The following is a 53,456-nucleotide window of genomic DNA, read 5'->3' on the forward strand; positions in this document are numbered from 1 at the left end:
GTCTCCCTCCGGCGAGGGCCGCCTTGTTGGATTAGTCCAATTGGTGCGTAACAGTCCTTATGGACAGCCATAAGCGCAGTACTCAGCTTGAACGGCTTGAGGTGGTCGAGACTGGTCGCCGGCGACGCTGGTCGGATGACGAAAAGCTGCGGATCGTGACCGAAAGCTTTCAAGCGCCGCGCGCGATATCGTCGACAGCAAGACGCCATGGCATATCACGTTCGTTGCTGATGACATGGCGGCGCTCGTTCGGTCCCGAGCCGATCAGCCCTCAAAGCGAGCAATCCGGCTTTGCGCGGGTCGTCCTTGCCGCTGAGGTCGAGCCGGCGGTTGCTGCCACAGCGACGAGCGGGCAGATGGTGATCGTCGTTGGCCGGGATCGTCGGGTGATTGTCGATGCGGGCGTCGATGCGGCCGCCCTGGCGCGGGTGCTGCAGGTTCTGGAGCGTCGATGATCCCAGTCTCTTCGAGCGCACGCATCTGGATTGCGACCGGCTACACTGACATGCGCAAGGGCATGCAGGGTTTGTCATTATTGGTGCAGGAAAGCCTTGGTCGCGATCCGTTCGCCGGAGATGTCTTCGTGTTCCGCGGACGCGGCGGTTCGCTGATCAAGGCCTTGTGGCACGATGGAATTGGATTGTCGCTCTACGCGAAGCGGTTGGACCGTGGCCGTTTTGTCTGGCCGGCGACGGTGGGCGGTGTGGTGGGGCTGAGCGCGGCGCAGATGAGTTATCTGCTGGAGGCGATCGACTGGCGCAATCCGCAGCACACGTGGCGGCCACAGAGCGCAGGATAGGCTCAAAAAAGTTCTGAGGTGCGGAAGAAAAGACGCCTCAAATCGCCTCTTTTGTGATTCCATCGGGGCCATGGGTGACGGCCTTGAATCGCTGCCAGACGACATCGAAACGCTGCAAGCGGCATTGATCGTTGCTCGGGCGGAGGCTGCGGCCGCCCGTGCCCGGCAGTCCGACGACCAGGCGTTGATCGCCCATCTGAAGCTGCAGATCGAGAAACTCAACCGCGACCGCCATGGTCCGCGCTCGGAGCGTACCGCGCGGCTATTGGATCAGCTTGAACTGACGCTGGAGGAGCTGGAGAGTTCGGCGACGGAGGACGAACTCGCCGCCGAAATGGCCGCGGCCAAAACCACGAAGGTGGCGTCGTTCACGCGCAAGCGGCCGTCACGCCAGCCGTTCCCGGAGCATCTACCTCGCGAGCGGGTGATCGTGCCGGGACCTGTGGCGTGCGCCTGCTGTGGCGGCGCGCGGCTGTCCAAGCTCGGCGAGGACATCACCGAGACGCTGGAGGTGATCCCGAAATCCTGGAAAGTGATCCAGCACGTCCGCGAGAAGTTTACTTGCCGTGATTGCGAGAAGATCAGCCAGGCTCCGGCGCCGTTCCATGTGCTTGCCCGCGGCTGGGCGGGGCCAAGCCTGCTGGCGATGGTGCTGTTCGAGAAGTTTGGTCAACATCAGCCGCTGAACCGGCAAGCGGAGCGCTATGCCAAGGAGGGCGTGCCGATCAGTCTGTCGACCCTGGCCGACCAGGTCGGCGGCTGCACCGCGGCGCTGGCACCTTTGTTCAAGCGCCTCGAGGCCTACGTACTGAGCGCCGAGCGATTGCACGGGGACGACACCACGGTTCCGGTCCTGGCCAAAGGCAAGACCGACACCGGCCGGATCTGGGTCTATGTGCGCGACGACAAGCCTTTTGGAGGGCAGGCCCCGCCGGGCGCGGTGTTCTATTACTCGCGCGATCGGGCCGGCGAGCATCCCCAGGCTCACTTGGCCAACTACAGCGGAATCTTCCAGGCCGATGCCTATGGCGGCTATGGCAGGCTTTACGAACCGGGCCGCAACGCAGGTCCGATCCTGGAAGCCGCGTGCTGGGTCCATGCCCGGCGGCCGTTCTTCGTGATGGCTGATCTGGCCGAGAATGCGCGTCGCAAGGCTCAGGGCAAGAGGCCGGCAGTGATCTCGCCGCTGGCGCTGGAAACAGTCCGCCGGATCGACGCCCTGTTCGAGATCGAGCGGACCATCAACGGTCAGAGCGCCGAAAGGCGCCAGGCAGTTCGCCGGGAACTCAGCGCGCCGCTCGTGGCCGATCTGGAAGCCTGGATGCGCACACAACGCGCCAAGCTCTCGCGCAGCAACGATGTCGCCAAGGCCATGGACTACATGCTCAAGCGCTGGAGCGCATTTACCCGCTTCCTCGATGACGGCCGCATCTGCCTGTCCAACAATGCGGCGGAGCGTGGCGTGCGCGGCATCGCTTTAGGTCGGAAGTCGTGGTTGTTCTGCGGCTCGGATCGCGGCGGCGAGCGGGCGGCGGTGATGTACAGCCTGATCGTCACCGCCAAGATGAACGACGTCGATCCGCAAGCCTGGCTCGCCGACGTTCTGGCGCGCATCGCCGAGCATCCCGTCCAAAGGCTCGACGAACTGCTGCCATGGAATTGGCGCTCTGCCATCCGGAACGTTGATCAAGCCGCCTGAGCCGAAAATGACCCGCGCGCGGTCTTCGCCGGATGCTTACAGACCAACTAGCCCGCCAGGAGCAAATCGCAGTTCGTTTGGCGCAATCCAAGCGCTTACTGAAAGCCGTGAACGATCCCACGACCACAGAGCGCATAGGAAAGCTGATCAACGACCTTGAGCGCGACCAGGAGGAAGAAAAAGAGAAGTAAGCGGCCTGATAGCCGACAGAAATTGCATACCCGTCTCGTGGCGTCTGAGCAAAATTGCTCACTCCCGCTTCAACTGAGGCAGCCCTACTCTTTGTCGACCTCTATTCGCAAGCAATGCTCGCAACGGTAGACCGAAGCCTTACGGTGCAATCCCATAGCTCCCATCGTGCTGACGTAGGTCATAGGGCGGGTGCAAACCTCGCAGGGCCGGTCTGGTCGTTTTTCTTCCGGTCCCATGTGGGAGTGTATTGCAACGGCCACGGCTGATGTCTGAGCAAAACTGCTCACCTCAAATCCACTACGTAAATCAAACTAGGCCACCGTGCTCGGAAGCAGGCCAGCACCCGGCTTTAGTTCATCTTGCGGCGGAGCTTATTCTTCAGCTGGCGCAGGTCATAACAGTGCTCTTGAACGATAAGTCGGGCTTCTATCTCAACAAGTTGCTCATCTAGAACTTCTAGCTGCTCCGAAAGATTGCGCATGTTCTGGTCGTACGAGGGTTTCACAACTCGTGCTTTAGCGCGTCGCTCGTCTGTCATGGGGCGGTTCCTCCCGTGGGCAGCATAAGCCTGAAAAAGCCAATCAGGCCACTCCCAAAATCAAACTAGGCCAGCGCCGGTTTTTGGAGGTTCGCTCTCGCTCATGAGCAACTTGCCGGACGTTATGGTGCTCGTTTAGGTGGTGGCGTTCTTCCCGGCCTTAGACACCGCTTCAAACAGGACAGGGCACTTTTCGTATTCCTTAGCATCGCCGGCCAATGTACCGCGAAGCTCCCAGCATTCGCCGCCGTCAAAGAACCACTTGGTGGAGCCAATGGCGACGATCACTTTGCATTTGGGGCACGGCACCTGCATCTTGGACTAAGCTCCTTGAGCCAGATCAAGGGTCGTCGGTTTTAATCCGGCGGCCGTAGTCCGGGCGATCTCAGCCACTCGCTTATGTGCGAGCCGGTTTCGGCTTGCCTCACCCTGAGGAGAGCGGCATCGCGCACAGGTCCATGGGGAAGCGATTCAGCTTCTTCGCGGAGGCGCCTCACCTGTTCGGCAAGGCGGTCTTCAAGGGAGGTGGTTTGGTTGAAGCGGGGTCGCTGCATGGCGCTGCTCCATCTAGAGGAGGCGGGAGCGCTGATGGCGTTCTCATCACCGATGAAAGCCAAGGGCCGCGCGGTGATCGGAAGAGTCTGGCACGTCCGGTTCCAGACATATGGTCAATACTGCTCACATCGAAAAGTTAACGAAGGTGAACGAGCACCGCCCTCCGAAACGGGCCGCGCTAAAGGGCGCACTTGCTGTCCATGTCAAAGGCGCTGTCGTCCATTTTGCAACAGCCCGGCGGGGCCGCAGCGTCGAAAGGTGCTGCGGCCCTTTTGCATATGCAACGCGCGCCGCCTCGATGCTCCTCCTCTGCGCGCCCGCGAGCCGCTGGTAACAGGCGGACTCTGGGCGCATACTAGGTGCATGCAGGTGAAGTGCCCCAAATGCAGCGTGATCGTCGCCATTGGTAGCACCAAGTGGTTCTTTGACGGCGGCGAATGCAGGGAGCTTCGTGGTACTGAGGCTGGCGATGCTAAGGCCTATGAAAAGTGCCCTGTACTGATAGAAGCGGTATCCAAGGCAGGGAAGAATGCAACCACCCGGACGCCCTAGGGACTCCATCCAGCTCGCCAGGCCGATTAACCGCCGCTGCCAACGAAGCCACAAGCCTTCTATTGCGCGCGCTGACGCGCGATTCTCCCTTCAGCTTCCCACCGCTCCCTGAAATGCAAAACGCGATCTCCGTGTCCCTCATGCTTTTCGGCTTAGTCATGGCACTCGCTGGCGCGTGGGTGACATGGGGAGGATGGAGCACGCTCGTGGTCGGCGGAGCAGCGCTATATGCCTTCGCGTTGGCATCTATCGACTAAGGTTCGGGGAGTGGACGCGAGTCCGATGCCGGCCAGACCGACCTCGGCGCCACCCTTGGCCTTCCCCCGACGAGCCGGGTTTTCGGGCGGAAGGCCCGCCAGCGCTACTGACGCTTCCGGTGCTCGCACGCAACAGGCTATCGTGTTCCGCGTGGCGGAACAGCCCAATTTACTTTTCTGTTTGAAAATCAGAGCGTAGTTTTTCGGATACCGGGGCTGGCTGCATATTTCACTTGATCTTTTTTTTACCCGGCTTCATTTGACCACGCGCGGGCCGCAGCGATTTAACCTCCCGCTGCGGCCTTCGTGTTTTGCGGGAACCCTACGCGCGACCGCCGGGCGGATAGGATCGATAGAACATCCCCTCACGCATGGCCCGATTGTACCGAAACGTACAGCCGTGGACGCGCGCAAAAGCTTCAGCCTCCGCAATGGCGATAGCACCTGTGCCCCCGAATGCGCGTTCGACGGACTGCTCTTTAACTTTCAACCCTTGTTCCATCCCGAGGCCATCCAATACGGATGCGAGCCGGATCAAAAACTCCTCGCGCGTATCCATTGGAAAGGCTTGTAATCGCGATGATGAATGGCGGCTGAGAAGCGCGGCTCCTGGAATATCGGCCGCAGGCGCCGCTTGTGGCAGCTCCTGCGGGCGATGCCGCGACGTTCCGCACGATCGACACGGCACGCTATAGCTAGCACGCTGGCCCGCCGGTTTCACCCCCGGCGGACCCTGTGATCATCGCCTCAACCGCCGGCGATGCGCCATGAGCCGCTGCCGGTCGCGCTACCTATGCGCCTCATTCGGCGAACTCTGGAGTCCACCTGAACACAAGCCTCGCCCCCAGCTGAGTTTTGATAATTAGGCATTATTGGCGGTGATGTCCGCTTCAGTCCGAGACCGGCGAAGCCTGCGAAGTCGCCTTGTGAACTCAAAGCCGACACAGGGCAAGTTGCCCACTTACAGCCCTTAGTCGTCTCTAGGCTACTTAGAGCACCGCCCATTTAAGCCAATGGAAATGGTTATCCAGGGCGACAGCTAGGTTGCCTAACGAAACGATGATGCCGACAATCGCGACCACAGTTGGCAGATTGCCAATTTCGTAAGTTTTGTCCGTGCTTCCAGCTGTAGTTTTGACACGCAAACAAGGTGGATTCGGGCATTCTGAGATCCTCTCCTGATGGTTGAATTAGTCGCTGGCACGTCAGGGGTACTCGAGTGGTGGAAATTTGCGAATCCGTGAATTTTGGTCGTTCATCTCGATGCTGGTGCGATGAAGCATGCTGAACTAGGTGTGTCTTAGCGCAGTACAAACCTTGTAGCGGTGCGGATCCACTCGGCCTGCCGGTAGCGCCTTTGCCGCCGCTCCTCCACCTCGTATAGTGCCCAGACGAGACACGCGCCCAGGCAGGCAACGATACCGATGAAGCAGACGACCTGTTCTCCTGCGTGCATTGTCAGCGCCGCGCAAGCGACAGTGCGGGGAGACGCGTGTAATCGCCGAGCTCGACGGTCGCGGTCTCATCCTGAATGCTTAGGTGTCCCATGCCGCGGAGCAGATCCAACACCTCCGGCGCGGCTGGCTCGGTACTCATGACAAGCGTACGGCAGTCGCGCCTTCTCACTTCAAAGGTCGCAAGCTGGAGGAGATGGCCGTATATTATGATCCTGTCGTTTGTATCCCTGCCTGCCAACGCCAGCTCCATGCGTTCGCCGTACGGGTGAAGCTCAACGACGGCTACCAGGCCATCCGGCGCCACGCAGCCGATGACGACAGCTTCCCTTGAGGCAGTTCACGGCAGTAGTTGGCAATCGATCCGTCCGACACCGCGGCTCCGAAGCGCGCACGCCTGTCATCGAAATGGAGACCGAGATAGAAAGGTCGAAGAAGCCTCTCAATCTCGGCGGTGGACAACGACCGAAACGCAAGGGAGCCGACGGCCTGCGTCGAAAATTCAACGGCATTTGAAGTCTTCATCGCTTTTTGCCCAATGGTTTAGGTGATGGTCGATAAATGGATGTATCGAATTTCGTGTGTGGGATTCCGTCTGCAGTGGAGCGCGGTGTGAGAGCGGCAGATCGTTCATGCAATACAGGCTCTTGGATATGACGGTCCGGCCTCAGCCGTTGTGGCCTCCTTCACAAATCCTGATCACGATCCTGTTGGGACGTTTTTGCGCAACCGCGCTCCTGTCGGGTCCACTTCAGCAAGAAGGCCGCCAAGCGGCGACCCGCATTTGTCAATTTTCGAGTGTCAGTACTGGCTGCGATAGGCACCGCGCCGCTGCTGAGCGAAGGCTTTCATGGGATTAATACCGCAACCTTCGTTGGTGCCGCTCGCTGTCGCTTGGCATTGCTGATACGTCGAGAACTCACAGTTGCCAGGATAGCCCGATTGTCGACCTTGCAGGCAATAGCTGTCTTGCGTCGCCTCGGCTCTGGGCCGGGGCGTGGCCGCCGCCGATCCGATCAGCGTCAGTGCAGAAATGGTTGCCAGAGCGGCAAAAGAAATGGTTCGCATCATAGACTCCATGCTCGGCGTTCGCATTCTGCGAATCCTCAATATGAGGTACGTTTGAAGGCCGAGATAATTTCGCTTGCACGGATTAAATCCACGCCATGTTCCCTCGTGCGGTCGGGGAACTTCGGGAGAGTGAAGCAATTACGCCTCGGATGGATCGGGCGCCTTCTTCGCGCTGCGCTGCTACCCGCGGAGAGACGAAGCCCCGCAAGCGCACAACCAACCAGGAGTTAGCACCGATGGACGAGAACCAGATCGCCTCTTTGCTTGGCCACGCGGCGTTGAAGGTGTGGTCGGAACTTCCTCGCGACGCGCAAGAGCATCTCTTCGCGGCCGCGGTGGATGATGGCGTCATCGCGAACTCCCTCGCGCAATTCCTTCATGACCGTCATCCGAAGACTGCGCATCCGCCGAAGCCGACGCAAATCGCGTAGATGGTGCAACGCGAGCCCGCGCGATAGGATTATGGATGTCGCCAGGAGAGCCGGGAGTACTGTTCCCGGGCTTCGGAAGGACAACGAGCGCGAGGTGCGCGAGGCCAGCAAAGATGCCGATAAGACGCCGCGACTTCGACCATAGCGACGGCAGAACGCTCGGTCTCGGTGACGAAGAAAACCTCAGCGAGGACGACGAGAAGTTATCTAGCGAAGACGGAATTTTCGAACTGGGCGAATATCGCGGCCGGTCCGGGATATACCTTAGCACAGCCGGCCTCCCGTAGCGACGCCTCCGTGAAGCCGCCGCAAAGGACACCGATCGTCACGATGCCCGCCTTCCCGGCCGCCGACGCGTCATACGGCGTGTCACCGAGCGCGACGGCGTCGCGGCCATCGATCTTCAGTTTCTTGAGGACGACCTCGAAGATGTCGGGGGCCGGCTTGGACTCCTCGGCATCCTCGGACGAGGCTGACACGTCGGCGATGCGCGCGATTTCGAGATACTTCCCGAGCTCATCCTTCTTGGCTGATGTACCGATCGCGATCCGGACGCCGGCATCGCGCACGCGTCGGAGGAGATCGGGCACCGCGGAGAACGGACGCACCAGCGGCAGATACGCCGACTTGAACCGCTCGCCGCGCCATTCTTCCATCTCGTTGCCGTGATCCCGCTGTTCGTCGGCGGACAGGAATACGGGGATGAGCTTGTCGCCACCCTTTCCGATTTGGCTTCTGGCATCTTCGAAAGTAACGTCGTGGCCGAATTGTACCAATGCTTCGTGCCAGGCGAGAGCGTGCAAGTCGACGGAGTCCAGCAGAGTCCCGTCGAGATCGAAAATGGCGGCTTTCGGCATTTAAGTTCCTCCGGCGCTTGCCCGCCCCATCTCCGCGTAGCCTCTCGGCGTAGGTCGTGTCTTTGCCGTGTGGCGGTCAAGATCCGGCGACCGGGACTTTAGTGAGGCTTTTCCGGCTGCTCGCTTTGGGGCCTGACAGTCTTGTTACTGTCCGGCATTTTGTCACGGCCCTGGTCTCCCGTGGCGTCCTTTCCGCCAGACGTGGACGTACCACTCCCGCTGCTCGAATCAGGGGACATGCCTGTGGTGCCGCGCGGATCTCTGGTCGGCGCCGTAGAGCTGGCTGCGGGATCACCAACGACCGCCCCTCGCCCACTCGGGGCGCCGGCGGGCTGCGCTGCGGCGCAAGTCGTCGACAGTGCCAGGACCGCAGCGGCTATTGATAGTAATCGGTTCATGAACTCTCCTAGTGCGTATTCGTCTTCTGCCAATTTTCAAGGTCGAAGTCGGCGTTGTTACGCTGCTCTTTCTCCGGGTTGCCCTTCCAAGGCTTGTCCGTCTGCTTGTGCGTCGCTTGATCGGCCTGTTGCCGCGGATCGTCTTTAGGTGTTTCCTTGCTCATGTTTTCTCCCTTCTATCCGGCTCAAGCTCCGAACCCCTCACTCCGCCCGGAATTTCTTGTAGTCGCTAATGGCGGTGTTCGAGACATCAGCATGCGACGCTCGCCCGTTCTCACCCTGGCTTCCACCGAATTGAGCAAGACGCAACTCGCCGCTTCAGGATCTCCGAGATCCCCTGTTCGTTCGAGGAAATCCCATGCGATCTGGATGGAATTTTCTATCAACACTGGTAGCGGCTGTGACATGCATGGAAAACCCGAGTAGGTACGCCTTGTTCCTTGGAATGGGGCGGCGTCTGAGAGACACATTTTTCTTCGACGGACTCCCGTCGGAGGAACGGCAAATCTCCAGTTCCGTTGGCTTGGATAGCCCAACTCAGGAGGAACACCTATGAAGACAATTATCGCCGCCGCCGCCGCCATCGCGTTGATGTGCGGCTCTGCCTTTGCGCAAACCAGCACTGGCCCCGCCCCGCAATCCGACAGCATGAACAAGCCCGGCACGTCTAACAACATGGACAAGGGTTCGATGGAAAAGGGCTCAATGGACAAGAGCACCACCGGTATGAGTTCTGGAAGCTCCACGGGCGGTGCGAGCGCGCCGACCACCCCGAGCGGCGGCAGCTCGATGCAGGGCGGTCAGGGCAAGGCCGGCGTCGCAGGCGGAAAGTAACAGACAAGATACCGGGGCGGCCTTCAGCGGAGGCCGCCTCACCTTCTCTTGCATAGTCCCTTGAACGAACTCGCCTGGAGCGGCTACTCTCCCTCGATTGCATTGAACCACTCAGGGCCGAGCACCATCGCTCCTGCGCAGTATCATGTGGCGACCTCATGCAGCCAGCTAGCATCGGCCGCTTTTCCGCTCATGCACACGCAAGCCTACTCTCTGGCCAAGAGCCCAAGCAGCGGGGAACGCTTGATGCGCCCTGCCATTTCCAGTACTATTCCGCTATTGGCCGATTTAGTCGCGTCGCCGGCGGCGTCCCTCCACTCGAGGATGCCCCGTGTCACAGCCAAAACCATATTCCCCCCAGCACGCGTTTGTGTCGGATTCCGCTACACTGGCCAACTTCCCTGGTCAGTCGCTGGACGTCGAGTTTCAGAACGTCCAGGTCACAACCGACCAAATACGGTCCAGTCTCGCATTGATTCAGCGTGACGATGGAGCGCTCAAGAACGGCGTCGTCACGTACGATGCGCTATCGCCAGCGTTGCAGACCGCAGGGCTCGCGCCGGCGACCGCGTGGCTAACAGCAACGACTTACATTATCGGCAATAACGCTGTGCAGAACAGCAACCTGTATCGGGCGCTCATTTCGCACACGTCCGGTGCGTTCGCCACCGACCTCGCGGCCGGAAATTGGATGTTTGTGGCCACGCTGCCGACAAGTGGCAACGTCGTCGGCCCGAACAGCTCGACCGCGGGTAATCTGCTGACGTTCAGCGACGCGAGCGGCAAGATCCTTGCCGATAGCGGCATTCTTGCGTCCAGCTTGGCGCCGAAGGCCGCGCCCGCGTTCACCGACAACGGGAGCATCGCAGGCAACTGGTCGATCGGCGGCACGCTCGGCGTGACGGGCGCTGCCTCGTTCGGCGCGCTGAGCGCGTCTGGTGCGTTCAAACTCAAGTCCGGTTCCGGCTTTAACCTGCAGATCCAGTCGATGGAGTCTTTGACGGCCGACCGCGCACTGACGGTGACGCTGAACGACGCGGCGCGCACGCTCAACATGGGCGGCAACATTACCACTGCGGGCAGTTTCACGCTGGCCGGTGCGTTTCCGACGACCCTTACCGTCACCGGCGCGACCAATTCGACATTGCCGGTCGGCACGCATACGTTGGCGGGCCTGGATGTCGCGCAGACGTTCACCGCGCTGCAATCGTCCATTGGGACCGATACCGTAGGTTCGGGATATAGGTTCTATCGCGCCAACGGGGTCGACTACACTGAAATTTTCAAGGCGATCGGCGGTCTCGCCGCGACGGTGGATCCGCTGAATTTCTATTCCAGCACCCTCGGTGCGACCGCGTTGAGCCTCGGCCGCGATGGAAGTCTTGCAGCAGCGAATGGTGTGCTGGCACTGGGCTCGGCAGGCGTTGGTTATGGCACCGGCGCCGGCGGCACAGTCACGCAAGCGACCAGCAAGTCGACCGGTGTGACGCTATCCAAGACGTGCGGACAGATCACGATGAACGCCGCCGCACTGGCCGCGGGCACTATCGTTTCGTTCGTCCTGACTAACACGACGATCGCCGCCACCGACGTTCTGGTGCTCAACCACATCTCCGGAGGGACGCCGGGATCGTATTCGCTCAACGCGCGGTGCGCCGCCGGCTCGGCCACGATCGACGTCCGCAACAACACCGGCGGCTCGCTGTCTGAAGCGATAGTCATTCAGTACGCGATCATCAAGGCCGTCAATGCGTAAGTGCTAACGGTGAGCCGCCGCACTCATCACACCTATTGACCGCGCACTTCGACGAAAAGGAAAACAGGCGCTATGACCGAACTCTTCACACACAACGCTCCCGACGCAGGTCAGGAGGGAAGCATTTCGGGCCCGCCGGGAACGTCCATCGCCGACAAACTTCGCCGGGCCGCGCTGCTGATGTCGATGACGACCCAGAACCTTTGGCGGGATCCGGTGCACACGCTGATCCCCTGGACGCGTGCCATTGGCACGATCGGCCCGGAGATTGCGACCTCCGCCGCCAATCACGCGCGCCACGGCGCAGGCATGCCCGACATCCCGCTACAAAGCTCTGACAACAGCCCCGCCGGGCAGTAGGCGGGCCGAATGACATGACCGCGCACTACTTCGCACCGGGCTACATCCCGCGGCAGGACTGGCAGAACGCGGTTCGACAGGACCCTTCGCCGGCCTGCTCGGCCCGATGCAGAAGCCGGCGCCGAAGCAACCGGAGCATCCACCGGGTTTCTGAGAACACGACGTCACTCACCCCGCCGCCAGGCGGCCTGCCCCAAGCACTGACGTTTCGAAACGAAAGAGCCCTGGAAAACATGACTGAAGCTGAGCAAGCCGCCTTCTACGAAATGACCGGCCCAGCCGGTCTTGGCCCGCAGCCCGGCCTCGTCACTCTGGGCACCGGCAAACCCTATTAAGCGCCCGGTACGCTTGCGATCACGGATCCTGCAGCGATGGACCCTTTCATAGATATGGCGTCGAAATATTGGGGAAGCTAAAACCGGTCGTGGATGGGCTTTCTTGATCCTTTGACCCGCCGGGACACAGGAGCCGGCTCCACATGCGAAATCACGCGCTCTTTTGCACAGAGGCCTCCGAAGCCTCGATCGGCTTTGTCGCGCTTTTCAAGCGCAGATTGGCACAAAGAGTTTTTTCTATTTCTTGGAAGTTGGCGTCACCCTCGCCCAATAAGAGACCGTCATTTGGAAGCGGTGTAACCGCGAGAGCACCGGCGCCCAACGCCAGTGCATTCAGGGATCCATAACCGAGCACTTTCAACGTAGATGATGCCAGCGTTTCTGTCTCCCGAAAGACCAAAAGTGACACGGCGTGCTCGGCGAGGTCCTCCTTAAACTTGATTGCCTGCTCGCGGCTAATCTTGATTTTCTCTTCGTACGACCCTGTCAGTGTTTGATAGACGCGCGTCGCCAAAATGCGGCGATACAAGGTTCTCTGGATCTCCCCTCGGAGGTCACGAAACCGCAGGAAAGGTTTTGCGATCAATTCAACGATGAACCATGTCATGATGGCGAGCAAAATTGGTCCGGCCCACCTTGCAACATCTGAGAGTGCGACATTTGAGAACATAATTGCCTCGTGCATCGGCACACCGGGCTAATATTCTGCAACTGGAGGGCGAGCGCAAGGGGCTTCAGTCGCTTGGCCGCGCTCTCCAGCCTTCCTGATGCCAGATCGTGGCGGTGATATCGACGTCTCTGCCGGCGGACTGGCGCCAGGCTGCCACGCCGAAACACACCGTCAGCGTCAACGTCGTCAGCAATAGCAGCACTGACAGAAATTGGCTCACACGCACCCCGCATCGCATATTACCGCGGCGAGCGAGCATGGTCAGACGATTCGAAAAATGCAGACACACTGACCTAAGGTCGGTTTTCCCCAGGTTGTAAAACGGTGTATTGACAACGTTGACCTTTGACCAGGCGCGCACCTCCGCAGAAAACTATTGTGGCTCGGTTGGCTTAACTCGCTCATTGCCTTCGGCTTCGGCGGCCGCACATGCGTCCATGCCATGGCATCTGCTTAGATAGTACCGAGCACCCGCGACGATCGAGCAAACAATCATCACGGAAACCAGCAGGAAGACCATCCACCGTCGATTCGACATTCCATGACCTTCTGCGGACAGCCTTCTACCCAACGCGCCCGTTCGCTTGGCCGACCCCACCGAGGCGAAAGAGGTGGATTTTTGACTAGATCAGGCCTTTGGGTTCGCCTTCGGTCCCGCCTCACGCTCCAGCCGCTCGGCTTTCAGACGCTTGAGGTTTTCCTGAAACTCTGGACCGGCTTGACTGTCCGCTATGGTCTGTCTCGATTCTACCGGGTTGAGGGCCCTTCGATCGGCATCATCCGCAACCTGTTGCTCGGCCGACCGCGTGTGCTTGATCATTTGCTTTTTGCCTTCAGGCCGATATCCACCAACAATGGTGGCGTCCATTAGTTCATTTTCGATTTGGCCGATCGCGGCGGATGCTCTGGAATTCCTCGGGCCCTTTGACGAGCCGCCGCTTCCGGCTGGCTTGGTCATCCGAGGTGGCCAGGCGTGAGGCGCGCGAGCTCACGCATCGTCACCGCAACAGATTTGAACTATTCGCCTCGTCATCCGTCTGACTCTGCGGAGGCAACACAAATAATGCCAGACGAACTAGCCCGCCAAGAGCAAATTGTCCTTCGTTTAGAGCAATCCAAGCGCTTGCTGCGAGGCGCGGTCGACCCAACGACCACAGAGCGCATCGGGAAGCTGATCAGTGACCTAGAGCATGAGCAAGCGGAAGGAAAAGAGTTGACGTCTTCAGGAACAACCCTCCAACCCGGAGGTTCAGATATCGGTCTGTGGCGCGTGGCACCACCTAGCGCCATCCACCCGGAAGGGCCCGTCGTCGAACGCGCGGTTGGCGATGGGCCGGTTCTCGTATTTGGCAGCCTCCCCGTTAAAACAAGGCGAGGCGAGCGTCGTTGATATGGGCAGATCGGATTTGCTATCATCCTTGCTGCCGTGCGCATATGCAACGGATCATCGCTGGAACGATGGCCGCTACACACGAAGCATTGTAGCTGTGCTTCGTAATGTGCAGCATGCGATAGGTTGGTGACGCCGCCTCAGTTGGCGGCCTCTATTGAACTGGCGGGCCTATCACGTCGTACTCGAAGGCCACGCCCTCCGGATCGTTCTCTTCGAACCAAGTCTTCGCGGCGTCGACTGTGGAGAAGACCTTGATGTGATCGACGTCGCCGACTTGCTTGGCGGTGTTCACGTAGACGAAGACGGTCATTGATCCCTCTTCGCGTCGAGGAGCGTCACCAAAGTGCGATCGCCAATCCTCACCGGATCCTCGAAAGGCCGCCGCCAGCTTGTTTTCATCAGTTGTGCTTCACGCTGTCCGCAATCGCCCGCTCAACCGCCGAGGCGAGCACAATCAGGTGGTCGGCCAGCCTGGTGAAAAGCTCTCGTTTCTTGGGATCGGTCGCCAAGTCTCGGATCAGCGCGCACTCCGCCGCATCCGTTCCTTCTCCAACTGAGCCTGCATGTCTTTCGTTGCAGCTACTCCGTTCCGCCGATGGAACGATATAGGCAATGTAAAAGTGGACAGAACTGATCGAAGACTTATCGCTGTTTCTTGGCGGCCCGCGACAGCTTCATCCAATCCTCGGCAAGCTTCAGCCACCTCTCTTGATCCAGCGGGTTGTTCGCCCGCTCCGCCTCGCGAAGGCACTCCTCTGCCTTCCTTAAGAATCTGTCTGCATCATCCTCTAGCATTGCGCCGGGATAATGCGCGACTTGGTGGCTGGCTCCATTCCGTGCTTTTCGCGCTTCGCGGCGACCACGAGGCGGATGCGTACCGCGAGATCGTGCGTCCGGTCCCTTCCATGCCGACCACCCCGTTGTTGCTGCCGCCAGGCTTCGCCTGCTGAAATCGGGCGGCCCCGCGCTGTTCGAACCTTCGTTCAAGGTCCAGGGGGATGGTACTCATAACCCGCCTCCGTCCTCCTGCTCAGGGTCCTTAACGTGTGTCGCGATTAAAGTCTCCTTACGCGGCCAGTCCTTGACCGGGGGGCACGCTGCGGGAGTTTGATTTGCCGCATGAGGCAACATCAGCACGACATCGACGAGCTCGCGCATGAAGCGCGCCGGCCTGGCTTAATGGATCTCATCGGTGCTTCGCGTCAGCACGGCCAGCGACAGGAGGCCGACGATCGCGAGAGCGACCTTGGCTGCGTTTCGGTGCACGGCTCGACTGAGCGAATGCCGGACAAGCGGGCCCATCTCGCCGGGCGACGTACTGGAAATTTAGGGGGCGGAAATGCGATATCAGCAGCGACTGCCGCTGTGAGGCAGCACCTGATTCTCTGTCCAGCGGAGCGGACGGACCCAATGCACTAAGAACGGTTGAACACGGACAGCAGGGTGTCCGACGTCGCAGCGACGGCAGAGTTTCCCCAAGGTTTCCCCAAGGCAAGAATCTCCTCTGCCCGCCCGACAATAAGCCTTTGAAATTATTGGTCGGAGCGAGAGGATTTGAACCTCCGACCCCTAGTCTCCCAGACTAGTGCGCTAACCGGGCTGCGCCACGCTCCGAACGTCGTTCCATTAGCTAGGATCGCCGCTTTGCGCAAGGCGAGGTCACACCATTTTGGTGTCTCCGCCCAAGGCTCCTGGAACTGACCGCAAAGACGACGAAAAGTGCTCTCAGACGTCTTTCAGCGCCAGATCGAGCATTTCCCGGCAGGCGATGAGGTCGCTGAGCGCCCGACCCAAGCGCTCCCGGTCCAGCGCGCTGGGGCCGGCCGGCGGCGGCGCGGTGCCACCCTTGCGGAAGGTGGTGAGGATGTCCTCGTCGTCGGTCTCCGAGAAGCGGAAGTCGATGCCTTCCTCCTCCCCGCCCTGGAAATCATCATCGTCGGTGTCGAGGGTGCCGCGGACGCCCGTCTCCTCCTCAGGCTCCATCAGGCTCGCCCCGATGGCGTCCTCGATCGCGCCGAACGAGACGGCAGCAGAACTGTCGGCCAGGCCCTGCACCGATTTGACGCCGTGCTCCTTGAGGATCCGCTGCACCCCGCGGATGGTGTAGCCCTCCCCGTAGAGCAGACGGCGGATGCCCTTGAGCAGATCGACGTCATCGGGGCGGTAATAGCGGCGGCCGCCGCTGCGCTTCATCGGCTTGATCTGGGAGAATCGGGTCTCCCAGAACCGCAGCACGTGCTGCGGAATGTCGAGTTCCTGCGCTACTTCGCTGATGGTTCGGAACGCATCCGGCGCCTTGTCCAAATGCCAAATCCTCTTGGAGCGCGGTTACGCCTCCGGTTGAACCTTGCTGCCGTCGCCATTGGTGCGGTGCTGGGCATTGATCCGCTGCTTCAGGATCGCCGACGGCTTGAACACCATGACCCGGCGCGGCGAGATCGGCACTTCGGTGCCGGTCTTCGGATTGCGGCCGATACGCTGACCCTTCTTGCGCACCATGAAGGACCCGAACGAAGAGAGTTTCACCGTCTCGCCCTTCTCCAGGCAGTCGGTGATCTCCTTCAGCACGAGTTCCACGAAGGCAGACGATTCCGTGCGCGACAGGCCCACCTTCTGGTAGACGGCCTCGCAGAGATCAACACGCGTTACGGTTTTACTTGTATCGGTCATCGCCCTGCCCCACATCACGGCGAACAATTGTCGTCTGAAATTATGAGCTTACGATACGGCGGTCAACAGCGCTCATCAATGCAGACGCATCGATTATCCGCGTCAATTCGGGCAAAATTTTATCGACTGTGGCCTTACCAGCGCACGAGCGCGGAGCCCCAGGTGAAACCGCCGCCCATTGCCTCCAGCAAAACCAGGTCGCCGCGCTTGATGCGGCCGTCCTTGCGCGCCACCGACAGCGCCAAGGGTATAGAGGCTGCCGAGGTGTTGCCGTGACGATCGACCGTCAGCACCACCTTCTGCGGTGCGATATGAAGCTTGTGGGCGGACGCGTCGATGATTCGCTTGTTGGCCTGATGCGGCACGAACCAGTCGATGCTTTCGGCATTGTGGCCGGTCGCCTCGAAGGCATCGACGATCACGTCGGTGATCATGCCGACGGCATGCTTGAAGACCTCACGGCCCTCCATGCGCAGATGGCCGACGGTCTGGGTCGAGGACGGTCCGCCGTCGACGAACAGCTTGGCCTTGTGGCGGCCGTCGGAGCGCAGATGCGTGGTCACCACGCCGCGGTCGGTTGCGGCTTGGCCCGGCTGCTCCTGCGCCTCCAGCACGACCGCGCCCGCGCCATCGCCAAACAGCACGCAGGTGCCGCGATCATTCCAGTCGAGGATGCGCGAAAAAGTCTCGGCGCCGATCACCAGCGCGCGCTTGAAGGCGCCGGTGCGCAGGAAATTATCGGCGGTCGCAAGCGCAAACACGAAGCCCGAGCACACCGCCTGAAGGTCGAACGCCGCGCCGTGATTGATGCCGAGCCCATGCTGCACGGCGACCGCGGTCGCAGGAAACGTGTTGTCCGGCGTCGAGGTCGCGAGCACGATCAGGTCGATCGACTGTGCGTCAAGGCCAGCATCAGTGAGGGCTGCCTGCGCTGCCTTGATCGCAAGGTGCGAAGTGAATTCGCCGTCGGCCGCGATGTGCCGCTCGCGAATACCGGTGCGCTGCACGATCCACTCGTCGGAGGTGTCGATGCGCGTCGCCAATTGGGCATTGGTCACCACCTGCTCCGGCAGGTAGGCACCGCAGCCCAGCACGACCGAACGAATTTTGGTCACGAAACAGCCTCCTGCGCGGTCTGCACGGAATTGAGTGCACCACCCTCGCGGTTGAGCATCTGATTGATCTTGTTCAGGAGATCGAATTTGACCATCTCATAGCCAACATCGATCGCATAGGCAAAGCCTTCGGCATTGATTCCGCCGTGGCTCTTGACCACGACCCCGTTCAATCCAAGGAACATCCCACCATTGGACTTGTTCGGGTCCATCTTGTTGCGCAGGGCCTGGAAGGCGCCGCGGGCGAAGAGATAGCCGAGCTTGGACATCCAGCTCCGCTGCATCTCGTGTCGGAGCAGTTCGGCCATCTGGCGCGCGGTTCCCTCGGCCGCCTTGAGCGCGATGTTGCCGCTGAAACCTTCGGTGACGATCACGTCGGCCAGCCCCTTGCCGATGCCGTCGCCCTCGACGAAGCCGATATAATCGAGCTCCGGCAAGTTCATCGCGCGCAGAATTTCGCCGGCCTCGCGGATTTCCTCGTGGCCCTTGATCTCCTCGGTCCCGATGTTGAGCAGGCCGACCGTTGGGCGCGGCTTGCTGAACAAGACGCTGGCCATCGCAGCGCCCATGACCGCGAGCGAGACCACATGATGCGCATCGCCGCCGATGGTGGCGCCGAGATCGAGCACGACAGACTGCCCGCGCATCGTCGGCCATATACCCGCGATCGCCGGGCGGTCGATGCCCGGCAGCATGCGCAGATGGAAGCGCGACATCGCCATCAGCGCGCCAGTATTGCCGGCGGAGACCGCCACATCCGCCTCGCCCTTCTTCACCGCGTCTATCGCAAGCCACATCGAGGAGGTCTTGCGGCCACGACGCAGCGCCTGGCTCGGCTTGTCCTCCATGCCGACGGCAACGTCGGTATGGATGATCCGGGAGACGGCCTTGAGCTGGGGGTGACGATCGAGCTCGGGCTCGATCCTGGCGCGGTCCCCGACCAGCAGGAACTCGGTCTCGCGGTGCCTGCCGAGCGAGACGGCAGCGCCTGGAATGACCACGGCGGCGCCGACGTCGCCCCCCATGGCGTCAAGCGCAATACGAACCTTGCTTGGCATCTAGATCCCGGAAACCTGGTCTGGCGCGGTCGTCAACTGGCGGGACCGCGAAATGGGCTCGCCATGGATATGACGACCGGCCAAGCGCGACGACGCACCCCGACCGGGGCGCGACAATAGCGTTTTGTGGTCCCGAAACAACCTCTTGCCCCCAGGCTTTTGGATTGAGGACGATCCGGCCGCGAGTCCCAAAAATCGCGTGAAATATATAGAAATCAGATAGATAAGACGATCTCTCAATGCATCCAGGCAAACGCCTCGCCGCCTCGAAGCAAAAACGTCCCCGCGGGAGGGACGCCCGACCTACTCGCCTTTGTTCTTGTCCTGCAGCGCCTTCAATGCCGCAAAGGGATTGTCCTCGGGGTCGGGAGCGGTGACCTCCACCTCGAATACGGCACCCGGCTTGCGCGGATAGGGATCAACCGCCAGGAACAGCGCGTCGGTGGCGAGCCGGCCAAGGTCGATGATGCCGTTGACGATGGCCTCCGGCGGATCGGCGACCTCCGGTGGCTCCTTATCGTCCTGCCCTTCCTCAATCAGGTCGGCCAGCCGCCGCGCCTCGGCCTCGGGCGCGAATATCAGGTCGATCTCCTCGTCGATCTCGCTCTCGATCGGATCAAGCGTCACCACGCAGGTCTGGCCGACCCGGGCACGGACGTGGCCTGTGACATGGACCCGGCCGCCGCTCTTCGGCACGACGTCGAAACTGGCATGGATCGACGGGACCTCGCGGAGGCCGGCGACCTCGGCGACCGCCTGACGCTCGGCGGCGGAAGCCTCAAGCTCGCGGTGCAGGCCGGTATCGGGAATATGCGCAACCATCACGGGCGAGCGCCAGGGGTCGGGTCCGGTCATCGGTCGGTTCATGGCGTCACATCCTTCGCAATTGGCGCGGGAAACTCGAAGGATCCGAGCAGCAGCGCCGGTTCGCCGGTCAAGCCGAGATTCGCCTCCGTGGCCTGCGCGTAAGCGGCGAGCTGCCGCGCCCGATCCATCGCGGCACCATTCAAGATATTCTTGCAGATCGCCTGCGCCAGCGCTTCGGCCCCGGCATCGATCGCCTGGTCATAGGCCTGGACGCGGCCATAAAAGGCCTCGCCGAAGGCCCGCATCCGCTTTGGGACGGTCTGATCCCCCACACCCATCTCGCGCAGATTATCGTCCATGTCCTCGCAAAAGCGGTCGAACAGGGCCTGCGACAGCTCTACGGCGCCCGGGGCCGTCCGCAGGCGCCGCAGCAACAGCCAGAGATGCAACAGCAACAGGTCGAAACGGCCATTAACCGTATCGGGCACGCCCAAGTCCCGGTAAAATATGGGTTCTCGCGCCTGCGTCACGATCATGCCATAGATGGCCTCAATGGTGCCGGCCGGGGCTAGCCGGGGTTTCCTGAAGTGATTGAACGGCCAAAGCATTGTGGTTTCCGCAAGCGGGCGCGCGCGAGTTGCATTCAGAGCCCCCGCCCGGTACTTCAGCGCCTCGCGCGACGCAAGGGGACGGAATCAGTTCCGCAATGACCATAACGAACCAGACCCGCCTGCGCGCCGACAGACCGCGCGGCCTTCATTCGCGCTGGCGCGCTTTGCGCCTGCTCGCGGCCGTGACCCTGTTCGGCGCGGCGCTCGCCGGCTGTACCGGTGAGCAATTCCAGAAGGGCTACATCCTGCCGCCCGGCGCGCTCGAGCAAATTCCGATCGGCGCGAGCCAGGATCAGGTGCTGATCGTGATGGGCACGCCCTCCACCGTCGCCACGCTGGATGGCGAGGTGTTTTACTACATCTCGCAGCGCTCCGAGCGCGTGGTCGCCTTCATGAACCAGAAGCTGGTCGATCAGCGCGTGATCGCGATCTATTTCGACAAGAACCGGCGCGTGCGCCGGCTTGCGAATTACGGCCTCCAGGACGGCAAGATCTTCGACTTCATCAGCCGGACCACGCCGACCTCGGGTCAGGAGATGAGTTACCTCGCACCGCTGTTCAAGCTGCTCAGCTTCAACTGAGCCCTTGAGCTGAGGTTTGCACCTGCGGCGTCGTGCCGCTCTCCGCGCGGCACTTGCCGTCGCGTGCGACTTGCCGTTGTGCACCGGGTTCCCTACCCTCTCTGCAAAACAAGAAGCAGGGAGTGGATTCGTGTCCAAGAAGTTTCTGTCCCGTCGTCGCGTGCTCGCTGGTGCTGCCGGCCTGTCGGCCGCAGCCATCCTGCCGCGATCGAGCCTCGCTGACTGGAAGCCGACCGAGAATATCCGCGTCATCGTGCCGGCCGCAGCCGGCGGCTCGACCGACGTGATGGGCCGGCTCCTCGCCGCCCATCTCCAGTCCGCCTGGGGCCAGACGGCGGTCGTGGAGAATCGCTCGGGCGGCGGCGGCACCATCGGGACGGCCGAGGTCGTCCGCTCCAAGGCCGACGGCCACACCATCCTGATAGGCAATCCCGGTCCGAACGCGATCGCCTACAGCATCTTCAAGAACCTCACCTACAAGGCGGACCAGCTCCAGCCGGTCTCCAACATGATCCGGATCCCGAACATCGTCTCGGCGCATCCGAAGACCGGCATCAAGTCGATCGCCGAGCTGATCGCTTTCCTCAAGGCCAATCCGGACAAGCTCAGCTACGCCTCCTCCGGCGTCGGCCAGAGCCCGCACCTCACCGGCGCCTGGTTCCTCCAGCTCACCGGGCTGAAGATGACGCACATCCCGTTCCGCGGCGCGGGCCCCGCGCTCCAGGCTGCGCTCGCCGGCGACATCCAGGTCCTGTTCGACAATCTCTATCCGAGCCTTCCGCAGGTGCAGAACGGCACGCTCAACGGCCTCTGCGTCACCACGACCGAGCGCAGCGACCTCGCACTGAACCTGCCGACCATGCGCGAGAGCGCGCCGGAGCTTGCGAATTTCGACATCTCGTCGTGGTTCTCAGTATTCCTGCCGAAAGGCGTCCCCGCTCCGGTGCTCGACGCGCTCAATCTTCAAGTGAAGGCAATGCTTGAGCGCGAGGACATGAAGAAGCAGATCGTCGCCATGGGTGCCCGCGCCGACTACGGCACGCCACAGCAGTTTTCCGACTTCGTGGACGCCGAGACGAAGAAGTTCGCCGGCATCATCGAGAAGGAAGGCTTGCAGATGGATGTGCAGTAGCCTGCCCTTCGTGCGGCGCAGGGGACTTGAACCAGTTGAAGGCGAAGAGGACGGCCGCCGCCAGCGCGACCGCCAACATTGTGCGAGGCCCGGATTGCCGGGCGCCTCTTTGCGCCTTGCCGCAAGTCGGACAGACGGTGTCGGCCGCCAACATGTCGCAGCCGCACCGCATACATTTGGTCGTCTCGAACGTCATGGCGACGCTCCCCTGTAAAACAGACAACAAAAAACCCGCGGCTTGCACCGCGGGTTTGTCGCAGGACACGTGTCCCAGGTTCAGTGTGCCAGGATCGCCAGCAGCAGCAGGGCCACGATGTTGGTGATCTTGATCATCGGGTTCACGGCAGGACCGGCGGTGTCCTTGTAGGGATCACCGACGGTGTCACCGGTCACCGCCGACTTGTGGGCGTCACTGCCCTTGCCGCCGTAATGACCGTCCTCGATGTACTTCTTGGCATTGTCCCAGGCGCCGCCGCCCGAGGTCATGGAGATTGCGACGAACAGGCCCGTCACGATCACGCCGAGCAGCATCGCGCCCACCGCCGAGAATGCCGCCGACTTGCCGGCCGCACCACCGCCCGCGATCGCGTAGATCAGGAAGTAGACGACGATCGGCGACAGCACCGGCAGCAGCGAGGGGATGATCATCTCCTTGATCGCCGCCTTGGTCAGCAAGTCGACCGCCTTGCCGTAATCCGGCTTGTCGGTGCCCTGCATGATGCCCGGCTTCTCGCGGAACTGCCGGCGCACCTCCTCGACGATCGCGCTCGCCGCGCGGCCGACCGCGGTCATGCCCATCGCGCCGAACAGATACGGCAAGAGGCCACCGAACAACAGGCCGACAACCACGTAGGGGTTGTTGAGCGAGAAGTCTGGATTGACGCCGGCGAAATAGGTGTGGTGCGCGGAATCCGCAATGAAGAACTTGAGGTCCTGATTGTAGGCCGCGAACAGCACCAGAGCACCGAGACCGGCGGAGCCGATCGCGTAGCCCTTGGTCACCGCCTTGGTGGTGTTGCCGACCGCGTCGAGCGCATCGGTCGACTTGCGCACCTCTTTCGGCAGTCCCGCCATTTCGGCGATGCCGCCGGCGTTGTCGGTCACCGGGCCGAACGCATCGAGCGCGACGACCATGCCGGCAAGTGCGAGCATGGTGGCGGTCGCGATCGCGATGCCGAACAGGCCGGCCAGGCTGTAGGTGACGAGGATGCCGGCGATGATGACGAGTGCGGGCAGCGCGGTCGACTCCATCGAGATCGCAAGGCCCTGGATCACGTTGGTGCCGTGGCCGGTCACCGACGCGGCCGCGATCGATTTCACCGGACGATAATCGGTGCCGGTGTAGTACTCGGTGATCCAGATGATCAGCGCGGTGACGACGAGGCCGACGATTCCGCATTCGAACAGCGACATGCCGGTATATTCGACGCCGTCGAGCTTGCCGAAGCCGATCAGGGTGTAGATCACCCCTGCGATGCCGACCAGCGACAGGACGCCGGTGGCGATCAGGCCCTTATAGAGCGCGCCCATGATCGACTGGCTCGGCCCGAGCTTCACGAAGAAGGTGCCGATGATCGAGGTGATGATGCAGATGCCGCCGATGGCGAGCGGCAACGTCATCATGTTCATGAGGATCGGCGTCTTGGCGAAGAAGATCGCCGCGAGCACCATGGTGGCGACAGCGGTCACCGCATAGGTCTCGAACAGGTCAGCGGCCATACCGGCGCAGTCACCGACGTTGTCACCGACGTTGTCGGCAATGGTCGCCGGGTTGCGCGGATCATCCTCCGGGATGCCGGCCTCGACCTTGCCGACGAGGTCGCCGCCGACGTCCGCACCCTTGGTGAAGATGCCGCCGCCGAGACGGGCGAAGATCGAGATCAGCGAGGCGCCAAAGCCGAGCGCCACCATGGCGTCGACCACGGTGCGGCTGTCAGGCGCAAGCTTCAGCGAAAAGACCAGGAAGCCGAAGTAGAGCGTCACGCCAAGCAGCGCGAGACCGGCGACCAGCATGCCGGTGATGGCACCCGCCTTGAAGGCGAGCTCGAGACCGCCGGCCAGCGATGTCGTCGCGGCCTGGGCGGTACGCACATTGGCGCGAACCGAGACGTTCATGCCGATGAAGCCGGTCGCCCCCGACAGGATGGCGCCGATGGCAAAACCGATCGCGACGTAGATCCCGAGGAAATAGACGAGCAGCACGAAGATGACGATGCCGACGATACCGATCGTGGTGTACTGGCGCCGCAGGTAGGCCTGTGCGCCTTCGCGCACCGCCGCTGCGATCTCCTGCATGCGCGGAGACCCCGCATCCGCACTCAAAACCGAAGACGTCGCCCAGATCGCGTAGACGACGGAAAGCACTCCGCAGAGCACAATCAACCATAATGCTGTCATGTGATTTTTTGCCTCAGATCCTTGATGTACGTACCCCCGGCGCCTTTGTTTTTCCGTTGTGCGGTGCGGCGCCTTTATGTTGAACAGGGCCGCCCCTTGCCCGAAGGGGCGGCCCTAGTCGGCCACAAGCTTGCCAAAATCAGAATGCGGGTGCAACGCCGTAAGCGGCCGAAAAGGCCGATCTCGGCAGGTATTTAGGCTATGGGCAGGATCGTCGCGTCGTCCCGGGAAATGGCCCCGGAACTGTCCGTCAACGGACACCGCTCGCCTAGGCCGCCGATCTGACGGGATGTCGAGACGTCGACGCGACCTCGATGATCTGACCGTCCGGCATCGTTCGCGTGGTCGCGACCTTGATCTCGTAGACCCCTCCGCCGGGACCGGACTCGGTCCGCACCGTGATCACCTGTTCGGGGGTCACCGGGCCGAGCGGTACATCCTGCTCGGGCAAAACGAGGGTCGCCAGCTTATTGACGAAAACGACAACATACATGCCTTTCGGCATGTTCTTCTTGGACCATTGTCGCAGGTGGTCGTGATACGGCTGCCGGCTCCAGGCCGACGGCAGGCCCGGGTCAACCTGGACCTGGATGTTCAGAGTGACCGGATGGATGGTAACCACCATCTTCGCCTGATCCGGCTTCCACTGCGCCGGCATGGCCGCATCGGTCCGCCAGAGGCAATTGAAGGCGGCGCACTGGCCCGGGAGGTTGTCGTGAATCTTGCAACCCCGGCCCGGCTTGCATTGCCCGCACCACTTGCCCGCGGCCTTATTGATCTCGGGAACGTTGTAGACCTTGCAGCACAGCGTGCAGCTTCCGCATTCCCTTCCGGGAACAGGTTGCAGCTCACTCGCGCTTGAAGCCGCCGTCATCCGAATCGAATCCGTCAGTTGCGATTGCCGATATTACCCGGCAATGGCGCAAAAGCCGAGGGACCCGCCGCGGATCAGAAATGACTGTAGGACAAGCGCCGCAGCGCGATCTGGCTGCCTTGCGCGTCCAACCATCGCGGCGACTCGCTGCCGGCAATGATGGTGCCGATCGTCGTGACGGCAATACCCACCCGTTCCGTCTCCCGCGCGAACTCGGCGCAGCGCGCCTCCGGAACCGCGCACAGGACTTCGTAGTCGTCTCCTCCGGACACGAGCTTTTCGAGGCCGACGGTTGCGAGCGCGGCCGTGGCTGCCGGCGATAGCGGAACGTGGTGCGCCTCGATCACCGCACTGACGCCTGAAGCCGCGCAGAGTTTTGCGAGGTCTCCGGCCAGGCCATCGGACACGTCCATCGCGGCGCTGGCGTGATCCCGCACCACGTCCGCCAGCGCGTTGCGCGGCTGTGGAACGCGATAGCGACCGACCAAGTAGTCCAGCGCGGTGCGATCCTGTGCGAGCGCCGCGGCCACCGCGCCGCCAGTGAGCACGTCGAGGCCGAGGGCGGCGTCGCCAATTGTCCCCGTCACCAGGATACGGTCGCCCGGCTTTGCGCCGGTGCGGCCGACCATCCGCCCCCGCGGCACACGGCCGAAAGCGGTGATCGAAATCATCTGCGGCCCCGGCGTCGACACCGTGTCGCCGCCGAGCAGCGGACAGGCGAAGGTTTTCGCGTCATCGCCGAGCGCGTCCGCGAACGGCCTGAGCCAGGCGTCTTCCTTGCTGCGCAGCGCCAGTGTCAGCACAAAGCCGGCCGGCCGCGCGCCCTTCGCGGCAAGATCGGACAGGTTCACCCGCAGCGCCTTGCGCGCGATGGTGTCGGGAGGATCGGTGGCAAGGTAGTGCACGCCCTCGACCACGGCGTCGGTGGTGACGACGATGTCCTCGCCAGATGAGCTCAGGACGGCGGCGTCGTCGACCAGCCCCAACGCGCCGGGGTCAGTCGCCAGCGGCTTGAAATAGCGCGCGATCACGGAGTCTTCGCCGGAGGGATTGTGCGAGGTCGTCATCGATGTCTGCCCCAACCACCGGCGTCATCGCCCGGCTTGACCGGGCGATCCAGTACGCCGAGACGCCGGATATTTATTACCGCTGCCGCGGAGTACTGGATCACCCGCTTTCGCGGGTGATGACAACGGAATGTGTAACTACCCCCGCCCGAACTCGTCGCCGCGAAACTGGCGGCCGATCTGGTCGAGCACCGCGTTCACCATGCCGGTCTCCTCGCGATCGACGAAGGCATTGGCGACGTCGACATATTCGGACACGACGACGCGGCCGGGCACGTCCTTGCGGTGCTCCAATTCGTAGGCCCCTGCCCGCAGCACCGCGCGCAGGATCGCCTCGATCCGCTTCAGCGGCCAGCCCTTCGACAGCGCCTCGTCGATCAGCGGATCGAGCTTCTTCTGGTCGCGCACGACGCCGGAGACGACGTCGCGGAAGAAGGCGGCTTCCGCCGGCAGATATGTGTCGCCCTCAACCTCGTTGCCGAGCCAGTGGCTCTCGAACTCGGCAAAGATGTCGTTGATGCCGGCGCCGGCGATATCCATTTGGTACAGCGCCTGCACGGCCGCGAGCCGCGCAGCACCGCGCCGGTTCGCTTTCTTCTCAGTGCCAGCCGGCGGCTTTTTGCTGTTGTCGGCCATGATCAAGCCCGCGCCAGCCGGCGTTTTATGCGTAGCATCGCAATCGCGGCGCGCGCGGCATCGCCGCCCTTGTTGAGCTCGCTGGCGCGCGCCCGCGCCCAGGCCTGCGCCTCGGTGTTGACGGTCAGGATGCCGTTGCCGAGCGGCAGCTTTCGCGCGACCGCAAGATCCATCAGCGCGCGGGAGGATTCCTGCGAGACGATCTCGAAATGGATGGTGTCGCCGCGGATCACGCAGCCGAGCGCGATTGCTGCGTCATAAGGCTTGCCGTTGGCGGCGGCCGCATCGACCGCGATCGCGATCGCCGCAGGAATCTCCAGCGCGCCGGGAACCGTGATGACGTCATGGGTCAGGCCGGCCGCCTTCAGCTCGGCCACCGCGCCTTCGAGCATCGCGTCCTGGAGATCGTCATAGAACCGCGCTTCGACAATCAGCGCGCGCGCGCCGGAAATGTCGGTCTGGTCCTTTAGGGGTGCGCGCCGCGCGTCAGCCATAGTCAAATCCGTTTTACAGAGGTCGGCGTTATGTAGTCGCAGCGAGGGGGTAAGCCAAGCACGAATGCTAGAGAGATCGTCATTCCGGGCGAGAAGCCAGCCCGGCATGACGGCTACGCCGTCACTTCATTTCCGTCAGCCGCGCCGCGTAGCGGGCCATCAAATCGACCTCGATATTGATCTCGGTCCCCGCTTTCCAGCCGCCGATCGTCGTGACCGTCAGCGTGTGCGGGATGATCAGCACCGAAAAGGTTACATCCTTGACCGTATTAACCGTCAGCGACACGCCGTCGAGCGTGATCGAGCCCTTGGTGGCGATGAAGCGCGCCAGCTCCCGCGCCGTAGAGAGCTCGAACCGCGCCATGTCAGGCAGGTCCTCGCGGCTAACGATGGTCGCGATCCCGTCGGCATGGCCGGCGACGATGTGGCCGCCGAGCTCGTCGCCGATCTTCAGCGCGCGCTCGAGGTTGAGTTTCGTGCCGACCTTCCAATGCTTCGCGGTGGTCAGCGCCAGCGTCTCGGCGGCAGCGTCGACATCGAACCAGGTCTTTTGAGAGGAGTCCTTGCTGCCTTCAACGCCGGAGGCGACGACGGTCAGGCAGACGCCGTTGCAGGCAATCGAGGCACCATCAGCAATGGTGGTCTGATCATAGCGGCAGGCGATGCGCAGGCGATGCAGCTGCCCCTGCGCCACAGGCGTCAGGCTGACGATCTCGCCGATATCGGTGACAATGCCGGTGAACATGTTAGGCGCGCTCGTAGATGGTGAGAGTATCCTTGTCGAATGTTTCGCTAGCATGAACCTTGAACGCCTGCGACTGCGTGATTTTCGACAGGGGCAATGCATCGAGCGCATCGACCCCTTCGGCGCCGACCGCTTCCGCGCCGCGGAACAGCCAGATCTCGTCGACGAGGTCGGCGGCGACGAACGATGCCGCAACACGGCTGCCGCCCTCGACCATCAACCGCGTGATGCCCTTCTCGGCCAGCGCATGCAGCACGGCCGGAAGATCGAGCCCGGAGGCGCTCCCTGGCGGTACGCGGATGATCTGCGTGCCAGCAGCGCCAAGCCGCGTCGCCGCCGCGGCTTCCGCAAGCTCCGAGCCGATCGCCCAGAGCGGCGTCTCACGCGCGGAACGCACGAGCCGGCTCGATGCCGGAATGCGCAGGCTCTGGTCGAGTACCACGCGCACCGGCGAGCGCGCCGCCATGCCCGGCAGGCGGCAGGTGAGAAGCGGGTCGTCCGCCAGCACCGTGCCGATACCGACCAAAATGGCGTCGCTCGAGGCGCGCAACAGATGCACGCGGTTACGCGCGGCTTCGCCGGTGATCGCGACGGGCTTACCGCCGGCCGCGCCGATCTTGCCGTCGGGCGAGACCGCGAGCTTCAAGATCACGTGCGGGTGCTTGTCACGGATGCGGCGGAAATGCCCGGCATGGTCGAACGCGGCCTCGGCAGCGCACAGGCCGACATCCACCGTGATACCGGCCGCGCGCAAGCGCGCATGGCCCTGCCCGGCGACTTCCGGATTGGGATCCTCGATCGCCGCCACCACCCGCTTAATGCCGGCCGCGATCACCGCGTCGGCGCAAGGCGGCGACTTGCCGAAATGCGAGCACGGCTCGAGCGTGACGTAGAGCGTGGCGCCGCGCGCCGCCTCGCCCGCGCGCCGCAGCGCCTCGGGCTCGGCATGCGGTCGACCGCCGGGTTGGGTCCAGCCGCGACCGACGATCACCCCGTCCTTGACGATGACGGCGCCCACCGCCGGGTTCGGCCAGGTGCGCCCCTGCCCGCGCTTCCCCAACGCCAGCGCAAGCTCCATGAAGCGTCGATCGGCGTCCTTAGAGTCGCGGGCCTTCTGCGCAAATTGATCTTCCAGGATGCGGAAGATCATTTGCGTACCGTTGCAAGCCGCGCTTCCTCCTCACCGGAGAGCTCGCCGAGCACATCGGCGAAGTCCTTGGCCTCACGGAAATTGCGATAGACGGACGCGAAGCGCACATAGGCGACGTCGTCGAGCGTGCGCAGATGCTCCATCACGGTCTCGCCGATCACCTCGGAGGAGATCTCGGCCTCGCCGCCGGTCTCGAGCTCGCGCACGATGGTGGACACCATCTTCTCCACGCGCTCCGGTTCGACCGGACGCTTGCGCAAGCTGATCGACACCGAGCGCATCAGCTTGTCGCGGTCGAACGGCACGCGGCGGCCGTTGCGCTTGATCACGGTGAGTTCGCGCAGCTGCACGCGCTCGAAGGTGGTGAAGCGGAAATTACAGGCGACGCACACGCGCCGCCTGCGGATCACGGAAGAGTCCTCGGTCGGACGCGAGTCCTTTACCTGCGTATCGAGACTGTTGCAGTTCGGGCAGCGCATCCGTTTACCTTGACCAGTTCACTTACCAGTTTACTTGGACCTTACTGATAGATCGGGAACCGGTCTGTGAGCGCCTTGACCCGTTCCTTGATCGCGGCTTCCACCAGCGGCGCCTTGCCGTCGGATGACTGCGCGATCGCATTCAGGACCTCGGCGATCATGCCGCCGACCTGCTGGAATTCGGCGACGCCGAAGCCGCGGGTGGTCGCAGCCGGCGTGCCCAGCCGAATCCCCGAGGTGACGAACGGCGACTCGGGATCGAACGGAATACCGTTCTTGTTGCAGGTGATGGCGGCGCGGACCAGCGCCTTCTCCGACGCGTTGCCCTTCAGGCCCTTCGGCCTGAGGTCGACCAGCATCAGATGGTTGTCGGTGCCGCCGGAGACAATATCGAACCCGTGGCTCTTCAGCGTCTCGGCGAGCGCCTTGGCGTTCTCGACGACGTTCTTCGCATAGACTTTGAAGTCCGGCCGCAGCGCCTCGCCGAAGGCGACAGCCTTGGCCGCGATCACATGCATCAGCGGGCCGCCCTGAAGCCCCGGGAAGATCGCCGAGTTGAGCTTCTTGGTCAGCGTCTCGTCATTCCACAGCATCAGGCCGCCGCGCGGGCCGCGCAGCGATTTGTGCGTCGTGGTCGTGGTGACATGCGCATACGGCACCGGCGAAGCATGCACGCCGCCGGCGACGAGGCCGGCAAAGTGCGCCATGTCGACCAGCAGATACGCGCCGACCGAATCCGCGATCTCGCGGAAACGCTTGAAATCCCAGGCGCGCGAATAGGCCGAGCCGCCGGCAATGATCAGCTTCGGCTTGACCTCTTCGGCCTGCTTGGCCACCGCATCCATGTCGATGAGCTGATCCTCGCGGCGCACGGTGTAGTGCGCGGCCTTGAACCATTTGCCGCTCATGTTGACGGGCGAGCCATGGGTGAGATGGCCGCCGGCCGAAAGATCGAGACCCATGAAGGTGTCGCCCGGCTGGAGCAGTGCCAGAAACACCGCCTGATTCATCTGGCTGCCGGAGTTCGGCTGCACGTTGGCGAACTTCGCGCCGAACAGCTTCTTGGCGCGATCGATCGCGAGATTCTCGGCGACGTCGACCCACTCACAACCGCCGTAGTAGCGCGCGCCCGGATAACCTTCCGCGTATTTGTTGGTCATCACCGAACCCTGTGCTTCCAGCACGGCACGGCTGACGATGTTCTCGGAGGCGATCAGCTCGACCTCATGGCGCTGCCGGCCGAGCTCGCCCTTGATGGCGGCGGCGATTTCCGGGTCGGCCTGGTCGAGCGGAGCGGTGAAAAACGAATCGGGCGCGGAGGCGGTTTTGGCGAAGGTCATCTTGCGAATATCTCCACCGCCGCAGCCTTTTGGCGGGCTACGGGCGGGTCTGGTGTGGTGATCGGAGCGGCGACCGCGATCTACCACATCACCCGCCCCCGGCCAAGTAGTTGCGGGTCAGGCCTGATATTTATGCAAGATATGGTGGGGATTGAAGGATACGGGCGACCCGCGCATTCGCTTGAGCCGTCCGGTCTCGCCTTGTCCAGGAAGGGCCGATTTGGACCTTAATGCCGGGGCGGAGCCGGCCGATGGTGGCCAGCCGCTCTCTACCGCCTGCGGTTCTAAAGCCCGGTATAGCCCGCCTTGACCGGGTCCACGGTGCCGTCCAGCTGGCGCAGATAGGTCAAGCCGCACACCGTCAACCTGTGGGTGTCTTTCTCGCCGGCTTCCATCAGGGTGTTCAGGTAGTTCGTCACCTTGGCCCGCGCCTCTGCGCTCGCCGCGGACGTACGGTTGGCGAGCAAATCATAGGTTTGCATGATGCGGTCGATAGCGGCTTCCATAGCACCCTCTGGTTCTCTGAGATTTTGGGAGTTTTGATCAGGCAACCGCTCGGACCTCGGCTTGCGCCTCGAACCTGGTGATGGCCTTGTTGGCCAGCCTGATCTTGTTGAATTCACCGTGCTGGAGCAGCTTGATGATGATCTCGAGCAGGCGCTCATTGGTGACGAGCGTGTCAGGGATCGCGCCGGAGCGGCGAAGATAGTTCGCGGCGATGGCGTAGGCATCGCTCACGAGCTCGACGTTCATAGCCTGCAACCCGCGTTCGATCAGCATCGCATCCTCCGATCCGGAGACATAACCGCGAGGCCGGGAACTGGTTCCGCCAGATCGTCTCATTTTTTTCGCAACCGCGAAATGACAAAACGCACCGGTCCGGGCAGAGCCCGACCGATGCGCTTGGGGAAGTGAGGCACGTTCGCGAGGCTCGCCGGTCTTGTTGGGCCGGCTTGGCCTTCGTCCTTCTTAAAAACTCAGAGCCGATACAGGATCTGGTCGGTCCAGAACCGCTCGAGGCGGTGCAGCGACTTGTTCAGGGTCGAGAACTCCTCGCCCGAGATGCCGCCGACCTGTTCCACGGTCTTGACGTGCTTCTGGTAGAGGGAGTCGACGATGCGGCGGACTTCCTGGCCCTGCGGGGTCAGGCGGATGCGCACCGAGCGGCGATCAACGCGCGAGCGCTGATGATCGAGGAAGCCGAGCTCGACGAGCTTCTTCAGATTGTAGGAGACGTTGGAGCCGAGATAGTAACCGCGCGTGCGCAGCTCGCCCGCGGTCAGCTCCTTGTCGCCGATGTTATAGAGCAGGAGCGCCTGCACCGAATTGATGTCGGCGCGACCACGACGATCGAACTCGTCCTTGATCACGTCGAGGAGACGGCGATGCAGCCGCTCCACCAGAGTCAAGGCTTCCAGATAGAGCGTCTGCACCGAGCCCTGCTGGCCGGAGACGCGTTCCGCGGTATCTGCCGCAGTTGCGACGGCTTTCATCATGACACTTCCCCTGTTGTCGTTTTTATCGACACTTATTCGACGAAACTTGTGTCCCGTCTGATAGGTGCAACTTAAGGGGAGGCGTTTGAAGATCGGCTTAAATAAGAGAATAAAGAGATCATGAATTTAAGACAGTGAATTGCGCATTAAGCCTGTGCCACAAGCACTTTTCGCAACCCTCTGTTGACCGTGGCAAGGTCCTGTTCACCCTCCGTCCGCCCATTCTGTCGCATTCCAGAACAGCGGCGCCCCGTTTCGAAACGCGCGCGTAACAGCTGTGGCGGATCGCGCTAGGTCAATGAAAAGTTACCTCGAATTTTACGCAACGAGTGGTCAACCACGCGCGCGTGAAACGTCTCGTGTCCCGGAGCTGAACATCGACTATGGCGGCCGTTCGCGCGCGGCCATCCAGGCGAGCGCGAGATAGGCTGCGAGCATGAAGGCTTCCACCGCGACGACGACCAGGCTGCCGCCGTAGATGCCCGGGAACATCAGCTCGATCACCGCCATCGACACCACGGTGGTGAGCCACACCACCGCGCCCCAGGGCGTTGCCAGCCACAGGCCCACCGCTGCGACGAGCTCGATCACGGCGAAATAGATGGTCGAGGCCTGCCAGGCCATCGACTGGTTCTCGAACGCCTCGTCCTCGCCGCCGACGAAGCCCGTCACCTGCGCCCAATGGTAGAGGCCCTTGAGGATCGACAGCAGCGCCATCACCCGCAGGAACAGCACCAGTCGGCGCGTCCAGACATTGTCGTCGGACTCCGGGCGCTCCGACGAGATCGCCGCCACCGACATTGCGTTGTCTCTGGCATTGTCTCGTGCGGCGTCCCTGGCATTGGCGCTGTCGCGGGCCGCATCGCGGCTGGAGATCTCGGACATGGCCCCCTTCTGGCTGTTTCGCCCCACAAAATCAATCGGCTGCCATCCTTTGCGGCAGATCAAGCCGCGGTGACGGGAACCACGCGAACTGGTATAAGAATAATTCCAGCCGGAGGAAGAGTGATGGCGATCAAATACGGACGTCCGATCGAACTGCGCGAGGTCGCGCGCGGGACTGGTGCGGGAGCCTCCCCTGCCCTCGATCTGACCATCCGCCCGCGCCGCAACCGCAAGGCCGAATGGGCCCGGCGCATGGTGCGCGAGAACGTGCTGACCACCGACGATTTGATCTGGCCGCTGTTCCTGATCGACGGCAACAACAAGCGCGAGCAGATCGCCTCGATGCCGGGCGTCGAGCGCCTCAGCGTCGACCAGGCCGTGCGCGACGCCGAGCGCGCAATGAAGCTGACGATTCCCTGCATCGCACTGTTTCCCTACACCGACCCGTCCCTGCGCGACGAAGAGGGCTCGGAAGCCACCAACCCGAACAATCTGGTCTGCCAGGCCGTGCGCGCAATCAAGAAGGAGTTTCCCGATCTCGGCATACTCTGCGATGTCGCGCTCGATCCCTTCACCAGCCACGGCCATGATGGCCTGATCACTGACGGCAAGATCTTGAACGACGAGACGGTCGCCGTGCTGGTACGCCAGGCTCTGGTGCAAGCCGAGGCCGGCTGCGACATCATCGCGCCCTCCGACATGATGGACGGCCGCGTCGCCGCGATCCGCGAGGGGCTCGACCACGCCGGCCTGCTCGACGTGCAGATCATGGCCTATGCGGCAAAATACGCCTCAGCCTTCTACGGCCCGTTCCGCGACGCCATCGGCTCGGCCAAGACGCTGACCGGCGACAAGCGCACCTACCAGATGGACAGCGCCAACACCGACGAGGCGCTGCGCGAAGTCGAGCTCGACATCGCCGAGGGCGCCGACATGGTGATGGTGAAACCCGGCATGCCCTATCTCGACGTGGTCCGGCGCGTGAAAGACACGTTTGCGATGCCGACCTTCGCCTACCAGGTCTCCGGCGAATACGCGATGATCGCGGCTGCGGCCAACAACGGCTGGCTCGACGGCGAGCGCGCGATGATGGAAAGCCTGCTCGCCTTCAAGCGCGCCGGCGCCGACGGCGTGCTCAGCTATTTTGCGCCGAAGGCGGCGGAGAAGCTGCGGGCGCAGGGGTAGGCCCCAACGTCGTCCCGGCGCAGGCCGGGACCCATACCGCGTGATCTGTCGACGGCGCGCGGTAGCCGTACCGATGAAGAAATCACTGTAAGTCTTCGCCAAACTCCTCCCTGGGGTTATGGGTCCCGGCCTGCGCCGGGACGACATTGTGGATGTGGCGCGAGCATCGCCGCCCGACCCCCGCCCCCGAATCGCCGGAATATTTCGGCTTGTTAATCCCAGCGCGCCCTTGGCACGGGGATGACATGTTCCCATGTCCTGCCACGGGAGTTTTCCCTGGGAGGACGGACAATGTCGTATTCGGACTCGGGCAATTCAGGCGGCCAGTCGGGCGCCTGGCGCAGTGACGGCGCGGCTCATGCGTACGATCCCTATCTGCATCCGGAACTGTTCCGCGGCGTGGCGACGAGGCGGGTGTTCGCATTCCTGATCGACATGGTCGTGATCTCCGTTCCCGTCATCCTCGGCTACCTCTTCATCGCCGTGTTCGGCGTGGTCACGCTCGGCCTCGGCTGGGCCCTGTTCTGGCTGGCCTGGCCGGCCTCCGTGGTCTGGGCCATCGTCTATTACGGCGCTTGCATCGGCGGTCCCTCGTCGGCGACGATCGGGATGCGGGTGATGGACCTCGAATTGCGCACCTGGTACGGCGCACCCGGCTATTTCGTGCTCGGCGCCACCCATGCCGTGCTGTTCTGGGTGACGGTGTCGTTCCTTTCCCCCTTCGTCGTCCTGGTCGGCCTGTTCAACGGTCGTCGGCGCCTGCTGCATGATTTCGTGCTGGGAACAGTCCTGATCAACAACTCCGTCCGTACGCCCGTGCCTCAAGCCACCAGAACCTATTGATCAAGAACCTATCAACCAGGACCGACTAAGCTGTCTGATCTGACCTGCTGAGCAGACCAATTGACCGGGGGCTTTCGTAGCGCGATGCTGATACTCAGTTCGGAGGCCCACGACGTCCCTTGACCCAGCACTCGCGAGACACCCCCCAATTTTACCTCACGGCGCCCTCGCCCTGCCCCTATTTGCCGGGCCGGCATGAGCGCAAGGTGTTTACGCACCTCGTGGGTGAGCGTGCCGGCGACCTCAATGACCTCCTGACCCATGGCGGCTTCCGCCGCAGCCAGTCGATCGCCTACCGGCCGGCCTGCGACCAGTGCCGCGCCTGCGTCTCGGTCCGGGTGGTCGCCAACGAGTTCCGCCCCTCCCGCAACTTCCGCAAGGTGATGGCGCGCAATTCCGACATCATCGGCGAGCAGCGCAGCGCGGTGCCGACCTCCGAGCAATATTCGGTGTTCCGCGCCTATCTCGACTCCCGCCACCGCCACGGCGGCATGGCCGACATGACCGTGCTCGACTACGCCATGATGGTCGAGGACAGCCATGTCGAGACCCGCATCATCGAATACCGCAAGCGCGGTCCCGACAGCGGCATCACCGGCCGCGGCGAAGAGCTGATCGCGGTGGCGCTGACCGACGTGCTCAGCGACGGCCTGTCGATGGTCTATTCGTTCTTCGAGCCGGGCCAGGTCAGCCGCTCGATGGGGACCTTCATGATCCTCGACCACATCGCCCGCGCCCGCCGGCAAGGCCTGCCCTACGTCTATCTCGGCTACTGGATCGAGGGCTCCAAGAAGATGGACTACAAGGCCCGTTTTCTGCCGCAGCAGCGCTTGGCACCGTCAGGCTGGCTGCGCATCGATGCGCAGGGGGATGCCGCGTCCGAGCCGCAGGATTAGTTCTCTCGTCATGCCCCGCGAAGGCGGGCGCCTAAGGTTCAAAACAATCGTCTCTGGAATACTGGGTCGTCCGGTCAAGCCGGACGACGACAGCTGTGGTGCCCTCACCCGAACAGCGTATCCACCAGCAGCTTTACGTTCAAAACCACGATCACGCCCGCGACGATCCATGCGATCGCGGCGACCCAAACCGGAATCGCGAACTGACCCATCTTGCGGCGGTCGGAGACGAAGCGGACCAGCGGGATCACTGCGAAGGGCAGCTGCATCGACAGCACGACCTGGCTGAACACCAGCAGATCCGCGGTACCGCGCTCGCCATAGATCGCCGTGACGATGATCACCGGAACGATGGCGATGCCGCGCGTGAGCAGGCGGCGTGCCCAGCTCGGCAGGCGCAAATCGAGAAAGCCTTCCATCACGATCTGGCCGGCGAGGGTCGCCGTGACAGTCGAGTTCAGGCCCGAGGCGAGCAGCGCAATCGCAAACAGCGTCGAGGCGACGCCGAGGCCGAGCAGCGGCGAGAGCAACTCGAACGCCTGGCCGATCTCGGCGACGTCCGAGTGTCCGCTCTTGTGGAAGGTCGCGGCTGCGACCACGAGGATGGCCGCGTTGATGAACAGCGCCAGCATCAGCGCGATGGTCGAGTCCGTCGTCGCCCATTTGATCGCGTCGCGCCGGCCGGTGTCGTTGCGCTCATAGGCGCGCGTCTGCACGATCGATGAGTGCAGATAGAGATTATGCGGCATCACTGTCGCGCCGATGATGCCGATCGCGATGTAGAGCATCTCGGGATTGGTGACGATCTCGCTCTTCGGCATGAAGCCGTGCAGGACGTCCGCCACCGGCGGCGCCGCAGCGACGATCTGGACCGCGAAGCAGACCGCGATCACCGCAAGCAGCGCCATCACGAAAGCTTCGAGGAAACGGAAGCCGCGGTTCATCAGGAGCAGCAGCAGGAAGGCATCCAGTGCAGCAAGCAGCGCGCCGCCAATCAGGGGAATGCCGAACAACAGCTTGAGCGCGATCGCGGTGCCGATGACCTCGGCGAGATCGCAGGCGATGATCGCCGCCTCGCAGGCGAGCCACAGCACGAAGTTCGTTGCAGGCGAATAGGTCGCGCGGCAGGCCTGCGCGAGGTCACGGTCCGTGACGATGCCGAGCCGTGCTGCCAGCGCCTGCAACAGGATCGCCATCAAATTCGAGAGCAGAATGACCGAGAGCAGCGTGTAGCCAAACTTCGATCCGCCGGCGAGATCGGTCGCCCAATTGCCGGGGTCCATGTAGCCGACCGAGACCAGATAGCCCGGGCCGACGAAGGCGAGCAGCCGGCGCCACCACACCCCCGCCGTTGGGACTGCGACGGAGGCATTCACCTCGGCCAGGCTCTTGATCGTCGGCGCGTCGGTGCGCCAGCCGGCGGCGGTTTGGGTCAGTTCGGGAGATCGGGCATCCATGCTGGCACAATACCGGAGTCGAGTCTTATTGCAACTCATTTGCAACTGCATCTAGCCGCATCGGTTCCCGTCGCGGCCCGGTTCTGCCCAGCCCTGTCGGGAAGCGGGTGGGTTTGGCCGTCCCCGGAGGCGGATACTGGCGCGAATTCGACTTTGCAGGAAATGAGCCATGTCAACGACGCCCCGCCTCCCCGATACGTTCAATCGCCTCGCCTGGTCCAACCTCGCGGCACAGTCGGCCGAGCAGATCGCGCTGGCCGCAGCCCCCATCGTCGCCGTACTGACGCTCGGCGTCGCCGAAGGCCAGACCGGCCTGCTACAGACCGCCCTCACCTTACCGTTCGTCCTGTTCGCCATTCCGGCCGGCCTGCTCGCCGACCGCATCTCGCGCCGCGCGCTGATGGCGGGCGCCGAAGCGCTGCGGGCCGCGGCCCTCGCGGCAATCGTGCTGCTGCTCGCGCTCGGCGCGCTCAATCTGTCGATGCTGGCGCTGCTTGGCTTTGTCGCTGTGTGCGGCACCGTCGTCTACAGCGTGGCTGCGCCGGCGCTGGTGCCCTCGCTGGTGAGCTCGGACCTGTTGCCGGCTGCCAATGCGCGGATTGAACTCGCGCGCACCATCGCCTTTGCCAGTGGCCCTGCTGTGGGCGGCGTGTTGGTCGGCTGGTGGGGCGCGAGCCCCGCCTTCGGCTTCGCCGCCGCACTTTCGGCGCTCGCCGTAGTGCTGCTCTCCGGTATCTACGAGCCGGCGCGCGCACCGACGCCGCAGCGTCATCCGTTCCAGGACATCCGTGAGGGCGCGGCGTTCGTCTTCCACCACCCGCTGCTGCGGCCCGTGTTCATCACTCAGTTCATCTTCAACACCGGATGGTTTTTGCAGATCGCGGTGTTCGTGCCCTACGCCGTGCGCCATCTCGGCCTGACGGCGGCTGGGGTCGGAACCGTGCTGACGATGTACGGCGTCGGCATGGTGATCGGCGCGCTGCTTGCCACCCGCGTGATGAAGCGCATCGCCTTCGGTACCGTGGTCGGCCTCGGCCCGGTCGCCGGCTTCGTCGCCGCGGTGGTGATGGCGTTGACGGTGCTGGTGCCATCGCCGTGGCTCGCGGCCTTAAGCTTCTTCCTGCTCGGCGTTGGGCCGATCCTGTGGGTGATCTCGACCACGACGCTGCGCCAGTCGGTGACGCCGCCGCGGCTGTTGGGGCGTGTCTCCGCCATCAACATCATGAGCTACGGCGCCCGCCCGCTCGGCTCGGCGCTCGGTGCCATCGTCGGTGGCTTCTACAGTGCGGAAGCTTGCCTCTATCTCGCGGCCGCCGTGTTCGGCGTGCAGGCGCTGGTGATCTGGCTCTCGCCTGCGGTGGCATTGGATCGGCAGCCGGACATGGTGGGGGACGGCGCGGGCGCGGCGGCGCGGTGTTAATCGCGCTCTCCGCAGTCGTCCTGGCGAAAGCCAGGACCCATTACCCCAAGGAGAAGTTGTCGCGCGAAGCTGCCAACCACGAATCTTCGCAAAACTACAGTCGGTGGTTATGGGTCCTGGCTTTCGCCAGGACGACGATGCGGGAACAGCGAGGCTAGCCCGCCAGATACCGCTCGTAACTCCCCGTCACCGGTTCGCTGCTATCGACTTCCGGATCGAGCGTGTAGAGATCCTGCGCGCGGCCGATGCCGCGCAGCGCGTAGCGGCCGGTTGAGACGAGATAGCGGCGACCGGCGGCGTCGAGGCCCTTGTAGAACTCGGCCGATGCCAGCAGCTCACGGTCAACCGAGCGGCTCATCGAGGCGATGCGGCTGACCTCATTGACGGTCGGGCCGACCACGGTGAAGTCGAGCCGGTCCTCGCTGCCGATATTTCCGTAAAAGACCTCGCCGACATGCAGGCCGATATAGGCCGACGTGATCGGCCGCCCATCGGTCGTCCGGCGCGCGTTCAGCTCGGCAACGTTCTTGCGGGACAGGTGCTCAGCGCGCAACGCGGCGCGGCGCGCGTGCGCCATGTCCTCGCCGGTGAACATCGCCAGCACGCCGTCGCCGATCAGTTTCAGCACGTCGCCGCCGGCGTCGTGGATCGCGTCGATCACGGCCTGCGCATAGTCGTTGAGGAACGGGATGATCTCGTCGGGGCCGATGCTCTCGCTGATCCCGGTCGAGCCGCGCAAATCCGAGTACCACAGCACGGCGTTGATGCGCTCGGTGACGCCACGCGAGATGCGGCCGCCCAAAACCTGTTCGGAGGCGCCGCGGCCGAGATAGACGCGGCCCAGCGTGCGCGCGATGTCGACCTGCTGCGCCGACTTGATCGCCAGCCCCAGCACAGGCACGAGGTCGCGCAGTGCGACGAGCTCCGGCTCGGAAAACCCGCTGTCGCGGCGCGTGGTCCAGCAGGAGTAGAGGCAGTCCATCAGTCCGAGCGCACCGTTCTCGCCGAAGCGATGCACGAAGGCGAGATAGTGGCGGTGGCCCTTTTCGGCGAGTTCGCCGATCTGCGAGAAATCCATCGAGGGCGCGTCGGCAAGATCGATCACCATCTCGTCCTGGCCGTGCTCGAGCAGGTGGAAGAACACCGAGCGGCGCCAACTCTTGGCCGCGTCGCCTTCGGCGGTCGAGCGGTATTCGAACAAATCGCTCTCGTTGCTGGGACGGTCGCTCCAGCGGAAGCCGCGGCCTTCGTAGATCGGGTGCAGCGTGTCGATGACGACCAGCCCGCGCGAGAGTTCCAGCCCCTCGGCGCGGCAGCGCTCGCAGAAGCCGCGGAGCAGCTCGTTTTCGGGAAGGCCCGTGAGCCCCTGGCCGGTCAGCCAGTTCATCAGCGCGAGGCGCGAGGTCAATTGCATACGCCATTATGGCGTGCATTCGTGACGAGCGAAAGGCCGCGCGCGGTCGTTGCGCAACCAAGGCTCCCGCTCGCAGCAGATCGAATATGTCGCGGACGCTGTTGACGCGCGCGCGCTGCGGGCCGCAAATGCAACCGATGACACCGCCGACCAGAAACACTGGGATATGAGCCAGCGCCAGCTTCCAATCATCCTGGCGCTCGGCACCACGCAGACCCTGGCCTGGGCCTCCAGCTATTATCTGCCGGCCCTGCTCGCCGATCCGATGGCGCGCGATCTCGGCGTCTCCTCCAACTGGATCTTTGGCGCCTTCTCGGCCTCGCTCGTGATCTCCGCGCTGCTCGGCCCGCGGATCGGACGGCAGATCGATCTCGTCGGCGGCCGGCAGGTGCTGTCGGCCTCGAGCCTGACGATTGCTGCCGGCCTCGTGCTGCTCGGCATCTCGCAATCGGTGACGGTGATGGCGATCGCCTGGCTCGTGCTCGGCCTCGGCATGGCGATGGGCCTCTACGATGCCGCCTTCGCAGCGCTTGGCCGCATCTACGGCGCCGAGGCGCGCGGCTCGATCACCGGCATTACGCTGATGGCGGGCTTTGCCTCGACCGTCGGCTGGCCGCTCACCGCCTGGGGGCTCGCCCATATCGGCTGGCGCGACACCTGTTTCGCCTGGGCCGCCGCCAACATCCTGATCGGCCTGCCCCTCAACTTCTTCATGCTGCCGGCGATCAAGGGCGCGAAGGAGGCGGCGGCGACGGCAGACAAGCCGCATTTGCCGCTCGACCGCACCATGATCCTGCTCGCCTTCGTCTTTGCCGCGGTCTGGACCGTCACCGGCGCGATGGCCGTGCATTTCCCGCGCATCCTGGAAACAATGGGCGCGACGCATGTCGAGGCGATCGCGGCCGGCGCGCTGATCGGCCCGGCGCAAGTGGTCGCGCGCATTCTTGAAGCGGGCTTTCTGAGCCGCTTCCATCCGCTGTGGTCGACGCGCCTCGCCTGCCTCACCCACCCGCTCGGCGCGGCAGTCGTCGCCATCTTCGGCGCGCCTGCCGCGAGCGCCTTCGCGCTGCTGCACGGCTCCGGCAATGGCATTTTGACGATCGCGCGCGGAACGTTGCCGCTGTCGATCTTTGGCCCAAAGGATTTCGGCTACCGCCTCGGAATCATCGGCGCGCCGGCGCGGATGGCGCAAGCGGTGGCGCCGCTGGCGTTCGGCCTGCTGATCGACGTCATGGGGGCGAAGGTGCTGATGGTCTCGTCCGCGCTCAGCCTCTCGGCGCTGGCCGCCCTGTTCTTGATCCGCGCCGAGCAGCGGTCGGATTGACCGCGCGGCAGCTTTCGCGCACAAGCGAACCATGAGCGAAGACACAAGCCCGCCCCGCACGTTCAAAGGCCTCCTGCGCTGGGCGATGACGCCGCCGCAGGCCTGGGGCGTCTATCTCCTCGCCATCATGCTGGTGTGGCTGCTCTCGTTCTATGCTGGCACGCTGAAGCCGAAGAAGACGCCGGAGGGCGGCCCGCCGCCGGTCACCGCACCGAAAAGCTAGGCCGCCTTCGTTTCGCTGGTCGCGATCCAGATGCCAGCGAACACTGCAACCAACCCGATCAGAAGATTTGGCGTGATCGGCTCGCCGATCAGCAACGCCGCCAGCAAGGTGGCCGCGATCGGATTGACCGTCATGGTATTGGCGACCCGGGTCGGCGTCGCGCGCGCCAGCGCCATGACCCAGAGGATGAAGGCGAGCGCGCCGCCGCCGACGCCGAGATAGATACCGGCGATCCACTGCGCCGTCGTGAAATGATCGAGCGCCGCAAAGCTGCCCTTCAATAGACCCACCAGCACCAGCATGCCTGCACCCGCACCCATACCGACCGTGAGAAAGCCGAGGGGGCTCGAGCGCTGCATCAGCGAACGCGACAGCACGTTGTAGAACGCCATGCAGAACACCGCGCCGGCCATGATGAGCTCGCCGCGCCATGCGCCGGGCGGGCTCTGCGCCAGGCCCGCCGCCAGCGCTGCCGCCACGCCGAGCATGGCTATGCCGACGCCAATAATCTTGCGCGTCGTCAGCCGCTCGACGCCGAGCAGCGCGCCGACCACCATGGTGTGGAGCGGCAACGTCGCCAGCGCGAGACTGGCGCGCGCGGCGGTCGTGTAAGACACCGCGATGTTGTAGAGGATAAAAAACAGCCCGAAGAAGCAGATGCCGAGCAGCATCACGGCCGGCCAGTCGGACCGCTGCGGCCAGCGCACGCGGAGCAGCAGTGCGCAAGGCAACAGACAGAGGAAACCGATCCCCCAGCGCAGGATCGCAAGCAGCACAGGATCGGCGCCGCCGACGAGATAGCGCGTGATCGCCGCGGCGGTGCCGCCGAGGCTGCTCGATGCCAGCGCGATCGCAACCCCGATCCACTCCCCCACAATCGTCTCCTGTCGCGGAGCCTGTTGCGGGCGCCTAGCACGCTCCTGCTGCCACCGTAGTGGCAACAGGGGCGTCTCGGAAAGCTAGTCGTAAAACTCCGGCGACATCTTCTGGCTGTCGCGCTGGGCCTTGTCGTGGTTGATCCAGAGCTGCCCCTTCGCCTTGTCGAGCGTGTCGGCGATCTTCTGCATCGAGGCCGCGCTCTGCTCCTTGTTGGCGTTCATGCTGGGGACGCGGCGGTTGTCCCAGTTGTCCTTGAAATGAACGGCATCGCCGGACAGCACGACCGCGCCGGTCTTCGGCAATTTCACCAGCAGTGATTGATGCCCCGGCGTGTGGCCGGGCGTCGACAGGATGGTCAGGCTGCCGTCGCCGAACACATCCTTGTCGCCCGACAGCAGCTCGACGGGATGCGAGGGCTTGAAGCGCGGCTCGTTGTTGGCGCCGGGCCAGTCGTATTCGGTCTTCTGCACGTAGAGGGTCGCCTGCGGGAACATCTCGACATTGCCGATATGATCGGGATGCGTATGCGAAACGCCCATCGTCTTGATGTCGGAGGGCTTGACGCCAATCTGCTCGAGCTGCGCCGCGAGCGTCTTCGGCCGGCGCCAGGTGACCGCCTTGGGGTCGGCGGGCGGAAGACCGTTCGGCATCGCAGCCACGGAATCGGCGATGCCGGTGTCCCACAGGAACCAGCCCTGTGTGTGCTTGATGAGGTAGCAGGTATCGACGAAGTCCATCGTCTTGCCCTCGTTCAGGCCCGGGGTCCAGCGCGAGATGTCTCCGGCGGTGCCCTCCCCGCAGTTCAGCACGTAGAGCTTTTCAACGCCGGTCTTCTCCGACTGTGCCACGGCGGCATGGCCGGACAGAGCGAGCACGGCGACAGCGAGAGCGAGCTTGATTCTGGGCATCATTCTTGGTCTCTCCTTGGCAAGCAATTGGGTAAGCTGCGACCGAGGATCAACCCCGGCCGCGCCGTAGAATTCCGCATCCGCCGATCACGTCAGTGCGGGCAGGTCTCGACCTCGACCGTGACGTGGCTGAGCCCCTTCAACCCGGCGAGGCGCTTCTTGTAGACGGCCGGCTGTTTCGGCTGGTCCGACACCACTGAGACCAGCACGGCGCAATGGCCGGGCCCGACCTGCCAGAGATGCAAATCGGTGACGCGGTCGTCACCGACCTCCATGCGCATGCGAATGGCGCGTTCCAGTTTCTCGTCGGCACGCACGTCGAGCAGCACCGCGCCCGAGCTCTTGACGAGACCAAACGCCCAGCTCGCGATCACAGCGCTGCCAATCAGGCCGACGGCCGGATCGGCCCAGACCCATCCCGAATACATCGCGACAAGCAGCGCGCCGATTGCCAGCACAGAGGTTGCGGCATCGGCCATGACGTGGACGTAAGCCGCGCGAAGATTGTTGTCGTGGTGATGGTGGTGATGATCATGGTCGTGATCGTCGTGATCATGATGCGCATGGCCGTGATCATGGCCATGGTGATGATCATGGCTGTCGCGCAGCAACCACGCGCTGGCGAGATTGACGCAGAGCCCGAGCGCAGCCACGGCGACGGCCTCGCCATAAACGATCGGCACCGGCGTGAACAGCCGCAGCACGCTCTCATAGGCGATCTCGACCGCGATCAATCCTAGAATGATCGCGCTGGAGAAAGCGGCAAGGTCGCCGAACTTTCCGGTTCCGAAGGTGAAATGCGCGTTCCCCAGATGCCGGCGCGCGAAGCGGTAGGCGAACGCGGCAATCCCGAGCGCCGCCGCATGCGTACCCATGTGCCAGCCGTCGGCGAGCAGCGCCATCGAGCCGAACAGCGAGCCGGCGACGATCTCGCCCACCATCATGACCAGCGTCAGGACCACGACCAGCCAGGTGCGCCGTTCGTTCTCGTCGTGCTTGTCGCCGAGAAAGGCGTGGTCGTGGGTCCATTGTTCGATGGAATGGGAATGCATCGAAATATCTCCGAAAGGTCCGGTCCGTTGACCCGCAATATAGACCTGCGGGGCCGCTGGGCAAAATCAATGAAACGAGCCGATTGACAGCCCGGCGCGATTTCGTGGTAATGAGGCTTATGGGGATTTGAGCGATCTCCCCACGAGGCGACATGCCCAAGTATCGCGTCCCGTTTGTTCTTACGAGGGCGCATCATGTCTTCCTACACAACGATATCGTCTGACAAATTGGCACGACTGATCGGCACGGCGAACGCCCCTGCCCTGATCGACGTGCGCACCGACCAGGATTTTGCCGCCGACCGGCGGCTGATTCCCGGCTCCATCAAGCTCAGCCATGACAATGTTCCGGACTGGGGCGGCGAGTTCGCCGGCCGTTCCGCGATCGTCTCCTGCCTGCGCGGCGCAAAGCTCGCGCAGGGTACCGCGGCCTGGCTCCGCCAGCTCGGCGTACAGGCCGAGACGCTGGAAGGCGGATTCGAAGGCTGGAGGGACGCAAAGCTGCCGCTGGTCGATGCTGCAAAACTGCCGCCGCGCGACGCCAAAGGCCGCACCGTCTGGGTGACGCGGGCGCGACCCAAGGTCGACCGCATCGCCTGCCCCTGGCTGATCCGCCGCTTCGTCGATCCCAACGCGGTGTTCCTGTTCGTCGCGCCCTCTGAAGTGGTCGCCGTCGGCGAACGCTTCAATGCAGCACCCTTCGACATCGAGAACGTGTTCTGGAGCCACCGCGGCGAGCTCTGCACCTTCGACGTGATGGTTGAGGAGTTCGGGATCGCCACGCCGTCCCTGCTCCGGCTGGCCACGCTGGTGCGCGGCGCCGACACCGCGCGGCCCGACCTCGCACCGGAGGCGCCCGGTCTGCTCGCGGCCTCGCTCGGGCTGTCGCGGATGTATGACGACGACCTCGAACAGCTCGAGGCCGGCATGCTGCTCTACGACGCCTTCTACCGCTGGTGCCGCGATGCCACCACCGAGACCCACAACTGGCCGACCAACAAGGTGAAGGCGTAATGGATACGCGCACTGCCCAAGGAGAAGCTGATGCCGGTCACGGCATCAGCTTCAGCGAAGCCTTCCGCGTCTGGCTCCGCGTCGCCTGCCTGAGTTTTGGCGGGCCCGCGGGCCAGATCGCGGTGATGCACCGCATCCTGGTCGAGGAGAAGAACTGGATCTCCGAAGGCCGTTTTCTGCATGCGTTGAATTATTGCATGCTGCTGCCGGGACCGGAGGCGCAACAGCTCGCGACCTATATCGGCTGGCTGATGCACCGCACCGCCGGCGGGCTGATGGCCGGCGGCCTGTTCATCCTGCCCGGCATCATCGCCATCATGGGATTGAGCTATGTCTATGCCGCCTTCGGCAATGTCAGTTTTGTCGAGGCGCTGTTCTTCGGGCTGAAGGCGGCCGTGCTCACCATCGTCCTCGAAGCCGTGGTGCGCGTCGGCAAGCGCGCGCTGAAGAACCGCATCATGATCGCTCTGGCTGCGATCGCCTTTGTCGCGATCTTCTTCTTCGCGGTCCCCTTCCCGATCATCATCATCGCCGCCGGCGTGATCGGTTATGTCGGCGCCAAACAGGGCCGTCCGGAATTTGCCCCGGCCGGTCACGGCCCTGGCGGCAGCAGCGCCGTGATCGACAGCATGCTCGGCGACGCCGTGCCCGATCACGTCCGTCCCGACACCGCACGCACGATCCGCGTCGGCGCGCTGTGGCTTGCGCTCTGGCTCGTTCCGGTGATCGTGCTGCTCCTCGCCCTCGGGCAGGCCAGCGTCTTCAGCCAGATCGCGCTGTTCTTCTCAAAGATGGCGTTGGTCACCTTCGGCGGCGCTTATGCCGTGCTGGCCTATGTCGCGCAGCAGGCGGTCGAGCACTATCATTGGTTGAAGCCGCACGAGATGCTCGACGGCCTCGGCATGGCCGAGACCACGCCGGGCCCGCTGATCATGGTGCTTCAGTTCGTGGGCTTCATGGCGGCCTATCGCGACGCGAGCGGCCTGTCGCCGATGCTCGCGGCCACGCTCGGTGGATTGCTCGCGACCTGGGTCACGTTCACGCCCTGCTTCCTCTGGATCTTCGTCGGCGGCCCCTATGTCGAACGGCTGCGCGGCAACACCGGGCTTGCCGGTGCGCTGAGTGCGATCACCGCCGCCGTCGTCGGCGTGATCCTCAACCTCTCGATCTGGTTCGCGCTGCACACGCTGTTCCGCGAGACCGCGCCGGTGCACGCATTTCCACTGAACTTCGATAGGCCGGTGCTGACCAGCGTCGACGTGCCGGCGCTCGTGCTGTCGATCGCGGCGGCGACCGCGATCTTCCGTTTCAAGCTTGGTATGATCACGGTGCTTGCGGGCAGTTGCGCGGCGGGCGTGGCGCTGCGACTGGTGGGGGTGATCTAGACGTCCTGGGCCGACGGAAGCCGCGAGAAGCGGAAATTGCAGTGGCTCGCGCCGCCAGCCAGTGTCTGCGTCCTTTCGAGGTGAATGCCGCTCGCTGCATAGGCGTCGAAATCAAGCCCACAAATGTTCGGCAGGATCTCCTTGTCGCCATGACGAGCCGCGAATTTGCAAAAGCCGCAAGCCTTGTAGTCGATGCCGAATTCGAAGTTGTCACCCGGGCCCGGCTCGACGAAATCGTAGACGAAATCTTCCGAAAACTCGTTCTGATGGCTTCTTGCAGCTTGTTCGCGCAGCAAGGTCTGGTTTTCTGACGACATGAATTGACGGCCCGAGGCGAGGCGTTCCGCTTCTGATACGGTGAGTAATTGCGCCTTGTAGGTTTCCCGCTCGATGTCGCCGATCACGGACAGCGGCACGCCGTGTCGCCGGAGCACGCGGCTGATGGCCATGAAGCCGATGAGACGCATGAAGAAATCGCTCATGCGACTTGCCGCGCCTCCGACATAGGGCATCTGGGTGAGCACGATTTCGAATTCGTCCATCACCTCCTGCCTGATCCCGTCAATATCGGTGAGATGCGCGCGCTCGCGTAAGATCGCCTCGGCAAGGTCGAGGCGATGGCGCATGGCGGCCTCCATTGCAGCGCGATGGGTCTCGTAAAAGGGATGGATGGACTTAGCCATTGGACACCTGGCACAGTTGGCCCATTGCAAGGTCGGCGAGAGCCGGGTTCATTCCGCAGCAATCGCCTCGATCTCCATCGAATCCTTCAGGCACCGCGCCGTCGGATGCCTCGGGTACCTGGCCGCTGATGAACAGCAGGCGGCGATACTGACCGAGTTCAACTCCCAAGCTGTAGCCACCGGCGGGGGCATGGACCGCTGCGGGATTGTGGTTGAGGATGTGAGCCACGTCAGTTTGCCTCCTGCTCGACGAATTCCAGCGCCAGACCATGCGTGGCGACGGGTGGGATCAGCAGCACGCCGCCGGTCATCGCGAAGCTGACGCCGTTGCTTTCCAATGCCCGCCTCGTCGCATCGAGATCGGCGACCAAAAAACGCGCAGCGGAAAAGCGCGGCGCGGAGCTGTTCGCCAGGCCCGGCAACCGGCGCGCCAGTTCGGAGGGGCCGAGCAATGTGATCCGGTTGTCGCTGTCGCCGACCGTCAGGCGGTCAGGTGCAAGCTCGGCCGGGCCTTCCATGAGGCGCTCGAGGAAATCGCGGTGTGCCGCTGGCTCCGGCGTCGACATCACGACCTCGATCACACGAAGGACGCCGTTGGCGTGTCGCTGATAATCCGGCTTCCAAAACAGTTCCGGGGGGTGACGCTGCTGGCAGGTGAAGAACGCGATCCCGGGCATGGCGGGATCGGTGGCGAAAGCCAGGGAGAATGCAACGCGTGCCGTGCCTCCATCAGGCAGCACCGCGTCGCGGCCGAAATCGAACGGTGCGTAGGCGCCGATGCGATCGGCCCTGAAGCGTGCCGCATCGGCGTGGGCGTCGGTGCTGTGCAAGACCAGCATCGACATGCCTTCGGCCCGCGTCAGAAACTCCCGGTTGTGGGCCGCGAAGCTGAAATGGCCCGGTGTCGCTGCGGGCACCAACGCCTCATCAGTGACGGCCAGCAGCTCCACGAAATTGTCGGCGAATTGCGCAAGGCGGTTGCTGGTTCCAAACGGATGCACACCGGTCGGCGTGAGGTTGAAGCCCAGTCTACGCCAATCCAGCGCAGCTCGTTCGAGATCGTGGACGCAAATGACGAGATGGTCCAGTCGGCGGGGCATGGGGTTCTCCGGATTGCGGGCTGACCGTATCCGGCAACATCGCCGCGGCGCAAAGCATGATTCCTGCGGTTCAGCGCAAGAAAATCTATTGCAAGGCCACCGGTGATCGGTGTCAAACTTGCCGTGCGATGACCTACACCCTTCCGCCACTCAACGCGCTCCGTGCCTTCGAAGCCGCTGCGCGGCATCTCAGTTTCAAGCTGGCCGCGCACGAGCTGCACGTGACGCCCGCCGCCGTGGGCCAGCAGGTGAAAGCGCTGGAGGCGCGTCTCGGCGTACCCCTGTTCGAACGGCTGCATAAGCAGCTCATCCTGACCGCGGCAGGCCAGGCCTATCTGCCCGGGATATCCGATGGTTTTCGTCGCATTGCGGATGCAACCTTGCAATTGAAACCGGCTGGTGCGGTGCTGCTGCAATTGGGGGTCCATGGCAGCTTCGACCTGCGTCGCCTCGAATTGGCGGAGTTTCGCAGCGCGCATGGGGACATCGGTTTGCGGGTGCTTCACCCCGCCGGCTTGCACGAATTGGTCGAGGGCAAGGTCGACCTGCTGATCACCCGCGGTCTCGGCCACCATCCGGGCTATCGCTGCGACCGGGTCAATGAGGGATCGAGCCCCGGTGATTGGCTGATTGCGCCTGAAGGCACCGCGGATTGTCCCGAGATCGTCAGCTTCCGCGAATGGCTGCGCGCCCTGCCGGCCGAGAAGGCGCTCGCCCACCGCCGTCCTCGCCTGGTCGGCAGCGTCGGGAGTTGAGCCGACCGTGAGAAGCGTGGGTTTAACGCGGTGGAACTACCGCATCATCATCCGCGCGATCGCTTCCCCAATCACCACAGTCGTGAAGTGAGTGTTGGCCCGGCAATCCGACGGCATGATCGAGGCGTCGGCGACGCGCAGCCCGCTGATGCCTTTCACACTGCCGTCGGGATTGACCACGCCGTCGGCGTCGTTGACGCCGGTCATGCGGCAGCTGCCGGCGGCATGCTGGATGTCGCCGGTTTCGCGGCGCAGCAGCGCGTCGAGCTCGTGATCCGGCAGGGCTGCGGCCTGCGGCAGCGTGAGATCGGTGTCGGTCAGCCTGATCCAGTCGGCAATGCCGGCCAGCGCCGGCTGCGAAGTGATCACGGCCAGCCGTTTCACCGCATCCTTCATGCGCAGCATGTCGCGGGGATCGGCCAGCATGTTCTCCTCGACAACGGGATCGATCGCGGGATCGGTCGCGGCCAATTTGAGCGTCCCACGAGAATATGCGTTGAACAGCCCGGCGCCGATCGCCCCGGGCACGCCGATGCCGCGATGGTTGAAGGCGATCAAGATCATGTCGCGCTTGCCGCCGTCGGCGAGGCCGGAGGAATAGGTCACGCAGCAATTGGTGTGGCGGGTGTCCGGATCGGTGGGCCGGAGATTTTCGTGGAGCCCGATCGTTGCGCGAAACAGCGGGTGATCGAAGAAGTGCCGGCCGACCGGCAGGTCGCGCTCAACCGCAATTCCCATCGCCTTCAGCTCATCGGCGGGCCCAGCGCCCGACCGCAGCAGGATCGCGGGACTATGGATAGCGCCGGCGCAAAGCACGATCTGGCGCGCGCTGATCTCGCTGGTGCCCTGGCCCTCGATGTGAACGCGGACGCCGGTCGCCCGGCCGTCGCTGATCAGCACGCGGTCGACGAGCGTTTTGCCCCGAATCTCCAGATTGGCGCGACCGCGCGCAGGCTCGAGATAGCCCTCGTTGGTCGTGATGCGGCGGCTGTCGCGGCTGTTGATGGGATAGCAGGCGACACCCTCTCCGTCCGGACCGTTGACATCCGCGCACCAGGGATAGCCGCTCGCCAGCGCCGCATCGCGCAAGCCGCGATCGATCGGCCCCCATTTCTCCGGCGGAGCACGGTACACCGGCAATGGTCCGCCGCGGCCGTGGCCTTCAGTCTCGCCGAATTCCAGATCATCCTCGATCACCGAGAACAGCGGCATCACGTCCTTGGCCGACCAGCCAGTGCAACCATTGGCGGCCCATTCGTCGAACGCGTCCGCAACGCCGCGGATGGCGATCTGGCCGTTCATCATCGATGAGCCACCGAGCCCCTTGCCGCGCCAATAGAAGCGCGGCTCCTGCTCCGCCACCCGGCGCGTCAGAAGATGCGGCCACTGCCATTTCTCCTGATACTCGCGCTTGTGAATGATCGGGATGGGGTTCGGCGTCATCACCTCCCAGGGCGCCTCGTCGGCGCGCCAGTCGAGACCCGCCTCGAGCAGCAGAATGCGCCTTGCCGGATCCTCGGAGAGCCTTGCCGCAACAGCGGCGCCGGCCGAGCCGCCGCCGACAACAATGACATCGTACATCGCGTTACTTCTCAACGTTCCAGAACACCGGGATGGCGGACGGTATCAGACCGCGCAGACTGGCGCGATAGACGGCCGGCTGGGCGAACTGGCCCCATGGAATCGCCGGCGCTTGATCGTACATGACGCTTTGGATCTCACCGGCAATCTTCTTGCGATCCGCTTCGGCTGGCGCCTTGGCGAAGGCCTCCATCAACGGCGTGATGCGCGCATCGCACTGCCAGCCGGTGAAGTCGGCGCAATTGAAGGCGACCATGACGTTGGTCAGCGGCGAACCCAGATCGAAGCCGCCGGCATGAACGCCATAGACGCTCCAGCCCTCTTTCTTGGCGCGACGCGCCAGCACGCTCGCCCAGTCCATCACTTGGAGGTCGACGTTGAATCCGGCCGCCTTCAGCCGCTCGGCCAGCACCTGCGCGGAAACGCGCGGCGCTTCGAGATCGTTGGCCTCCATCACGACGACGGGTTCGCCGGCATATTTCGTCGCCTTCAGCGCCGCCTTCGCCGCTTCGATCGACGGATTGGCCGCAGCTTCGATGTCAGCCTTGCTCTCATAGGTGGTGCCGCAGGTAAAGAACGTCGCGCAAGGCGTGGCGTATTTGGCATCGAGGCCGAGCGCATCCAGCACTTCGCGCTGATCGACCAGCTTCCACAGCACGCGCCGGATCGCGGGATCGTCGAACGGCTTCGACGCCGCATTGAGGCGATAGGCGCCCGCAAACATGTTGCCGCCGGTAAAGTTCACGAGCTTGACGCGCGCGTTCTTCTCTAGCTGCGGCAACAGATCGAACGGCGCATATTGCATGAAGTCGATTTCGCCGGCCTGCAACGCGGAGGCGGCGGTCGAAGCGTCCGGAATGACGCGGATCTCGAGCGTGTCGACGTTGACGCGCTTGCCGCCGGCGAGGAAATCGGCCGGCTCCGGGCGCGGCACATAGTCGGCGAATTTCTTCAGGATCATGCGATCGCCGGTGCGGTGATCGGCCTTGCTGTAGACGAACGGGCCGGAGCCGACGATCTCGGTGATGCGCTGGTCGCCGGGCGTTTTCGCGATGCGCTCAGGCATCATGAAGGCGACCGGACTGACAGGGTTGCCGAGCGCGTCGATGACAAGGCCGGACGGCTCTTTCAACGTCAGCACGAACGTCTTGGCATCCGTCGGCTCCAGCGACGCCGTGATGGCGAAGATGCGACGGCCGAGCGCGCTGCGGGTGCCCCAGCGGCGCAGCGACGCGACGCAATCGGCCGCGGTGACCGGCTGGCCGTCATGCCACTTCAAGCCGTCGCGCAGCGTGAAGCTGTAGGTCAAGCCATCGGCTGAGACCTTCCAGTCCTGCACCATCTGCGGCTTGACGTCGCCCTTGGAATCCTTCGCGAACAGGGTGTCGAACACCATGTAGCCGAAGGTGCGCGAAATATAGGCCGTGGAGAAATGCGGATCGAGAGTGACGATCTCCGCTTCAAGCACCGCGACGAGATTGCCGGCCGCATGCGCGGGCGTCAGCGCCGCCGCCAGCGCGAGGGCGAACAGCGCCGGAATGAAAGCCTTCAGTTTGGACATTGGTGCCTTTTTGCTTTTTTCGGAGCTCGTTTGCGCTCTGGAAGAATTAGAACGATGCGCGGAAACACCTGGGTTTCCAGCGGTTTTA

Annotated in this window: 58 protein-coding genes and 1 tRNA gene; 18 read left to right on the forward strand and 41 right to left on the reverse strand. The window is 63.4% G+C overall.

All coding sequences use genetic code 11. From position 1 onward, the window contains the following. Nucleotides 1-59: 59 nt before the first annotated feature. From tnpA to tnpC, 3 genes are all read left to right on the forward strand, one after another. Nucleotides 60-455, forward strand: coding sequence for an IS66-like element accessory protein TnpA (gene tnpA, locus UP06_RS33255; RefSeq protein ID WP_044999804.1), 396 nt, complete (start codon nt 60-62; stop codon nt 453-455). Continuing rightward, complete coding sequence (gene tnpB / locus UP06_RS33260) at nt 452-799, forward strand: IS66 family insertion sequence element accessory protein TnpB (RefSeq protein ID WP_044999806.1); 348 nt, start codon at nt 452-454, stop codon at nt 797-799. The genes tnpA and tnpB overlap by 4 nt, the downstream gene beginning before the upstream one ends. 70 nt (nt 800-869) lie before the next feature. After that, complete coding sequence (gene tnpC, locus UP06_RS33265; protein WP_044999807.1) at nt 870-2,498, forward strand: IS66 family transposase; 1,629 nt, start codon at nt 870-872, stop codon at nt 2,496-2,498. Between the two features lie 541 nt (nt 2,499-3,039). On the opposite strand, the gene UP06_RS33270 is transcribed toward tnpC, so the two are convergent. The 5 genes from UP06_RS33270 to UP06_RS40395 all read right to left on the reverse strand — a co-directional run bounded on the left by UP06_RS33270 (nt 3,040) and on the right by UP06_RS40395 (nt 7,114). Beyond that, the gene (locus tag UP06_RS33270) at nt 3,040-3,228 is read right to left on the reverse strand and encodes a hypothetical protein (protein WP_045007946.1); all 189 of its coding nucleotides are present in this window, start codon (nt 3,226-3,228) and stop codon (nt 3,040-3,042) included. Between the two features lie 135 nt (nt 3,229-3,363). Continuing rightward, the gene (locus UP06_RS41230; protein WP_156163404.1) at nt 3,364-3,543 is read right to left on the reverse strand and encodes a hypothetical protein; all 180 of its coding nucleotides are present in this window, start codon (nt 3,541-3,543) and stop codon (nt 3,364-3,366) included. Nucleotides 3,544-4,914: 1,371 nt separating this feature from the next. After that, a complete protein-coding gene (locus UP06_RS33275) occupies nt 4,915-5,151 on the reverse strand; it encodes a hypothetical protein (RefSeq protein WP_045007947.1) in 237 nt (78 codons plus the stop codon). Nucleotides 5,152-6,050: 899 nt separating this feature from the next. Beyond that, entirely contained in the window at nt 6,051-6,299 is a 249-nt protein-coding gene (locus UP06_RS33280) for a hypothetical protein (protein WP_156163405.1), read from the reverse strand. A gap of 548 nt (nt 6,300-6,847) precedes the next feature. Continuing rightward, complete coding sequence (locus tag UP06_RS40395; RefSeq protein WP_082081865.1) at nt 6,848-7,114, reverse strand: DUF3551 domain-containing protein; 267 nt, start codon at nt 7,112-7,114, stop codon at nt 6,848-6,850. 239 nt (nt 7,115-7,353) lie between these two features. Between UP06_RS40395 and UP06_RS33290 the strand changes: the two genes are divergently transcribed. Then, complete coding sequence (locus UP06_RS33290; RefSeq protein ID WP_045007950.1) at nt 7,354-7,548, forward strand: hypothetical protein; 195 nt, start codon at nt 7,354-7,356, stop codon at nt 7,546-7,548. Between the two features lie 203 nt (nt 7,549-7,751). On the opposite strand, the gene UP06_RS33295 is transcribed toward UP06_RS33290, so the two are convergent. Both UP06_RS33295 and UP06_RS41750 read right to left on the reverse strand, forming a co-directional pair. Next, nucleotides 7,752-8,405: an HAD family hydrolase gene (locus UP06_RS33295; protein WP_045007951.1), complete on the reverse strand. Its 654-nt coding sequence runs from the start codon at nt 8,403-8,405 to the stop codon at nt 7,752-7,754. A gap of 406 nt (nt 8,406-8,811) precedes the next feature. Next, a complete protein-coding gene (locus UP06_RS41750) occupies nt 8,812-8,967 on the reverse strand; it encodes a hypothetical protein (protein ID WP_197087446.1) in 156 nt (51 codons plus the stop codon). Between the two features lie 388 nt (nt 8,968-9,355). Between UP06_RS41750 and UP06_RS33300 the strand changes: the two genes are divergently transcribed. From UP06_RS33300 to UP06_RS33310, 3 genes are all read left to right on the forward strand, one after another. Then, nucleotides 9,356-9,637, forward strand: coding sequence for a hypothetical protein (locus tag UP06_RS33300; protein ID WP_045007952.1), 282 nt, complete (start codon nt 9,356-9,358; stop codon nt 9,635-9,637). A gap of 370 nt (nt 9,638-10,007) precedes the next feature. Next, nucleotides 10,008-11,393, forward strand: coding sequence for a hypothetical protein (locus UP06_RS41755; RefSeq protein WP_197087447.1), 1,386 nt, complete (start codon nt 10,008-10,010; stop codon nt 11,391-11,393). Between the two features lie 72 nt (nt 11,394-11,465). Continuing rightward, nucleotides 11,466-11,753: a hypothetical protein gene (locus UP06_RS33310; RefSeq protein WP_045007953.1), complete on the forward strand. Its 288-nt coding sequence runs from the start codon at nt 11,466-11,468 to the stop codon at nt 11,751-11,753. A gap of 486 nt (nt 11,754-12,239) precedes the next feature. Here the strand turns inward: UP06_RS33310 and UP06_RS33315 are convergent, their stop codons facing one another. From UP06_RS33315 to UP06_RS33360, 11 genes are all read right to left on the reverse strand, one after another. Continuing rightward, nucleotides 12,240-12,758 carry a hypothetical protein gene (locus tag UP06_RS33315; protein ID WP_156163408.1) on the reverse strand — a complete coding sequence of 173 codons (519 nt, stop codon included), beginning with the start codon at nt 12,756-12,758 and terminating at the stop codon, nt 12,240-12,242. A 64-nt stretch (nt 12,759-12,822) separates the two neighbouring features. Then, nucleotides 12,823-12,978, reverse strand: coding sequence for a hypothetical protein (locus tag UP06_RS42300; RefSeq protein WP_245305615.1), 156 nt, complete (start codon nt 12,976-12,978; stop codon nt 12,823-12,825). Nucleotides 12,979-13,386: 408 nt separating this feature from the next. Beyond that, nucleotides 13,387-13,716: a hypothetical protein gene (locus tag UP06_RS42305; protein WP_245305616.1), complete on the reverse strand. Its 330-nt coding sequence runs from the start codon at nt 13,714-13,716 to the stop codon at nt 13,387-13,389. 586 nt (nt 13,717-14,302) lie between these two features. Beyond that, on the reverse strand, nt 14,303-14,461 hold the full coding sequence (locus UP06_RS41760) for a hypothetical protein (RefSeq protein WP_197087448.1): 159 nt from the start codon (nt 14,459-14,461) through the stop codon (nt 14,303-14,305). Between the two features lie 1,226 nt (nt 14,462-15,687). Further along, nucleotides 15,688-15,765 (reverse strand) — tRNA-Pro (locus UP06_RS33330). 111 nt (nt 15,766-15,876) lie between these two features. Continuing rightward, the gene (locus UP06_RS33335; protein ID WP_045007956.1) at nt 15,877-16,455 is read right to left on the reverse strand and encodes a MerR family transcriptional regulator; all 579 of its coding nucleotides are present in this window, start codon (nt 16,453-16,455) and stop codon (nt 15,877-15,879) included. Between the two features lie 24 nt (nt 16,456-16,479). After that, a complete protein-coding gene (locus tag UP06_RS33340) occupies nt 16,480-16,821 on the reverse strand; it encodes an integration host factor subunit alpha (RefSeq protein ID WP_028171641.1) in 342 nt (113 codons plus the stop codon). 134 nt (nt 16,822-16,955) lie between these two features. After that, on the reverse strand, nt 16,956-17,936 hold the full coding sequence (locus UP06_RS33345; protein ID WP_045007957.1) for a beta-ketoacyl-ACP synthase III: 981 nt from the start codon (nt 17,934-17,936) through the stop codon (nt 16,956-16,958). Continuing rightward, nucleotides 17,933-18,994, reverse strand: a complete 1,062-nt coding sequence (plsX, locus tag UP06_RS33350) for a phosphate acyltransferase PlsX (protein ID WP_045007958.1) — start codon at nt 18,992-18,994, stop codon at nt 17,933-17,935. Before plsX ends, UP06_RS33345 begins: the two co-directional genes overlap by 4 nt. Before the next feature lie 303 nt (nt 18,995-19,297). Further along, on the reverse strand, nt 19,298-19,861 hold the full coding sequence (locus tag UP06_RS33355) for a YceD family protein (RefSeq protein ID WP_045007959.1): 564 nt from the start codon (nt 19,859-19,861) through the stop codon (nt 19,298-19,300). Then, entirely contained in the window at nt 19,858-20,409 is a 552-nt protein-coding gene (locus tag UP06_RS33360) for a ubiquinol-cytochrome C chaperone family protein (protein WP_045007960.1), read from the reverse strand. Before UP06_RS33360 ends, UP06_RS33355 begins: the two co-directional genes overlap by 4 nt. 98 nt (nt 20,410-20,507) lie before the next feature. Here UP06_RS33360 and UP06_RS33365 point away from each other — a divergent pair, with 98 nt between their 5' ends. Further along, nucleotides 20,508-20,993, forward strand: a complete 486-nt coding sequence (locus tag UP06_RS33365) for an outer membrane protein assembly factor BamE (RefSeq protein WP_045007961.1) — start codon at nt 20,508-20,510, stop codon at nt 20,991-20,993. Nucleotides 20,994-21,123: 130 nt separating this feature from the next. Then, nucleotides 21,124-22,125, forward strand: a complete 1,002-nt coding sequence (locus UP06_RS33370) for a Bug family tripartite tricarboxylate transporter substrate binding protein (protein WP_045007962.1) — start codon at nt 21,124-21,126, stop codon at nt 22,123-22,125. A gap of 276 nt (nt 22,126-22,401) precedes the next feature. On the opposite strand, the gene UP06_RS33375 is transcribed toward UP06_RS33370, so the two are convergent. The 13 genes from UP06_RS33375 to UP06_RS33435 form a co-directional block, all read right to left on the reverse strand. Then, a complete protein-coding gene (locus UP06_RS33375; protein WP_045007963.1) occupies nt 22,402-24,522 on the reverse strand; it encodes a sodium-translocating pyrophosphatase in 2,121 nt (706 codons plus the stop codon). 268 nt (nt 24,523-24,790) lie between these two features. Continuing rightward, nucleotides 24,791-25,396, reverse strand: coding sequence for a hypothetical protein (locus UP06_RS33380; RefSeq protein ID WP_045007964.1), 606 nt, complete (start codon nt 25,394-25,396; stop codon nt 24,791-24,793). Nucleotides 25,397-25,470: 74 nt separating this feature from the next. Beyond that, on the reverse strand, nt 25,471-26,463 hold the full coding sequence (gene thiL / locus UP06_RS33385) for a thiamine-phosphate kinase (protein ID WP_045007965.1): 993 nt from the start codon (nt 26,461-26,463) through the stop codon (nt 25,471-25,473). Nucleotides 26,464-26,601: 138 nt separating this feature from the next. After that, on the reverse strand, nt 26,602-27,099 hold the full coding sequence (gene nusB / locus UP06_RS33390) for a transcription antitermination factor NusB (RefSeq protein WP_045007966.1): 498 nt from the start codon (nt 27,097-27,099) through the stop codon (nt 26,602-26,604). A gap of 2 nt (nt 27,100-27,101) precedes the next feature. Next, nucleotides 27,102-27,593 carry a 6,7-dimethyl-8-ribityllumazine synthase gene (gene ribH, locus UP06_RS33395; RefSeq protein WP_007611095.1) on the reverse strand — a complete coding sequence of 164 codons (492 nt, stop codon included), beginning with the start codon at nt 27,591-27,593 and terminating at the stop codon, nt 27,102-27,104. 121 nt (nt 27,594-27,714) lie between these two features. Further along, on the reverse strand, nt 27,715-28,338 hold the full coding sequence (locus UP06_RS33400) for a riboflavin synthase (RefSeq protein ID WP_045007967.1): 624 nt from the start codon (nt 28,336-28,338) through the stop codon (nt 27,715-27,717). 1 nt (nt 28,339) lies between these two features. Beyond that, nucleotides 28,340-29,488, reverse strand: a complete 1,149-nt coding sequence (ribD, locus tag UP06_RS33405) for a bifunctional diaminohydroxyphosphoribosylaminopyrimidine deaminase/5-amino-6-(5-phosphoribosylamino)uracil reductase RibD (RefSeq protein ID WP_045007968.1) — start codon at nt 29,486-29,488, stop codon at nt 28,340-28,342. Beyond that, nucleotides 29,485-29,967 carry a transcriptional regulator NrdR gene (nrdR, locus tag UP06_RS33410; RefSeq protein WP_045007969.1) on the reverse strand — a complete coding sequence of 161 codons (483 nt, stop codon included), beginning with the start codon at nt 29,965-29,967 and terminating at the stop codon, nt 29,485-29,487. The genes ribD and nrdR overlap by 4 nt, the downstream gene beginning before the upstream one ends. A 41-nt stretch (nt 29,968-30,008) precedes the next feature. Further along, nucleotides 30,009-31,307: a serine hydroxymethyltransferase gene (gene glyA / locus UP06_RS33415; protein WP_045007970.1), complete on the reverse strand. Its 1,299-nt coding sequence runs from the start codon at nt 31,305-31,307 to the stop codon at nt 30,009-30,011. Nucleotides 31,308-31,591: 284 nt separating this feature from the next. Continuing rightward, complete coding sequence (locus tag UP06_RS33420) at nt 31,592-31,813, reverse strand: hypothetical protein (RefSeq protein WP_045007971.1); 222 nt, start codon at nt 31,811-31,813, stop codon at nt 31,592-31,594. A 37-nt stretch (nt 31,814-31,850) separates the two neighbouring features. Further along, entirely contained in the window at nt 31,851-32,087 is a 237-nt protein-coding gene (locus tag UP06_RS33425; protein WP_045007972.1) for a hypothetical protein, read from the reverse strand. Nucleotides 32,088-32,284: 197 nt separating this feature from the next. Then, nucleotides 32,285-32,803, reverse strand: coding sequence for a transcriptional regulator LdtR (ldtR, locus tag UP06_RS33430; protein WP_007603420.1), 519 nt, complete (start codon nt 32,801-32,803; stop codon nt 32,285-32,287). A 381-nt stretch (nt 32,804-33,184) separates the two neighbouring features. Beyond that, on the reverse strand, nt 33,185-33,688 hold the full coding sequence (locus tag UP06_RS33435) for a DUF6163 family protein (protein ID WP_045007973.1): 504 nt from the start codon (nt 33,686-33,688) through the stop codon (nt 33,185-33,187). Nucleotides 33,689-33,811: 123 nt separating this feature from the next. Between UP06_RS33435 and hemB the strand changes: the two genes are divergently transcribed. The 3 genes from hemB (at nt 33,812) to UP06_RS33450 (ending at nt 36,612) form a co-directional block, all read left to right on the forward strand. After that, nucleotides 33,812-34,873, forward strand: a complete 1,062-nt coding sequence (hemB, locus tag UP06_RS33440; protein WP_045007974.1) for a porphobilinogen synthase — start codon at nt 33,812-33,814, stop codon at nt 34,871-34,873. A 291-nt stretch (nt 34,874-35,164) separates the two neighbouring features. After that, on the forward strand, nt 35,165-35,716 hold the full coding sequence (locus UP06_RS33445; protein ID WP_045007975.1) for an RDD family protein: 552 nt from the start codon (nt 35,165-35,167) through the stop codon (nt 35,714-35,716). Between the two features lie 119 nt (nt 35,717-35,835). Then, the gene (locus UP06_RS33450) at nt 35,836-36,612 is read left to right on the forward strand and encodes an arginyltransferase (protein WP_045007976.1); all 777 of its coding nucleotides are present in this window, start codon (nt 35,836-35,838) and stop codon (nt 36,610-36,612) included. Nucleotides 36,613-36,716: 104 nt separating this feature from the next. Here the strand turns inward: UP06_RS33450 and UP06_RS33455 are convergent, their stop codons facing one another. Beyond that, nucleotides 36,717-38,069, reverse strand: coding sequence for an Nramp family divalent metal transporter (locus tag UP06_RS33455; protein ID WP_045007977.1), 1,353 nt, complete (start codon nt 38,067-38,069; stop codon nt 36,717-36,719). A 169-nt stretch (nt 38,070-38,238) separates the two neighbouring features. Here UP06_RS33455 and UP06_RS33460 point away from each other — a divergent pair, with 169 nt between their 5' ends. Further along, nucleotides 38,239-39,489: an MFS transporter gene (locus UP06_RS33460; RefSeq protein WP_045007978.1), complete on the forward strand. Its 1,251-nt coding sequence runs from the start codon at nt 38,239-38,241 to the stop codon at nt 39,487-39,489. Between the two features lie 154 nt (nt 39,490-39,643). Here UP06_RS33460 and UP06_RS33465 read toward each other — a convergent pair whose 3' ends face one another. Beyond that, the gene (locus tag UP06_RS33465) at nt 39,644-40,903 is read right to left on the reverse strand and encodes an adenylate/guanylate cyclase domain-containing protein (protein WP_045007979.1); all 1,260 of its coding nucleotides are present in this window, start codon (nt 40,901-40,903) and stop codon (nt 39,644-39,646) included. Between the two features lie 166 nt (nt 40,904-41,069). Between UP06_RS33465 and UP06_RS33470 the strand changes: the two genes are divergently transcribed. Beyond that, nucleotides 41,070-42,227, forward strand: coding sequence for an MFS transporter (locus tag UP06_RS33470; RefSeq protein ID WP_045008753.1), 1,158 nt, complete (start codon nt 41,070-41,072; stop codon nt 42,225-42,227). A 31-nt stretch (nt 42,228-42,258) separates the two neighbouring features. Beyond that, nucleotides 42,259-42,450, forward strand: a complete 192-nt coding sequence (locus tag UP06_RS33475; RefSeq protein WP_045007980.1) for a hypothetical protein — start codon at nt 42,259-42,261, stop codon at nt 42,448-42,450. On the opposite strand, the gene UP06_RS33480 is transcribed toward UP06_RS33475, so the two are convergent. The 3 genes from UP06_RS33480 to dmeF all read right to left on the reverse strand — a co-directional run bounded on the left by UP06_RS33480 (nt 42,447) and on the right by dmeF (nt 45,289). Then, nucleotides 42,447-43,325 carry a DMT family transporter gene (locus UP06_RS33480; RefSeq protein ID WP_045007981.1) on the reverse strand — a complete coding sequence of 293 codons (879 nt, stop codon included), beginning with the start codon at nt 43,323-43,325 and terminating at the stop codon, nt 42,447-42,449. The genes UP06_RS33475 and UP06_RS33480 overlap by 4 nt on opposite strands. Nucleotides 43,326-43,409: 84 nt before the next feature. After that, nucleotides 43,410-44,240 carry an N-acyl homoserine lactonase family protein gene (locus UP06_RS33485; protein WP_045007982.1) on the reverse strand — a complete coding sequence of 277 codons (831 nt, stop codon included), beginning with the start codon at nt 44,238-44,240 and terminating at the stop codon, nt 43,410-43,412. Between the two features lie 89 nt (nt 44,241-44,329). Further along, on the reverse strand, nt 44,330-45,289 hold the full coding sequence (gene dmeF, locus UP06_RS33490; RefSeq protein ID WP_045007983.1) for a CDF family Co(II)/Ni(II) efflux transporter DmeF: 960 nt from the start codon (nt 45,287-45,289) through the stop codon (nt 44,330-44,332). Nucleotides 45,290-45,484: 195 nt separating this feature from the next. On the opposite strand from dmeF, the gene UP06_RS33495 reads away from it, so the two are divergent. Together UP06_RS33495 and chrA are read left to right on the forward strand one after the other, a co-directional pair. Continuing rightward, nucleotides 45,485-46,303 carry a chromate resistance protein ChrB domain-containing protein gene (locus UP06_RS33495; protein ID WP_045007984.1) on the forward strand — a complete coding sequence of 273 codons (819 nt, stop codon included), beginning with the start codon at nt 45,485-45,487 and terminating at the stop codon, nt 46,301-46,303. After that, complete coding sequence (gene chrA / locus UP06_RS33500) at nt 46,303-47,688, forward strand: chromate efflux transporter (protein ID WP_045007985.1); 1,386 nt, start codon at nt 46,303-46,305, stop codon at nt 47,686-47,688. Before UP06_RS33495 ends, chrA begins: the two co-directional genes overlap by 1 nt. On the opposite strand, the gene UP06_RS33505 is transcribed toward chrA, so the two are convergent. From UP06_RS33505 to UP06_RS33515, 3 genes are read right to left on the reverse strand one after another with little or no spacing between them, the layout of a single operon-like run. Then, nucleotides 47,685-48,371 (reverse strand): L-2-amino-thiazoline-4-carboxylic acid hydrolase, encoded by a 687-nt coding sequence (locus tag UP06_RS33505; protein WP_045007986.1) that lies wholly within the window; start codon nt 48,369-48,371, stop codon nt 47,685-47,687. The genes chrA and UP06_RS33505 overlap by 4 nt on opposite strands. Further along, nucleotides 48,364-48,600 (reverse strand): hypothetical protein, encoded by a 237-nt coding sequence (locus UP06_RS42310; RefSeq protein ID WP_245305617.1) that lies wholly within the window; start codon nt 48,598-48,600, stop codon nt 48,364-48,366. Before UP06_RS42310 ends, UP06_RS33505 begins: the two co-directional genes overlap by 8 nt. A 1-nt stretch (nt 48,601) precedes the next feature. Further along, entirely contained in the window at nt 48,602-49,471 is an 870-nt protein-coding gene (locus tag UP06_RS33515; protein ID WP_045007987.1) for a VOC family protein, read from the reverse strand. A 128-nt stretch (nt 49,472-49,599) separates the two neighbouring features. Between UP06_RS33515 and UP06_RS33520 the strand changes: the two genes are divergently transcribed. Next, nucleotides 49,600-50,226 carry a LysR family transcriptional regulator gene (locus tag UP06_RS33520; RefSeq protein WP_045008755.1) on the forward strand — a complete coding sequence of 209 codons (627 nt, stop codon included), beginning with the start codon at nt 49,600-49,602 and terminating at the stop codon, nt 50,224-50,226. A gap of 36 nt (nt 50,227-50,262) precedes the next feature. On the opposite strand, the gene UP06_RS33525 is transcribed toward UP06_RS33520, so the two are convergent. Both UP06_RS33525 and UP06_RS33530 read right to left on the reverse strand, forming a co-directional pair. Continuing rightward, nucleotides 50,263-51,807, reverse strand: a complete 1,545-nt coding sequence (locus UP06_RS33525; protein ID WP_045007988.1) for a GMC family oxidoreductase — start codon at nt 51,805-51,807, stop codon at nt 50,263-50,265. A 4-nt stretch (nt 51,808-51,811) separates the two neighbouring features. Continuing rightward, complete coding sequence (locus UP06_RS33530; protein ID WP_045007989.1) at nt 51,812-53,368, reverse strand: ABC transporter substrate-binding protein; 1,557 nt, start codon at nt 53,366-53,368, stop codon at nt 51,812-51,814. Nucleotides 53,369-53,456: the final 88 nt, after the last annotated feature.

The organism is Bradyrhizobium sp. LTSP857 (assembly GCF_000938285.1).
Taxonomy (GTDB): Bacteria; Pseudomonadota; Alphaproteobacteria; order Rhizobiales; family Xanthobacteraceae; genus Bradyrhizobium.

Bases quoted from the DNA above. Each gene is read 5' to 3' on its own strand.
- UP06_RS33270 (WP_045007946.1), bottom strand. From the start codon at position 3,228: ATGACAGACGAGCGACGCGCTAAAGCACGAGTTGTGAAACCCTCGTAC.
- chrA (WP_045007985.1), top strand. From the start codon at position 46,303: ATGGATACGCGCACTGCCCAAGGAGAAGCTGATGCCGGTCACGGCATC.
- UP06_RS33310 (WP_045007953.1), top strand. From the start codon at position 11,466: ATGACCGAACTCTTCACACACAACGCTCCCGACGCAGGTCAGGAGGGA.
- UP06_RS33485 (WP_045007982.1), bottom strand. From the start codon at position 44,240: ATGATGCCCAGAATCAAGCTCGCTCTCGCTGTCGCCGTGCTCGCTCTG.
- UP06_RS33465 (WP_045007979.1), bottom strand. From the start codon at position 40,903: ATGCAATTGACCTCGCGCCTCGCGCTGATGAACTGGCTGACCGGCCAG.
- UP06_RS33360 (WP_045007960.1), bottom strand. From the start codon at position 20,409: ATGCTTTGGCCGTTCAATCACTTCAGGAAACCCCGGCTAGCCCCGGCC.
- UP06_RS42305 (WP_245305616.1), bottom strand. From the start codon at position 13,716: ATGACCAAGCCAGCCGGAAGCGGCGGCTCGTCAAAGGGCCCGAGGAAT.
- UP06_RS33315 (WP_156163408.1), bottom strand. From the start codon at position 12,758: ATGTTCTCAAATGTCGCACTCTCAGATGTTGCAAGGTGGGCCGGACCA.
- nusB (WP_045007966.1), bottom strand. From the start codon at position 27,099: ATGGCCGACAACAGCAAAAAGCCGCCGGCTGGCACTGAGAAGAAAGCG.
- thiL (WP_045007965.1), bottom strand. From the start codon at position 26,463: ATGACGACCTCGCACAATCCCTCCGGCGAAGACTCCGTGATCGCGCGC.
- ribD (WP_045007968.1), bottom strand. From the start codon at position 29,488: ATGATCTTCCGCATCCTGGAAGATCAATTTGCGCAGAAGGCCCGCGAC.
- ldtR (WP_007603420.1), bottom strand. From the start codon at position 32,803: ATGATGAAAGCCGTCGCAACTGCGGCAGATACCGCGGAACGCGTCTCC.
- UP06_RS33495 (WP_045007984.1), top strand. From the start codon at position 45,485: ATGTCTTCCTACACAACGATATCGTCTGACAAATTGGCACGACTGATC.
- tnpA (WP_044999804.1), top strand. From the start codon at position 60: ATGGACAGCCATAAGCGCAGTACTCAGCTTGAACGGCTTGAGGTGGTC.
- UP06_RS33375 (WP_045007963.1), bottom strand. From the start codon at position 24,522: ATGACAGCATTATGGTTGATTGTGCTCTGCGGAGTGCTTTCCGTCGTC.
- UP06_RS33530 (WP_045007989.1), bottom strand. From the start codon at position 53,368: ATGTCCAAACTGAAGGCTTTCATTCCGGCGCTGTTCGCCCTCGCGCTG.
- plsX (WP_045007958.1), bottom strand. From the start codon at position 18,994: ATGCCAAGCAAGGTTCGTATTGCGCTTGACGCCATGGGGGGCGACGTC.
- glyA (WP_045007970.1), bottom strand. From the start codon at position 31,307: ATGACCTTCGCCAAAACCGCCTCCGCGCCCGATTCGTTTTTCACCGCT.
- UP06_RS33295 (WP_045007951.1), bottom strand. From the start codon at position 8,405: ATGCCGAAAGCCGCCATTTTCGATCTCGACGGGACTCTGCTGGACTCC.
- UP06_RS33290 (WP_045007950.1), top strand. From the start codon at position 7,354: ATGGACGAGAACCAGATCGCCTCTTTGCTTGGCCACGCGGCGTTGAAG.
- UP06_RS33425 (WP_045007972.1), bottom strand. From the start codon at position 32,087: ATGCTGATCGAACGCGGGTTGCAGGCTATGAACGTCGAGCTCGTGAGC.
- UP06_RS33340 (WP_028171641.1), bottom strand. From the start codon at position 16,821: ATGACCGATACAAGTAAAACCGTAACGCGTGTTGATCTCTGCGAGGCC.
- UP06_RS33420 (WP_045007971.1), bottom strand. From the start codon at position 31,813: ATGGAAGCCGCTATCGACCGCATCATGCAAACCTATGATTTGCTCGCC.
- UP06_RS41750 (WP_197087446.1), bottom strand. From the start codon at position 8,967: ATGAGCAAGGAAACACCTAAAGACGATCCGCGGCAACAGGCCGATCAA.
- UP06_RS33455 (WP_045007977.1), bottom strand. From the start codon at position 38,069: ATGGATGCCCGATCTCCCGAACTGACCCAAACCGCCGCCGGCTGGCGC.
- UP06_RS41230 (WP_156163404.1), bottom strand. From the start codon at position 3,543: ATGCAGGTGCCGTGCCCCAAATGCAAAGTGATCGTCGCCATTGGCTCC.
- UP06_RS33355 (WP_045007959.1), bottom strand. From the start codon at position 19,861: ATGAACCGACCGATGACCGGACCCGACCCCTGGCGCTCGCCCGTGATG.
- hemB (WP_045007974.1), top strand. From the start codon at position 33,812: ATGGCGATCAAATACGGACGTCCGATCGAACTGCGCGAGGTCGCGCGC.
- UP06_RS33280 (WP_156163405.1), bottom strand. From the start codon at position 6,299: ATGGAGCTGGCGTTGGCAGGCAGGGATACAAACGACAGGATCATAATA.
- UP06_RS33460 (WP_045007978.1), top strand. From the start codon at position 38,239: ATGTCAACGACGCCCCGCCTCCCCGATACGTTCAATCGCCTCGCCTGG.
- UP06_RS33365 (WP_045007961.1), top strand. From the start codon at position 20,508: ATGACCATAACGAACCAGACCCGCCTGCGCGCCGACAGACCGCGCGGC.
- UP06_RS33515 (WP_045007987.1), bottom strand. From the start codon at position 49,471: ATGCCCCGCCGACTGGACCATCTCGTCATTTGCGTCCACGATCTCGAA.
- UP06_RS33475 (WP_045007980.1), top strand. From the start codon at position 42,259: ATGAGCGAAGACACAAGCCCGCCCCGCACGTTCAAAGGCCTCCTGCGC.
- dmeF (WP_045007983.1), bottom strand. From the start codon at position 45,289: ATGCATTCCCATTCCATCGAACAATGGACCCACGACCACGCCTTTCTC.
- UP06_RS33525 (WP_045007988.1), bottom strand. From the start codon at position 51,807: ATGTACGATGTCATTGTTGTCGGCGGCGGCTCGGCCGGCGCCGCTGTT.
- UP06_RS41760 (WP_197087448.1), bottom strand. From the start codon at position 14,461: ATGACCGTCTTCGTCTACGTGAACACCGCCAAGCAAGTCGGCGACGTC.
- UP06_RS33505 (WP_045007986.1), bottom strand. From the start codon at position 48,371: ATGGCTAAGTCCATCCATCCCTTTTACGAGACCCATCGCGCTGCAATG.
- UP06_RS40395 (WP_082081865.1), bottom strand. From the start codon at position 7,114: ATGCGAACCATTTCTTTTGCCGCTCTGGCAACCATTTCTGCACTGACG.
- UP06_RS33520 (WP_045008755.1), top strand. From the start codon at position 49,600: ATGACCTACACCCTTCCGCCACTCAACGCGCTCCGTGCCTTCGAAGCC.
- tnpB (WP_044999806.1), top strand. From the start codon at position 452: ATGATCCCAGTCTCTTCGAGCGCACGCATCTGGATTGCGACCGGCTAC.
- UP06_RS33435 (WP_045007973.1), bottom strand. From the start codon at position 33,688: ATGTCCGAGATCTCCAGCCGCGATGCGGCCCGCGACAGCGCCAATGCC.
- UP06_RS33275 (WP_045007947.1), bottom strand. From the start codon at position 5,151: ATGGATACGCGCGAGGAGTTTTTGATCCGGCTCGCATCCGTATTGGAT.
- UP06_RS33400 (WP_045007967.1), bottom strand. From the start codon at position 28,338: ATGTTCACCGGCATTGTCACCGATATCGGCGAGATCGTCAGCCTGACG.
- UP06_RS33300 (WP_045007952.1), top strand. From the start codon at position 9,356: ATGAAGACAATTATCGCCGCCGCCGCCGCCATCGCGTTGATGTGCGGC.
- tnpC (WP_044999807.1), top strand. From the start codon at position 870: ATGGGTGACGGCCTTGAATCGCTGCCAGACGACATCGAAACGCTGCAA.
- nrdR (WP_045007969.1), bottom strand. From the start codon at position 29,967: ATGCGCTGCCCGAACTGCAACAGTCTCGATACGCAGGTAAAGGACTCG.
- UP06_RS33445 (WP_045007975.1), top strand. From the start codon at position 35,165: ATGTCGTATTCGGACTCGGGCAATTCAGGCGGCCAGTCGGGCGCCTGG.
- UP06_RS33470 (WP_045008753.1), top strand. From the start codon at position 41,070: ATGAGCCAGCGCCAGCTTCCAATCATCCTGGCGCTCGGCACCACGCAG.
- ribH (WP_007611095.1), bottom strand. From the start codon at position 27,593: ATGGCTGACGCGCGGCGCGCACCCCTAAAGGACCAGACCGACATTTCC.
- UP06_RS33380 (WP_045007964.1), bottom strand. From the start codon at position 25,396: ATGACGGCGGCTTCAAGCGCGAGTGAGCTGCAACCTGTTCCCGGAAGG.